This window comes from Streptomyces sp. NPDC006687 (genome assembly GCF_040636215.1).
GTDB lineage: Bacteria > Actinomycetota > Actinomycetes > Streptomycetales > Streptomycetaceae > Streptomyces.
The window spans coordinates 1-54,824 of sequence record NZ_JBEYJJ010000008.1; the positions used below are offsets into that span (position 1 = coordinate 1).

Here is a 54,824-nt window from a genome sequence, read left to right on the forward strand (position 1 = left end):
GGCGGGGCTCTATCCCCGGCCCCACCGCGCCCGCGCCTCAAGCGCCGGCGGGGCTGGAATCCGCTCCGCGAATTCCAGCCCCGCCGGGCGACCTGTAGCCCCGCCGGCGTTTGAGGCGCGGGGTCTGGGCGGAGCCCAGGGCGGCGGGCCCGAGACGGTAGCGGTACCTGAGAGAATGGCGGCATGGCTTCTGATCGTCCTCGCGCGCTCTCCGGCATCCAGCCCACCTCCGGCTCGTTCCACCTCGGGAACTACCTCGGAGCGATCCGCCAGTACGTCGCCCTGCAGGAGACGCACGACGCCTTCTACATGGTCGTCGACCTGCACGCGATCACCATGCCGCAGGATCCGAAGGACCTCCGCGCGAACACCCGGCTCTCCGCCGCCCAGCTCCTCGCCGCCGGTCTGGACCCCGAGCGGTGCACGCTCTTCATCCAGAGCCACGTCCCGGAGCACGCGCAGCTCGGCTGGGTCATGAACTGCATCACCGGTTTCGGTGAGGCCAGCCGGATGACCCAGTTCAAGGACAAGTCCGCCAAGGGCGGGGTCAACAGCGCCAGCGTCGGCCTGTTCACGTACCCGATCCTCCAGGTCGCCGACATCCTGCTCTACCAGGCGAACGCCGTCCCCGTCGGTGAGGACCAGCGCCAGCACGTGGAGCTGACCCGCGACCTCGCCGAGCGGTTCAACCACCGCTTCGGCCCGACCTTCACCCTGCCCGCCGCGCACATCGTCAAGGAGGTCGCGAAGATCTACGACCTCCAGGACCCCTCGATCAAGATGTCGAAGTCCGCGTCCTCCCCCAAGGGCCTGATCAGCCTCCTCGACGAGCCCAAGGTCACCGAGAAGAAGATCAAGAGCGCGGTCACCGACACCGGTTCCGAGATCCGCTTCGACGCCGAGAACAAGCCCGGCGTCAGCAACCTGCTCACGATCTACTCCACCCTCACGGGCGAGTCGGTCCCCGCCCTGGAAGCCGCGTACGAGGGCAAGGGCTACGGCGCGCTCAAGACCGACCTGGCCGCCGTGATGGTCGACTTCGTCACACCCTTCAAGCAGCGCACGCAGGAGTTCCTGGACGACCCCGAGACCCTGGACGCCGTACTGGCCAAGGGCGCGGAGAAGGCCAGGGCGGTCGCCGCCGAGACCCTGGCTCAGGCGTACGACCGCATCGGGTTCGTCCCCGCCAAGCACTGACGGACCGAGGCCCCTGGCGGCCGAGGGGGTGCTGGCGCCACACTGAGGCGGCAGCACCGACCACCACACCAACACGCGCGGAGGAGATCACGTGGGGACCGTAACGCTCGGCGTTTCGATCGCGGTCCCGGAGCCGTACGGCAGCCAGCTCCAGCAGCTGCGCGCCGGCTTCGGGGACGCCGCCGCGCACGGCATCCCCACGCACGTCACCCTCGTACCGCCCACCGAGGTGGAGGGCGGCCGGCTGCCGGCGATCCGCGCGCACCTCGCGGAGGTCGCGCGGTCCTTCCCCGCCTTCGCGATGCGCCTGGAGGGGACGGGAACCTTCCGGCCCCTGTCGCCGGTCGTCTTCGTCCGGCTCGCCGAGGGCGCCGAGGGCTGCACCAGCCTCCAGGGCCGCCTCCGCGACCCGGAGGGCCCGCTCAGCCGTGAGCTGGCCTTCCCGTACCACCCGCACGTCACCGTCGCCCACGGCATCTCCGACGAGGCGATGGACCGCGCCTACGAGGAGCTCGCGGACTACGCCGCCGGCTGGCAGTGCACGGGCTTCGCCCTCTACGAGCAGGGCTCGGACGGGGTCTGGCGCAAGCTGCGCGAGTACCCCTTCGCCGCTGCCGCGACCGGCGTCCCCGCACAGTCGGGCCCGCCCGCCGCCGACACCGCGATACGCCGCTCCTGACCCGACGGGCGCAGGCCCCGGACGGCTCGGAAGGCGTGGAAGCGCAGCCTCCGCAGGACCAGGGCGTGGAACGGACGGGGTGCGCGGCGGGGCGAGGGGCGAAAAGTCACAAGCGACGACCGTAGCGCCCAAATGCGACATTTCCGAGAATTTCCGGCAGCTCATTTACGGTGGCCCCCATGGACTGGCTGAAGAAACTCCCGGTGATCGGCCCGCTCGTGGCGGCCGTCATGCGGTCCCATGCCTGGCGCTCGTACGAACGCCTCGACCGCGTCCACTGGTCCCGGCTCGCCGCCGCCATCACCTTCATCAGCTTCCTCGCGCTCTTCCCGCTGATCACCGTCGCCGCGGCCGTCGGCGCTGCGCTGCTGAGCCAGGAGCAGCTGGACCAGCTCCAGGAAAGCCTCGCCAAGCAGGTCCCCGGGATCTCCGACCAGCTCGACCTCCCCGGGCTCGTCGCCAACGCCGGCACCGTCGGCCTCGTCGCCGGCGCGCTCCTGCTCTTCACCGGCATCGGCTGGATCGGCTCGATGCGCGACTGCCTGCGCGTCGTGTGGGAGAAGGACGACGAGGACCAGGGCAACCCCTTCGTCCGCAAGGGCAAGGACGCCCTGGTGCTGCTCGGCCTCGGCGGAGCGGCCCTGGCCTCCGCCACCGCGTCGATCATCGGGTCCACCGCGGTCGGCAAGCTCGGGGGGTTCATCGGCATCCCGCGCGAGGGCGCGGGCGGGGCGCTGCTGCGGGCCGGTGCCTTCCTCGTCGGCGTCCTGGCCGCCTTCCTGCTCCTGCTCTACCTGCTGACCCTGCTGCCCGGGGTCGAGCCGCCGCGCGGCCGCCTCCTCCAGGCCGCGCTGCTCGGGGCGGCCGGGTTCGAACTGCTGAAACTGCTGCTCAGCGGCTATATGCGGGGGGTCGCCGCCAAGAGCATGTACGGGGCCTTCGGCGTGCCGATCGCCCTGCTGCTGTGGATCAACTTCACGGCGAAGCTGCTGCTGTTCTGCGCCGCCTGGACCGCCACCCCCGCGGGCGCCGGCGACAGCGACGGCGCCGGCGACGAAGGCGGGGGCGACGAGGACGACACTCCTACGCCCCCCGCCCCCGACGCCCGCGCGGCCAGCGGCGGTTGACCGCGAAGGCCCCGCCCGCCACCACGGCCAGCGCACCGCCCGCGATGCCGAAGGCGGTACCGAGGCCGCCGCCGGACGGCGCCGGGCCGGCGGCCCCGGGGACGTTCTCGTGGGACTTGGCGGGGGAGCCGAAGGGCCGGGTGTCCGCGCTCTTCGGGGGCACCAGCTCACCGACCGGCTTGACCTTGCCGAGCGCCGCGAAGCCCCAGTCGAAGAGGTCCGCGGTCTCCTCGTACACCGAGTTGAGGCCGCCGTGGTCCGGGTTCATCACCGTGACCAGCAGCTTCTTGTTCCCGCGCTGGGCCGCGCCGGTGAAGGTGGAGCCGGCCATGGTGGTGTTGCCGTTCTTCACCCCGGCGATGCCCTTGTACGGGGTGATGCCGCCGGCGCCGGTCATCAGCCGGTTGGTGTTCTGGATCTCGAAGTACTCGCGCGGCCTGCCCGGCTCCTGATGGCCAGGGAACCTTGCCTCGGCGGTGCCGCAGTACTCGCGGAAGTCCTGCTTCTGGAGTCCGGAGCGGGCGATGAGGGTGAGGTCGTACGCGCTCGACACCTGCTCGGGGGCGTCGTACCCGTCGGGTGAGACCACGTGCGTGTCGAGGGCCTGGAGCTCCTCGGCGTGGGCCTGCATGTCCTTGACGGTCTTCTCCACGCCGCCGTTCATGGCCGACAGCACGTGCACGGCGTCGTTGCCGGAGCGCAGGAACACCCCGAGCCACAGGTCGTGGACCGAGTAGTCGTGGTCCTCCTTGACCCCGACGAGGCTGCTGCCGGGGCCGACGCCGTCCATGTCCTGGTCGGTGACGTGGTGCACCTGGTCCTTGGGGAGGGTGGGCAGCACGGTGTCCGCGAAGAGCATCTTCAGGGTGGAGGCCGGGGGCAGCCGCCAGTGGGCGTTGTGCGCCGCGAGCACCTCGCCGGTGTCGGCGTCCGCCACGATCCAGGACCGGCCGCTGAGGCTCGCGGGCAGCGCGGGCGCGCCGGGCAGGAGGTTCACCTGGGTACCGGGCTGGCCCAGTGCGGCGCCGCCGACCGTGGACATCGACGGCGGGGGCGCCTGGGCCTTGCGGGGCTTGGCCGTCCCCGGCTTGGCCGTCCCGGGCTTGGCCTTCCCGTCCGCCGGGCGGGGCGGTGGTGCCACGGCGGAGGCCGACGCGGCCGAGGGAGCGGCGAGCATCGCCGGTACCAGCAGCGCGGCGGAAAGGACCGTCAGGGCGGTCTTTTTGGCAGACACGCAGGTGAACGTACATCCCGATGGGCTGCCCGGCGCCGTGGACCGGCCAACCGGGGCGAACCACCCCCGGTACGGCCCACCCCGCCGCGTCCGTCCTGGGGACGAATCCGATACTGGGGACATGAAACTCAGCCGTACCGCGTCCTGGTTCCTCGCAGCGTTCGGAGCTTGGTCCTGGGTGATCTGGTCCACGTTCGTCAAGAACCTTTTCAATGACGCCAGCGGTCTGGCTTTCGATGACGGTCGGCCCACGGCGTACTTCTGGGTCCACCTGCTGCTCGCGGTGACGTCCTTCCTCCTGGGGACGGCCGTCGGCGTGATCGGGTTGCGCAGCGTTCTGACACTGCGACGCGAGTCACGCTGACCCTGTTTGTGCCGATTGTGGCCACCGCCGCGGCCCTCCGCCGCCGGAGCTGGTCCATCGGTGGCGCTGCGGGCACGCAAACGGCCGGGCCGCACGGGGAGTGCGGCCCGGCCGGGCCCGGTGGGGGGTGGGGGAGGATCAGTCGGGCAGCCGCTCCAGCAGCCACTGGCCGAGTTCAGGGGTGATGGCGGTGTGCCCCGTCGTGTCCGAGGAACAGATGTAGTCGTCGACCTCGCTCTCGTCCGGAGACAGGTCGTCGACGGGCGCGTAGAGGTCCTTCTGCTGATCGATGTCGCGGATCGCGACCGCGCTGACCGTGGGGACGAAGCAGACGCTCTCGTGCCGCAGGTCGATGCCGGCGCCGGCCTTCTTCAGGGCGTCGGCGAGGATGCCGTACGAGCGGAGGGTGCCGCCGGGGGCGCCGTCCAGCTCGGGGAAGTCGCTCGTCGTGATCGTCTTCTCGGCCGCGGGGAACCTCCGCTTCAGCTCGGCGACGATGACGTCCTTGCCCTGGGCCTGGGTGAAGAAGGTCGTGCCCGGGTAGATCCGCTCCAGCTTCAGCGCGGTCTCGCCGGGCGGAACCGCCGGGCCCGTACCGTCGCCGCGGCCGTTGGCGAGCGCCAGCGTGCGGGGGATGCGCGGCCAGGAGCCGAGCTGGTGGAGCTGCTGCAGGAACTGCTCGCGCTCGGGGGCGATGCCGATCCGGCCGGTCTCCGGGTCGTAGTGCCGCCAGAGCATCTGCCGGGCGGCGGGGCTGTTCATCTGCCGGGCGAAGGCGTTCGGCAGCGGGATGAAGTGGGAGAACGCCTGGAGGCCGACGGGCACGACCGCGCCGCGGTGCGGGGTGTCGTAGGAGAAGTACACCGCGGTGCGGTGATCCATCCGCATCTGCTCCAGCTTGGCCAGGGCATAGCGGGTGACCAGGCCGCCCATGCTGAAGCCGCCCACGGCCAGCCGGGCGTCGCCCACCTGCTGGGCGATGGCCCGCATGATGGCGGCCGTCGCCGCCTCGGCGTTGTCCAGGACCGAGGCGGAGCGCTCCTCGAAGCCGATCAGGATGACGTCGCGGCCCCGGCGGCGCAGCTGCGTCAGGAGGGGGAAGTCGCGGTCGAGACCGGCGTACAGCGCCTTCAGGTCGCTCTTGCCGAGGTTGAAGCCGTCGGCCATGATCACCGGCCGGGTGATCTCCTGGTTGCCTTCGCCGCGGAAGACGTGCGCGAAGCCGTTCGGCAGCTCCCACTCCTCGTCGGGTTCCGGGACCGGATACGGCAGCGGGACCGGCGGCTCGGCACCCACCGGGGTGGCGAGGGTGAACCCCCCGGCGTTCCGCTCGGCCAGTTCGACATCCTGCTCGGACAAGGTCGTCTCCTTCTGGGCTCGCGCAGGGCACAGCAGCCCGCTCCGGAAGCGGGCTGGGGGACTGTGGGGGCGCGAGGACAAGATCCATCCTCAGGCGCGCGGAAGAGGGCGGTCCACAACAAGTCCGGCCGGTCATCCGTTTGAACGGAGTGGAGGTGAACCATGGACCGGTCCACTGCGCCCCCTGCGCCCCCTTCGCCCCATGAGGACAACTCCTGGGTTTCAATGGCCCCATGACGATGTTGGTGGTGATCCTGGCGGTCGTCGCGGTGCTCGCGCTGCTGGGGCTGGTCCATCGGTGGCTGTGGGTGCGGCTGGTCCGTGACACCACGCGGGCGGGCGGGGCGGCGCGGCGTGCCGGGACGGTGCTGGCGTTCGCCTTGCCGGTGCTGTCGCTGGCGGCCGTGGTCGGGGGCCACGCGGGGGCCCCGTTCTGGCTCCAGCGGGTGGTGGCCTGGCCGGGGTTCCTGTGGCTGGCGGTGCTGCTGTACCTGACGCTGGCCATGCTGCCGGCGGAGCCCGTCCGTCACGTATGGCTCCGCCGGCTGAGCCGGGACACCGCCGGGGCGGCGCCGCAGCCGGTCGGCGCGGCCGGGCGCGGGGCCCCGGGGTCCGGGGCCCAGGCCCCCTCGCGCGAAGGGGTGGTCGCGGGGACGGCCCCACGGGCGGCCGCCCCCGCCGCCGGAACCCCGGCGGCTCCGGCCGGCCCGCAGGCGGACCCCGCCCCCGGCGCCTCCGAAGCGGCCCCCGGCCCCGGCGGCCCGGAGGCGGATCTCGCTCCCGCCGGCCCGGCGGCGGCCTCCGCTCCCGCCGGCCCGGAGGCGGCCTCCGCCTCCGGCGTCTGCGAAGGGGCCTCCGCCTCCGGAGGTCCGGAGGCGGCCTCCGCCCCCGGTGGCCCGGCGGCGGCCCTCGCTCCTGCCGGCCCGGAGGCGGCCTCCGCCTCCGGCGTCTGCGAAGGGGCCTCCGCCTCCGGAGGTCCGGAGGCGGCCTCCGCCCCCGGAGGCCCGGCGGCGGACCTCGCCCCCGGAGGCCCGGCGGCGGACCTCGCCCCCGGCGGTCCGGAGGCGGTCCTCGCCCCCGGCGGTCCGGAGGCGGCCTCCGGACCCGAGGCCCCGGAGGGGGCCCCCGGTGGCGGGCTCCCCCGGCGGGTGTTCGTCGCGCGGGTGCTCGGTGGGGCCGCCGTCGCCGCTGCCGGGGTGACCGTCGGGGGCGGGGCGTACGGGGTGCTGCGGGGGCCGCGGGTCAAGCGGGTGCGGGTGCCGCTCGCCCGGCTGCCCCGCGCGGCGCACGGTTTCCGCATCGCCGTCGTCAGCGACGTCCACCTCGGCCCCATCCTCGGCCGCGCCCACACCCGGCGCGTCGTCCAGACCGTCAACCGCACCCAGCCCGACCTCATCGCCGTCGTGGGCGACCTCGTCGACGGCAGCGTCCACGACCTCGGCTCCGCCGCCGAACCCCTGCGGGAGCTGCGGGCCCGCCACGGCAGCTTCTTCGTCACCGGCAACCACGAGTACTTCTCCGGTGCCCAGCAGTGGGTCGACCACGTCCGCGAACTCGGCCTGGTCCCCCTGGAGAACGCCCGCCGCGAGCTGCCCCACTTCGACCTGGCCGGGGTCAACGACGTCCAGGGCGAGAAGGAGGGCAAGGGCCCCGATTTCCAGGCGGCGCTCGGCGACCGCGACCGCTCCCGCACCTCCGTGCTCCTCGCCCACCAGCCGGTCGTCATCCACGACGCCGTCCGCCACGGCGTCGACCTCCAGCTCTCCGGCCACACCCACGGCGGCCAGCTCTGGCCCGGCAACTACGTGGCCGAGCTCGCCAACCCCACCGTCGCGGGCCTGGAGCGCTACGGCGACACCCAGCTGTACGTGTCCCGGGGCGCGGGCGCCTGGGGGCCGCCGGTCCGCGTCGGGGCGCCGTCCGACATCACGGTCGTGGAACTCGCCTCATACCACACCTGAGCGTCGGCGACCGGGACAAAACGGGCCTTCCCGTGGCTGAAATTCCGTGATTGGGTGGCCGACGGTCGTCCGATAGTCGGATGGGAAGTTCAGATAGCGAGGGTTCAGCGCCATGGGGATGGGGTCTGCCCGCACGAAGGCCATCGGGGCCGTCCTGGTCCTCGCAGCGGCGGGCGGCGTGGCCGCCTGGCAGCTGCTGCCCCTGGGCGAGGGGGGCCACGGCGCGATCCGGGTCGGGACCACCGACGCCGTCTCCGCCCTGGACCCGGCCGGCGCCTACGACGCCGGTTCCTGGGCCCTGTACAGCAACGTCTTCCAGTCGCTCCTGACCATCAAGCCCGGCTCCGACACCCCGGTCCCGGACGCCGCGTCCTCCTGCGCCTTCGTCGGCCAGAAGCTGACCACCTACCGGTGCGATCTGCGCTCCGACCTCACCTTCGGCGACGGCGGCCGCCCGGTCACCGCCGAGGACGTCAAGTTCTCCTTCGACCGCATCAAGCAGATCAACTCCGACCAGGGCCCGGTGCCGCTCTTCAACACCCTGGAGTCGGTCAAGGCCGAGGGCCGCACCGTCACCTTCAACCTCACCGCCCCCGACGCCACCTTCCCCTTCAAGATCGCCACGGGCGCCGCGTCGATCGTGGACAAGGACCGCTACCCCGCCAAGGCGCTGCGCGCGGACGGCAAGGCCGACGGTACGGGCCCCTTCCTCCTGACCGGCTACAAGGCCGGCAAGACGGCCGAGCTCAAGCCGAACCCGGCGTACCACGGGCAGGCCAAGCCGGCCAAGACGGCGGTGACCGTCCGCTACTACAAGGACTCCGCCCAGCTGGACCAGGCATGGCGGGACCACCAGATCGAGGTCGCGCACCGCGACATGCCCCCGACGGTGCTCGCGGGCCTCAACCCGGGCCTGAAGGACACCCGCTACCAGACCTCCGGCGGCACGGAGACCCGTCACATCGTCTTCAACGTCCGCCCGGGGTCCGCGGTCCAGAAGCCGGCCGTCCGCCAGGCCATGGCCGCCGCGCTGGACCGCTCGAAGATCGCCGCCGACGTCTACAAGGGCACGGTCACCCCGCTCTACTCCCTCGTCCCGGCGGGCATCGCCGGACACAGCACGCCGTTCTTCGACACCTACCCCGCCCCCAACGGCACGGTCGCCCGCAAGCTCCTGAGCGACGCCGGGATCGCCACGCCGGTCTCCGTCACGCTCGGGGTCAACACCCGGGGGGCGAACCTGGCCGAGGCCGAGGAGATCAAGCGGCAGCTGGAGTCCACGGGGCTGTTCCAGCTGAACGTCAAGCCGGTGGAGGTGTGGGGGGACTTCCAGAAGGCGTACGCGGCGGGGGAGTTCGACGCCTACACCATCGGCTGGATCGCCGACTTCCCGGACGCGGACAACTTCCTCGCCCCGCTGGTCGGCAAGGACTCCAGCATGAACAACGGCTTCTCGGACAAGACCGTCGAGGACCTCATCACCCGTACCCAGTCCTTCCAGGACCGCGGCGAGGCGTCCAACGACTTCCATGAGCTCCAGCGGGTGGTCTCCCAGCAGATCCCGCTCCTGCCGATCTGGCAGAAGAAGGACTACGTCCTCTCCCGCGAGGCCGTCAGCGGCCTCCAGTACCTCTCCGACGGCACGGGCGTCTGGCGCCTGTGGGAACTCGACTGGCTGTAGGCCCCCGGCCCGGAGCCGTCCGCGCCGGCCCCCTCAGCCCTCCTCGGGCCGGGGGGCCGAGGCGCGTTTGGCGGGGCGGGAGACCGCCGTCTGGGCCATGCCCGGCAGGAAGTCCGCGAACAGTTCGTGCACCTCCCGCACCAGCGGGCGCAGCACCCGGAAGCGGGCCAGGACGATGCCCCGCGTGGTCAGCTGAGCCCCGCGCTCGGCGAGCTTGCGGCTCTTCTCGCTGTCCGGGGAGCGGTCGAAGACCCAGTACAGGACGAGCCCCATGTGCGAGAGCCACATCAACTCCGGCAGGACGTCCGCCAGCTCCGCCGGAACCTTGGTCTTCGCCCCGGAGAGCACCTCGCGGTGGATGCGGATGGCCGCCTGCCGCGCCGGCTCCGACTCCGGGGAGAAGGGGCTGAGCGGACTCTGCGGGTCCGCGGCGTTCTTGAAGAACTGCGAGGCGAACTCGTGGTACGGCGCCGCGATGTCGAGCCAGCTCGTCAGCACTCCGGCGAGCCGCTTCTGCAGATCGCCCTCCTCGTCCAGGATCGGCCGGACCGCCGCCTGGTGGGCCGCGCTGATCCGGTCGTAGAACCCCTGGACCAGGTGTTCCTTGGACTCGAAGTAGTAGTACGCGTTGCCGACCGAGACCCCCGCCTCCTTGGCGATGGCCCGCATGGTCGTCTTGTCGAACCCGCGCTCCTGGAACAGGCGGAGCGCGGTTTCGAGGATGAGCGTGCGGGTCTGCTCGCTCTTGGGAGCCTTCTGATCTGTCACGGTGTCCGACCCTATCGGTGCACCCTGTACGGCTCGCCACAGGCCGGTTCCCCCGGCCCCGGAGGGGACTGGACGCCCCGCACGCGCGAGGCCCCGTGCCCGGAAACGGAACCGGGTACGGGGCCTCGCGGCGTCACGGGGACGGGGATCAGAAGCGGCGCGTGATCAGCGCACGCTTGACCTCCTGGATCGCCTTCGTGACCTCGATGCCACGCGGGCACGCGTCCGTGCAGTTGAAGGTCGTGCGGCAGCGCCACACGCCGTCCTTGTCGTTCAGGATCTCCAGCCGCTGCTCGCCGGCCTCGTCACGCGAGTCGAAGATGAAGCGGTGGGCGTTGACGATCGCCGCCGGCCCGAAGTACTGGCCGTCGTTCCAGAACACCGGGCAGGACGAGGTGCACGCCGCGCAGAGGATGCACTTCGTGGTGTCGTCGAACCGCTCGCGGTCCTCGGCGGACTGCAGGCGCTCGCGCGTCGGCTCGTTGCCCGTGGTGACCAGGAACGGCATGACGTCCCGGTACGCCTGGAAGAAGGGCTCCATGTCGACCACGAGGTCCTTCATCACCGTCAGGCCCTTGATGGCCTCGACGGTGATCGGCTTCTCCGGGTTGATGTCCTTGATCAGCGTCTTGCAGGCGAGCCTGTTCTTGCCGTTGATCCGCATCGCGTCGGAGCCGCAGATGCCGTGCGCGCAGGAGCGACGGAAGGTCAGCGTGCCGTCGAGGTCCCACTTGATCTTGTGGAGACCGTCGAGCACGCGCTCCTTCGGGTCGATCTCGATTTGGAAGTCCTGCCACTCCGCCTCGGCCGAGACCTCGGGGTTGTAGCGGCGGATCCGGAACGTGACCGTGATGTACGGCGAGGCGGCGGCCGCCGCCTCCATCTTGTCCAGGGTCGGGGTGGCCATCAGTACTTACGCTCCATCGGCTGGTAGCGGGTGACGACGACGGGCTTGTAGTCCAGCCGGACGGAGTCCTTGCCGTCGGCGCCGACCTCGCGGTACGCCATGGTGTGGCGCATGAAGTTGACGTCGTCGCGGTTCGGGTAGTCCTCGCGGTAGTGACCGCCGCGGGACTCCTTGCGCGCCAGGGCGGACACGGCCATGACCTCGGCCAGGTCGAGCAGGTTGCCCAGCTCGATGGCCTCCAGCAGGTCCGTGTTGAACCGCTTGCCCTTGTCCTGGACGGACACGTTCTTGTAGCGCTCGCGCAGCTCCGCGATCTTCTCGACCGCGGTCTTGATGGTCTGCTCCGTACGGAACACCATCACGCACGCGTCCATCGTCTCCTGGAGCTCCAGGCGCAGGTCGGCGACCCGCTCCGTGCCCGTGGAGTTGCGCAGGTGCTCGACCAGGTCGGCGACCTGCTGCGCCGGGTTCTCCGGCAGCTCGACGTAGTCGTTCTCGGCGGCGTACTTCGCCGCGGCGATGCCGGAGCGCTTGCCGAAGACGTTGATGTCGAGCAGCGAGTTGGTGCCCAGACGGTTGGCGCCGTGCACCGACACGCACGCGACCTCGCCGGCCGCGTACAGGCCGGGGACGACGGTGGTGTTGTCCGCCAGGACCTCACCCTCGACGTTGGTCGGGATGCCGCCCATGGCGTAGTGCGCGGTGGGCTGGATCGGGATCGGGTCCGTGTACGGCTCGATACCGAGGTAGGTGCGCGCGAACTCCGTGATGTCCGGGAGCTTCGCGTCCAGCTGCTCCGGCGGGAGGTGCGTCAGGTCCAGGTACACGTGGTCACCGGCCGGACCGCAGCCGCGGCCCTCGCGGATCTCGGTGTAGATGGAGCGCGAGACGACGTCACGGGACGCGAGGTCCTTCATGACCGGCGCGTACTTCTCCATGAAGCGCTCGCCGTCCTTGTTGCGGAGGATGCCGCCCTCACCACGGGCGCCCTCCGTCAGCAGGATGCCCATGCGCCAGATGCCCGTCGGGTGGAACTGGAAGAACTCCATGTCCTCCAGCGGCAGACCCCGGCGGTAGCAGGCCGCCTGGCCGTCACCGGTCAGGGTGTGCGCGTTGGAGGTCACCTTGAAGAACTTGCCGGTGCCGCCCGAGGCGTAGATCACGGACTTCGCCTGGAAGACGTGGATCTCACCGGTGGCGAGCTCGTACGCGACGACGCCCGCGGACTTCTTCACCCCGTCGACCTCGACCAGCAGCTGGTCCAGGACGTAGAACTCGTTGAAGAACTCCACGCCCTCCTTGACGCAGTTCTGGTACAGCGTCTGGAGGATCATGTGACCGGTGCGGTCCGCGGCGTAGCAGGACCGGCGGACCGGCGCCTCGCCGTGGTTGCGGGAGTGACCGCCGAAGCGGCGCTGGTCGATGGTGCCGTCCGGGGTGCGGTTGAACGGCAGGCCCATCTTCTCCAGGTCGAGGACCGCGTCGATGGCCTCCTTCGCCAGGATCTCGGCGGCGTCCTGGTCGACCAGGTAGTCACCGCCCTTGACCGTGTCGAAGGTGTGCCACTCCCAGTTGTCGTCCTCCACGTTGGCCAGCGCGGCGGCCATGCCGCCCTGCGCGGCGCCCGTGTGGGAGCGGGTGGGGTAGAGCTTCGTCAGCACCGCGGTGCGGCTGCGCTTCGTCGCCTCGATGGCGGCGCGCATGCCCGCGCCACCGGCGCCGACGATGACGGTGTCGTACTTGTGGATCTTCATTGGATTCGCCTCAGCCCCGTTGCCTAGCGGATGTTCGGGTCGAAGGTGAAGATCACCAGCGTGCCCAGAAGGATGGTGAACACCGTGGCGGTGTAGAGCAGGCCCTTCAGCCACAGCCGCGTGCCGGCGCGCTCCGCGTAGTCGTTGATGACGGTACGCAGGCCGTTGGCGCCGTGCAGCATGGCCAGCCACAGCATCAGCAGGTCCCAGACCTGCCAGAACGGGGAAGCCCAGCGGCCGGCCACGAACGCGAAGCCGACCTTGGAGACGCCGCCGTCCAGCACCAGCTGGATCAGGAGGTGGCCGATGACCAGGACGACCAGCACGATGCCCGAGAGGCGCATGAAGAGCCATGCGGCCATCTCGAAGTTGCCGCGGGTCGAGCGCGGGGTCTTGCCGGTCCGCTTGCGCGGGGCCTCGATGTAGGGCGCCGGGTTGTCGGTGTCGTAGAGGGACACGCCCTCGACGGAGCCGATCGCCTGGGCGGAAGAAGTGTCAGAAGACATGCGTGTCACTCCCCGAACAGAACGCGGTAGGCGTGGCCGAGGACCGGGTAGACGGCGCCGGCCATCAGCACGATCCAGACGCCCACGACGGTCCAGAGCATCTGCTTCTGGTAGCGGGGGCCCTTGGACCAGAAGTCCACGGCGATCACACGAAGACCGTTGAGCGCGTGGAAGAGGATGGCGGCGACGAGGCCGTACTCCAGCAGCGCGACGATCGGGGTCTTGTAGGTAGACACGACATCGTCGTACGCCTCAGGGGAGACGCGGACGAGTGCGGTGTCGAGGACGTGTACGAACAGGAAGAAGAAAATGAGGACGCCGGTGACTCGATGAGCCACCCAGGACCACATTCCTTCCCGGCCGCGGTACAACGTTCCAGCCGGCACGGAAAACCCTCCGGAAGCGGGGCGGGGGCCAGCCGGCTTCTTTGTCGGTCGGGCCCGGCCGGGTACGGTCCACCGGCCCCGGACATCGTAGCGACGCTTTGTCGGTTCCCTCGCCCGGGGTCCACTGGTGTGATCAAACAGGCACGGACGGCCTACCCCGCAGGGGCGAATCGCCCCGAATCGGCCGCCGGGAGTCCGTCGTCGGGGCCCAGGGGGCCGGTTCCCGCCAATCGGTCGAGCAGACGCAGCAGCCGGGAGCGGGCGACCATCCTCAGTTCGTCGGCCGCGATCGAGCGCTCCTCGTCGATCTCGTGACCCAGCCTCCGGCGGATCGCGGCCAGCAGCTGGCTGATCTGCTCCTCCGGCGGATGCCCGTCCAGGCACACCACGAAGGCGTGCCCGAAGGTGCGCTCGTACTCCGCCCGGGCCGCGTCCAACGCCACCAGCGCGGCGTAGGGGGCGCCGTGGCCCAGCTCCGCCGAGGACTCCCGGGCCAGCGCCTGCGTGAGGTCGGCCTGGGACAGGTCGTACGCCGCCTCGTCGGCCGCCGCCAGCAGGGAGGCGCAGTCCGGGTAGGGGCGGTGTTCGGCCACCCGCTGCGCCCAGCGCTCGCTGCCGCAGCAGCGCAGCAGGGCCGCGCGGGCATGCTCGGGCGGCAGCGAGTTGAACCGCGCCAGCCCGGCGCCCGGAGTGGAGACCGGGCCGCGGACCTGTGCCGGAAGGGGGCTGGACAGCGGAGTTCTCCTCGGGGGCGGCGTGGGTGTAGCGCCACGCTAGCGATCCGGGAGAGGGGGTGGGGTATGCAGAGGGGGAATTCCCACGGAAGTGAAACCGAAAGGATGACACCCGGGCCGGTGTGAACCGGCCGAAGTGAGGGGAGGGCGACCGAGGCCGCCACCCCCCACAGGAGAGGCCCCGGCCGCCGTCCGATACGGGCTCGTGCGACAAGCCCGTATCTGTGTCAGCGTCCGGAGTGCGTTTTCTGTCACACCTCGCTCCGCGCAGGGTTGGTTGCTGGTTGTACAACGCGTGGACGAGAGGTGTGTGAAGGCCGTAACGTGCGGATTTGCGCCACACGTACAGGACGTCGAACGGGTTGGGGACTTTGCTGGGGGACGACGCGGAGCTGACCGCCGCGGTGCTCGCGGCACAGGACGGCGACGAGAGCGCGTTCCGGACTGTGTACCGCACTGTGCACCCGCGCCTGCTCGGATACGTACGGACGCTCGTCGGGGACGGCGACGCGGAAGACGTGACCTCCGAGGCATGGCTGCAGATCGCCCGCGACCTCGACTCGTTCACCGGAGACGCCGACCGCTTCCGCGGCTGGGCGGCCCGCATCGCCCGTAACCGGGCCCTGGACCACATCCGGATGCGCGGCCGCCGGCCCGCCGTCGGCGGCGACGAGACCGAGCTGACCGGGCGGGCCGCTGACTCCGACACCTACGGCGAGGCCATGGAGGCCCTGTCCACGGGCCGCACCATGGCGCTCATCGCGCAGCTCCCGCAGGACCAGGCCGAGGCCGTCGTCCTGCGGGTGGTCGTCGGCCTCGACGCCAAGACGGCGGCCGAGACCCTGGGCAAGCGGCCCGGCGCGGTCCGCACGGCGGCCCACCGCGGGCTGAAGAAGCTCGCCGAACTGCTCGGGGCCGAGGCCGGGGCCGCCGAGGCGGCCGAGGTGCGCGGGCGGGTCGGCCATAATGCCCCAGACCCGGTGCGGGACCGGGACCTCGACGCCGTACCGGCGCAGCGGGCGCGGGCCCTCGTCGAACAAACCGGTGTGACGCATTCACGTTGGCGGACGCAGAAGGACATGTGATGGCCGACGAGCACAAGGGGTGGCTGGACGCAGCCACGGCGGAAGAGCTGCTGCGCGGCCGGGCCGCCGGCCCGGCCGGGCCGGGCGCCCACCCGCGCGCCGGCGCCGAGGCCGCCCGCCTGCGCGCCGCCCTCGACGCCCTGACCCCGCCCTCCGCGGCCCCCGGCGAGCTGCCGGGCGAGGCCGAGGCCGTGGCGGCGTTCCGTGCTGCGCACGGGGCGCGGGCCGCCTCGGCGGCGGACGCCGCGCCGGGCACCCGGGCTGGCCGGGGCGCGGTCCCGGACGAGCCGCTCATCGCTCTGGCCCCCGCCCCCGTCGTACGGATCCCCGCGCAGCGGCGTTTCGGTACCCCGGCGCGGTTCGGGCTGGCGGCCGCGCTGGCCGGGGTCGCGGTCGGCGGGATCGCCGCCGTCGCCGGCAGCGGGCTGCTGGACGGGGCCGTCCGCCTCACCGCGGGCCCGGCGCCGGCCGTGTCGGTCAGCGCCGACCCGGACCGCACGCCCGCCGGGGAGTCGTCCGGCCCCAGCACCATGCCGCAGCTGCGGCCCACCCCGGAGGGCGGTGGCGGCACCGTCCCGCCCGGCCCCGGCTTCTCGCTGTCGCCGGACGGGCGCTCCCGCGTCCCGGACCCCGGCCAGTCGCTGCCGCCCGGCGCGGTGACCACCCCGGACACCCCGGGCGGTGGCACGGCGGGCACGGACGGCGGCACCCGCAACACCTTCACCGACCGGAACGACGGCAACGCCGACGGCACCGGCGCAGCGGAGAAGGACCGCGACGGGCAGGGCAAGAACCGCCCGGAGGAACTGTGCCGGGACCACCTCGCGAACAAGCTGGGCGAGGACCGCAAGCAGTACCTCGCCCGGATCGCCGGCGGCTCCGCCAAGGTGTCCCGCTTCTGCGCCACCTTGCTGGACGCCCCCCGCTCGGGCACCCCGCAGAGCGGCACCGGAGGCCCGGGGGGCGTCGTCGCCCCCTCGCCGACCGTGAACCCGGGCGGCCCGCTGGGGTTCCGTACCCGCTGACCGGAGCCGTGCAGAAACGCTTCCTCAGAAGCCCGCACGGCAGCCAGTAACACTTTTCGACCCGTCGGCGCAGTACAGAACGAGCCGACTGGTCATCGGCCGCGCAAGAGCCGGGGTTCCCCCCGTACCTCTGGGCTCTGCGCACACGGCGCGGGCGGGGCACGTTCCCCCGGCCCTGCCCGCGCCCTCCCTCTTCCCCCGGCCGTTCGGTCGACCGAATCACCTCACCAGTAGACGACGACCTTGTCGCCGACCTTCACCTGGTCGAACAGCGCCGACAGCTTCGCCTTGTCCCGGACGTTCACACAGCCGTGCGAGGCGCCCGCGTAGCCCCGGGCCGCGAAGTCGGCCGAGTAGTGCACCGCCTGGCCCTGACTGAAGAACATCGAGTACGGCATCGGCGTGTGGTAGATCGTCGACGTCCACTCGCGGGCCTTCCACTCCACCTGGAACTGGCCCTCACGGGTCGGCGTGTTCTCCGAGCCGAAGCGCACGTCCATGGACGAGACCACCTTGCCGTCGATCATCCAGGCCAGCGTGCGGCTCTCCTTGCTGATGCACAGCACCCGGCCCTGCATGCACCGCGGGTCCGGGGCGGCCACCTCGTTGGTGGTCGGCGGCTGCAGCTCCTCCTGCGTGGGCTTCCTGCTCAGCTCCTGGACCTTGTGCCAGGTGGCCTCGTCCACCGCACCGCTCGGACCGAGCCCGTGCCGCTCCTGGAAGGTCTTCACCGCGGCCGTGGTCTTCGACCCGTAGAACCCGGTCGGCGCCGCCGACATCAGCTTCAGCTGCCGCAGCCGGGCCTGGAGCTCCCGCACCTGCTCGCTCTCGTCACCGTTGGCCATGACCGGCTTCACGCCGGGCGCCCGGGACGCCGGCGGCGCCTGCGAGGGCGCGGCGGACGGGGACGAGGACTGCGTGGGCGTGGGCGCGGGGGAGGAGGCTCCCGGCTTGTCGTCCTGCCCGCCCGGCCCGGACGGCGAGGCCGAGGAGGGAACCCCCGGCGCGGCGGGCGCGGCCGGCCCCGCACCGGAATGCTGCGGCCCGCACCCGACCGCGGCCAGCGCGACGGCGCCGGCCAGCCCGAGCGTGCGGAGTATGACTTTCTGTCGGTGCATCGCGGATCCCCCGGATTCGACGTCGTATAGCTAGGTGATGCCTCACGGGCGTGGACAGTTGCGGACGAACTCCATCTGTTGCGCCATTGTGACCAGCGGTCGTCGCGGGCACGGTGGTATCCGGCCCCCAGGCCGGTCGGCTCCACGGACACGGAGGTCCACGGCATGGTCCGTCCCACGGCCCGCAGTGAGAGCGGTATTCCCATCGAACCCGTCTACGGGCCCGGGGACCTGGCGGGATGGGATCCGGAGGTCAGTCTCGGGGCGCCGGGGGAGTATCCGTATACCCGCGGTATCCATCCCGCGATGTACACGGCCCGGCCCTGGACCATGCGCCAGTACGCGGGCTTCGGGACCGCCGCCGAGTCCAACGCCCGCTACCGCCGGCTCATCGAGGGCGGCGGGACTGGGCTGTCCGTGGCCTTCGACCTGCCGACCCAGATGGGACACGACTCCGACGCCCCCCTGGCCGCCGGGGAGGTCGGCAAGGTCGGGGTCGCCGTGGACTCCGTCGAGGACATGCGGGTCCTCCTCGACGGCATCCCCCTCGACCGGGTCTCCACCTCCATGACGATCAACGCCCCGGCCGCCCCCCTGCTGCTGATGTACGAGCTGGTCGCCGAGGAGCGGGGCATCGCGGGCGCGCAGCTGGCGGGCACGGTCCAGAACGACATCCTCAAGGAGTACATCGCGCGCGGTACGTACATCTTCCCGCCCGGCCCCTCCCTGCGGCTGACCGCCGACACCTTCCGCTACTGCCGGGCCGGGCTGCCGAAGTGGAACACCATCTCCGTCTCCGGCTACCACATGGCCGAGGCGGGGGCCTCGCCCGTGCAGGAGATCGCCTTCACCCTCGCCGACGCCATCGCGTACGTCCGTACCGCCCTCGCCGCCGGGATGGCCGTGGACGAGTTCGCACCCCGCCTGTCCTTCTTCTTCGTCGCCCGCACCACCCTCCTGGAGGAGGTGGCCAAGTTCCGGGCGGCCCGCCGGATCTGGGCCCGCGTCATGCGCGAGGAGTTCGGGGCCAAGGACCCCCGGTCGCTGATGCTGCGCTTCCACACCCAGACCGCCGGGGTCCAGCTGACGGCGCAGCAGCCCGAGCTGAACCTCGTACGGGTGGGCGTGCAGGCGCTGGCCGCGGTGCTCGGCGGAACCCAGTCGCTGCACACCAACTCCTTCGACGAGGCCATCGCCCTGCCCACGGAGAAGGCGGCCGGGCTGGCGCTGCGGACCCAGCAGGTGCTCGCGTACGAGACGGACGTGCCGCACACCGCCGACCCCTTCGCCGGGTCCTACGCCGTGGAGCGGATGACCGACGAGGTGGAGGCGGCCGCCCTGGACCTGATGCGGCGGGTCGAGGAGCTCGGCGGGGCGGTCGCGGCGATCGAGGCGGGCTTCCAGAAGGAGGAGATCGAGGCCAACGCCTACCGGATCGCCCGGGAGCAGGAGGCCGGGGCGCGCGTCGTCGTCGGGGTCAACCGCTTCGCGGCGGAGCGCGAGGAACGGTACGAGCCGCTGCGCGTCGACCCCGAGGTCGAGGCCCGCCAGTGCGAGGCGCTGGCCCGGCTGCGGGCCGGGCGGGATGCGGAGGCGGTGCGCTCGACGCTGGAGGAGCTGCGGGAGGCGGCCGCCGGGACGGAGGAGAACGTGCTGCACCCGATGAAGGAGGCGCTGCGGGCGCGGGCCACGGTGGGGGAGGTGTGCGGGGTGCTGCGGGAGGTCTGGGGGACGTACGAGCCGGGCGGTCCCGCATCCTGAAACCCACTGGCGTGACAGGTGCGTCCCTATGGGACACTCCTGCGCATGCTGGGTGTGACAGATCTTCCTACTTATCTCGCCGCCGTCGTGCTGATCGTCCTGCTGCCGGGGCCGAACTCGCTCTACGTGCTCTCCGTCGCCTCCCGCCAGGGGGTGAAGCGGGGCTACCAGGCCGCCTGCGGGGTGTTCACCGGGGACACCGTGCTCATGGTGCTCGCGGCCGTCGGCGCGGGCGCGCTGCTCAAGGCGAGCCCGGTGCTGTTCACCGTGGTCAAGGTGCTCGGCGCCGGTTACCTCGGCTGGCTGGCCGTGGGCATGATGCGGGCCGCGTGGGGCATGTGGCGGGCGCGCCGGACGCGGGACGAGGAGCCGGAGCCGGCCGGCTCGCAGGCGGCGGGCGCGGCCGAGCGGCCGTACCGCAGGGCGCTGGTGGTGAGCCTGCTCAACCCGAAGGCGATCTTGTTCCTGCTGTCGTTCTTCGTGCAGTTCGTGGACCCCGGCTACGGCTACCCCGCGCTGTCGTTCCTGCTGCTCGGGACCGTCTCCCAGCTGGTCAGCTTCGTCTACCTGTCCACCCTGATCTTCACCGGGACCCGGCTGTCGGCCGCCTTCCGGCGCCGCAAGCGGCTCTCGGCGGGGGCGACCTCGGCGGCGGGCGTGATCTTCCTCGGCTTCGCCGCCAAGCTGGCCGTCAGCTGAGGACCCGGGCCGGTCTCAGAAGCGGGCGCCCAGCCGGCCCAGCCGCCTGCGCAGCCGGTGCGCCGCCCTCCGCACCGCGCGGTGGCGGGGCAGGAACGCCAGCCGTCGCGGGATCCCGCCCGGCAGTCCCAGCACGGTCAGCCGGCGGCGGCCGAAGTAGCGCCGGGTGTACGGGTCCAGGTGCCGGGCCAGGTACGCCTCGGCCCGGGCGCGGCGGTCCGGCAGGATCCGGGGCTGCATGGTGAAGCCCACCGCCGAGACCAGCCCCGGCAGATCGGCGGGCGGATCCCGCGGCGGCCCGTCCAGGTCCGGGACCAGCGCGTCCACCAGCGTCAGCGGCACCCGGTTGCTGTTCTGGTACGGGGACAGCCGCTCCAGCAGGGCCCCGGTGCCGGTCCGCGCCACCGGGATCCCGTACAGGGTCCGGGCGGTCATCAGGCCCGTCGAGAAGCAGCCCACCACCAGCGCCGGGCGCAGCCGCTGGTACAGGGTCTCGGCCGGCACGGGCGCGTCCAGCACCGTCAGCCGGGCGCCGAGCCGGCCGGCCTCCGCTGCGGCCCGCCGCCAGTACGCGGCCGGGGCGCTCGGGTGCGGTTTGAACACCAGGTCCCGGTGGCCCCATTCGTAGGCCCCGCGCACCATCGCGGCGTGCAGTTCCTCTTCCTCGACCGGGGACATCAGCTCCAGCGCCGACAGGTACTGGCCCAGCAGCAGGGCGGGCGGCTCCTCCCCGGCGGGGACCGGGAGGGGGCCGGCCTGGTCGGCCAGCTCCGCGAAGACCTTCAAGGCGGCCGGCGCCGGGATCAGCTCCGCCCGCACCCCGAACTCGGTCAGCAGCAGCGGCTCCAGGCCCGGGACGAGGTCCGGGTGCAGCACCCGCCGCACCCGCATCCCGATCTGCGGGTCGAGCCGGAAGCGGGTGGGCCCGTACGACATGAGCCCGTCGGCGTAGACGTCGACGGCGGCGCCGGGGAACAGCCGGCACAGGCTCTGCGCCGGCGGCACCTGGAGGGACTCCACGACCAGTTCGACGCGGTCCTCGCCCAGCCCCCACAGCCGCCGCAGCTGCCGCTCCCACAGCGGGACGTCCTCCGGGCGCGGCGCCCAGGTGCCGGGGTGCTGCGGGGCGAGGACGGCGTTCCAGTCGAGCACCTCGTCGAAGCGGGTGCGCAGGGCGGCGAAGCCGGGCATCGCGTCGAGGCCGGGGGTGACCTCGGGGGCGGGGGAGTGGTTGCTGGTGAGCAGGATCCGCCGGTGCGCGGGCGGGAAGCAGCCGGCGTCGAGGGCGGCGGCGAGGGTGGCCGTGCCGTAGAGGGTGGAGGCGAGGAAGAGCTGGGTGACGTTCACGCGGCGGCCCCGGCAGCCGGGGCGGCGGGCGCTTTGCGGCGGAGCCTGCGCAGGAGGGCGGAGCGCTCGGCGTCCATCGAGTCCAGGGCCGAGTCCAGGGCCGTGCGGGGCATTCGGGCGAGCGCGTCCGCGCTCATCGAACGGAGTTTTCTCGCCACGGCCGGTTCGAACCTTTCGATCGAGCCGATATGGTGCGCGATAATTGCGCAATACGTTCGGACCGCTTTGGGGATCAGGAGTTCGGATTCCCGGTCGGCCGCCGTGTCCGCGAGGACCTGGTCGAATGCCCGGATGAAATCGAGCTGGCGCTCGTCCCCGGTCTGCGTCAGCGAGGTGGAAATACCCCGCCGGTAGAACACCCCCGGCAGGCCGACCGCGGCGAACGAGCGCGCCTGTCGGTGCAGCCGCCAGATCCACGGCCGGTCCTCCGCCGTGCGCAGCCCGTCGGTGAAGTGCAGCAGCCCCCGGTCCAGCAGCCGCCGGTGGTACATGCCGGCCCAGGCGTACGGATAGTCCACCGCGGTGGACCGCGAGGCGGGCAGGATCCCGGCGCGCGGATCGGCCACCACCGACTCCGGCCCGTACGGCACCCGCTGCACGGTCCGCGTCCGGCCCTCCACCCGCACGTGGTCGGTCCGCACGAAGTCGCAGCCCAGGGCCTCGATGGCGGCCAGCGTGCGGGTCAGGTGGCCCGGCGCCAGCCAGTCGTCGCCGTCCAGGAAGGCGATGTAGAGCCCGCGGGCCGCGTCCAGCCCGGTGTTGCGGGCGGTCGCCAGCCCGCCGTTGCGCTCCCGTCTGAGCAGCACCGCCCCCGGCAGGGTCGCCGCGGCGCGCTCCAGCAGGGCGGGCGTCCCGTCCGTGGAGCGGTCGTCGACGAGCAGGAACTCGACGTCCTCGCGGGCGTTGAGTTCGAGGCTGCGCAGGGCATCCGGTGCGTAGGTCCGCACGTTGTAGAACGGCACGACCACAGAGAGCTTCAGCACCCGCGAGACCTTAGGCGTCCCGTCCGGCATTCGCCGTGGACCCGGTGCGTATTCCGTGTGAACGACGCGGGGCGGTCGCGTTAACCCGTCCGCTTTCGCATGTGGCCGACGGCTTGTTAACCCACCGTTGTGCGGTCGTTGGGCCGGTCGGCGGAAATGCGGAATAACTTCTGCCGGGTGCCAGTGCCACTCAGCAGAAGCCGGGCCGATCAACGGATCGCCGTACTCGCCGATTCCGACACACGCTGGAAATGGGGCGCGCTCACGGCCCGCCGCCTCGACGCCTCCCGCGTCACCGGGTACCTCCTGCGCGGGCGGGCCACCCCCACCGTCCGCCAGCTCGGCGAGGCGGGGGTGGGGGCGGACGCCGCGCCGGTGGAGGTGACCTGCGCGGAGTTCCTCGCGGAGCTCGGGCGCGAACGGTACGACGTGGTCGTCCTCGCCCTCGTCGGCGGGGCCGTCCAGGCCGTCCTGCACGGGGCCCGCGCGCTGTGGCCCCAGCCCTCGCGGCGGCCGGTGTTCGTCACCGGGTACGTGGGCGTGGTCTACGAGAAGCTCGCCGACGGGCTGCTGCTGCGGCACGGCGCCGACGTGGTCCTCGCCAACTCCCGCCACGACGCCGAACGCTTCCGCGCCGTCTACGAGGGCGCGGGCGCCGACCCGCGGGCCGTCACCGAGACCGCCCTGCCGTTCCTGGACGGGGCCCGGTACGGGGGCGCGGAGGGCCGCACCCGGCGGGTGGTCTTCGCGGTGCAGCCGTCGGTGCCCGAAAGCCGCGCCGACCGCCTCTACCTGCTGGGCCGGGCCGCCGGGCACGCCCGGCTGCACCCGGACCGCGAGGTGCTGGTCAAACTGCGCAGCCGGCCGGGGGAGCACACCACGCACCTGGAGGAACACCCCTACCAGCGCCTGGCCGACCACCTCCCCGGCGGCCTCCCGGCCAACTGCCGCCTGGTCTACGGCCACATGGGCGAGGTCCTCGACGACACCGACCTCCTGGTCACGGTCTCCTCGACGGCGGCCCTGGAATCCCTCCACCGGGGCATCCCCACCGCCGTCCTGACCGACCTCGGCATCCGCGAATCGCTGGGCAACCAGCACTTCCTCGGCTCGGGCTGCCTCACCTCCTGGACCCGCCTGGACCAGGGCCACCTCCCCCGGCCCAGCCCCGCCTGGCAGAGCGCCCACGGCGTCCGCCCCGCCGCCGGCCCGTACGCCGCCGATCGCTACGCCGCCGATCCCTACGCCGCCGCCCGGGAGCGGGTCGCGCGGCTGCTGGCGCAGGAGGAGCTCGCGCCCGTGGCGCCGTACTACACCCTCGACACCGCCCCCGGATACCTGCCCGGGATCCTCGCCCGCCAGCACCTCGCCCCCGACGGGACCCCGCTGCCGGGGGCCCTGCGGGGCGGGGGCGGCGAGTCGGCGGCCCGCCGGTGGGCGCGGGAGCGGCTGCGCGAGGCCGCGCGGGGCGCCTACCGGCACGGGGTGCAGCGCGTGGCCCCCGTGATCCGCCGGCTGGGCGAGCTGTGAACGCCCCGGCCACCCCGGCCACCCCGTCCCAGCCCGGCCACCCCACCCACCTCAGCGAAGGACACCCGACGTCATGACCGTCGCTCCGTTCAACCCCCGCCTGCGCAGCCTCGGCCCACGGATCGCCGGCCCCGGCCGGCCGGTCTACGTCGTCGGCGAGATCGGCATCAACCACAACGGCGACCTCGGCACCGCCTTCGCCCTCATCGACGCCGCCGCCGACGCGGGCTGCGACGCCGTGAAGTTCCAGAAGCGCACCCCCGAGCTCTGCACCCCCCGCGACCAGTGGGACGTCGAACGCGACACCCCCTGGGGCCGCATGACCTACATCGACTACCGCCACCGCGTCGAGTTCGGCGAGGCGGAGTACCGGGCCATCGACGGGCACTGCGCCCAGCGCGGCATCGACTGGTTCGCCTCCCCCTGGGACACCGAGGCCGTCGCCTTCCTGGAGAAGTTCGGCCCGCCCGCCCACAAGGTGGCCTCCGCCTGCCTCACCGACGACGAGCTGCTGCGCGCCCTGCGCGCCACCGGCCGCACCGTCGTCCTGTCCACCGGCATGTCCACCCCGAGGCAGATCCGGCACGCCGTCGAGGTGCTCGGCAGCGACAGCATCCTGCTCTGCCACGCCACCTCCACCTACCCGGCCAAGGCGGAGGAGCTCAACCTGAGGGTGATCAACACCCTCCAGGAGGAGTACCCCAACGTCCCCGTCGGCTACTCCGGCCACGAGACGGGCCTGCAGACCACCCTGGCCGCCGTCGCCCTCGGCGCCGTCTTCGTCGAGCGGCACATCACCCTCGACCGGGCCATGTGGGGTTCCGACCAGGCCGCCTCCGTCGAGCCCGGCGGCCTCGCCCGCCTCGTGCGCGACATCCGCACCATCGAGACCGCCCTCGGCGACGGCGTCAAGAAGGTCTACGACTCCGAGCTCGGCCCCATGAAGAAGCTCCGCCGCGTCCAGGGCACCGTCCCCGCCCAGGCACCCGCCGCCTCCTGACCCCCACCAGAGCGGAGTACGCCGTGAACCCCTCAGCCCTCACCCTGGCCCTCGTGGAGAGCCCGGTCCAGCTCCTCAACGTGCTGGAGTGGGCGCACGCGCGGGGCGGGGCCGGCCCCCGGCTGAGCGCCGTCCCCCGCCAGCCCGGCCCCGGCCGGACCGCCGCCGACGCCGGTGAACTGCACATCGTCGTCCTCCCCCCGACCGACCCCATGTCCCGCGGCCAGCTCCGCCGGGTCGCCGGGATCGCCCGGGACGAGGGCCACACCGTGCGGTGGCAGGAGGCCCGCGGCGGCTCCGGCTCGCCCCTGGGCGCCCTGGCCGCCCTCGCCCCCGCCGTACGCCGCGCGCAGCGGATCGTGATCGGCGACCCCTTCTCCCGCTTCCTCCAGCTGCTCCTGGTCCCCGCCCGGCCCGCCGAGCTGGTCGTGGTGGACGACGGCACCGCCACCCTGGAGTTCGTCGCGCAGCTCGGCCGGGGCGAGCGGCTGCGCCGCTGGCACCGCACCGGCGGCGGGCTCGCGTCCCGGGCGCGGGAGCTCGCGTACGCCCCGGTGTCGGGCACCGCGCGGCGCCGGCTGACCCCGCGCGAGGGGCGGCGCACCGTCGAGCTGTTCACCTCGATGCCGCTCACCCCGCCGCCCGGGGCCCGGCTGCGGGTCAACGACTTCGCCTGGACCCGGGCCCGCTTCGGCCCGCCCCGCCTGACCAGGGGCACCGACCTGGTCGGCACCTCCCTGGTGGAGACCGGGGTGGTCGACCCCTTCCACTACCTGGACGCCGTGCGCGCCCTGGCCCGGGAGCACGGGGTGACCCGCTACTTCGCGCACCGCCGGGAGTCCCCGGAGAAGCTGCGCGCGCTGAGCGAGGCGACCGGGCTGGAGATCGTCCGCCCGGACCTGCCGCTGGAGCTGATCGCCCGCAAGGGCCCCATCGGCCGTACCGTCGTCAGCTTTCCGTCCACCGTTGTCCACACCCTGCCCTACGCGCTCACCGGCACCGGCGTGACCGTCGCCGTCTGCGGGATCGACCCCGCCTGGCTCACCGCCACCGCTTCGCCCAGGGCCCGCGGCTTCCTCGCCGGGGTCGGCGACACCGCCCGCGATGTGCGCAGACTCCCCCTCCGGACCGCCCCCGCGGCCGGATGAGCGCGCGAGTTTACCCCCGGGCGCATACGCTCATGCGTCCAGAGGCCGCTTTTCTTTCCCCTAACGGCATGAATTTCTGGTGATCTCCAGACAGTTGACCCATCCGTGCGCCTACCCTTAAACGGGTGAACCAGTTGATGTCCCGCGAGTCCCTGCCCGCCCTGCCCGGCAAGCCCGACCGGCCCGAGCTGCCCGGCAAGCTTCCGGATCACCTGCGTGCCGAACTGATCGCCTTCCGTCGCGACCTTCACATGCACCCCGAGCTAGGCCACCAGGAGTTCCGCACCACCGCGGCGATCAAGGCGCGGCTGGAGAAGGCGGGGCTGCGACCACGGGTGCTGAAGTCCGGGACCGGCCTGATCTGCGACGTCGGCACCTGGGACGGGGGGCGGCCGATGCTGGCCCTGCGCGCGGACATCGACGCCCTGCCCATCCCGGACGCCAAGACGCACGTCCCGTACCGCTCCACCGTCCCGGACCGCGCCCACGCCTGCGGGCACGACGTGCACACCTCCGTGGTCCTCGGCACCGGCCTGGTGCTCGCCGAACTCGACCGCCAGGGCCTGCTCCCGCGCCCGGTGCGGCTGCTGTTCCAGCCCGCCGAGGAGGTGCTGCCGGGCGGGGCCACCGAGGCGATCGACTCCGGGGTGCTGGAGGGCGTCGGCCAGATCATCGCGGTGCACTGCGACCCGCGCGTGGACGCCGGGCGGATCGGGCTGCGGGCGGGCCCGATCACCTCGGCCTGCGACCGGCTGGAAATCACCCTGTCGGGCCCCGGCGGCCACACCGCCCGCCCGCACCTGACCACCGACATGGTCACCGCCGCCGCCCGGGTCGCCGTGGACGTCCCGGCCCTGCTGGCCCGCCGGATGGACGCCCGCTCGGGCATGTCCGTCACCTGGGGCAGGATCGAGTCCGGGCACGCCTGCAACGTCATCCCGATGCACGCCGAGCTGTCCGGCACGGTCCGCTGCCTGGACCTCAACGCCTGGCACGAGGCCCCGGACGCGATCCACGCCGCCGTGGACGAGGTCGCGACGATGCACGGCGCCAAGTTCGAGATCAACCACGTGCGCGGGGTGCCGCCCGTGGTCAACGACCCCGTGGTCGCCGAGCTGCTCCGGGAGGCCATGGCGGCCCGGCGCGGCCCCGAGTCGGTCGAGGACACCGAGCAGAGCCTGGGCGGCGAGGACTTCTCCTGGTACCTGGAGCACGTCCCCGGAGCCATGGCCCGCCTCGGCGTCCGCAAGCCCGGCGACACCGCCAAGCGGGACCTGCACCGGGGCGACTTCGACGTGGACGAGTCCGCAATCGGGGTCGGCGTCGAGTTCTTCACCGCCGCCGCCCTGCTCGACGGACGCCGCACAAGGCCGGTCAACTAAAAGATCAAGCAAAGTTCCGTACAACATCCGGCGGCCGGCCGCCGGAGCTGTCCAGCCCTTGGTACACAAGGGCTGGACGCCCACCCCGTTACTGATCGGTCACTGTCCGGTTCGCGACGATCCGATAACGACTCATGAACGGGCCTTTAACTGACATCTACGCGCGTTACGATCGCCGCGAAACCAGCGCCGGTCGTGGCGCTTCGGTCAGGTTTTGAAGGAGCCTCCCCTTGCGCCGGATCACCAGGATCGCCACCGTGGGCATCGCGTCCGCGGCGCTGGCCCTCTCGGCCACCGCCTGTGGCGGAAAGAAGTCCTCGGACGCCTCGTCCTCCTCGTCCTCCGAGACGAAGAGCGCCAGCGCCGCCATCGCGTACGACGTCGGCGGCCGCGGCGACCAGTCGTTCAACGACGCCGCCTACGCGGGCCTGGAGAAGGCCGAGAAGGACCTCAAGATCAAGACGGCCGAGGCGGAGCCCACCGAGGGCGAGAGCGAGGCCGACAAGGTCCAGCGCCTCACCGAGCTGGCGCGCAAGGGCAACAACCCGGTCATCGGCGTCGGCTTCTCCTACGCCCCGGCCATCAAGAAGGTCGCCGCGAAGTTCCCGAACACCACGTTCGGCATCATCGACGACACCTCGCAGACCGACAAGAACATCGCCAACCTCGTCTTCAACGAGGAGCAGGGCTCCTACCTGGCCGGCGTCGCCGCCGCCAAGGCGTCCAAGAGCGGCACGGTCGGCTTCATCGGCGGTGTCGAGGTTCCGCTGATCAAGAAGTTCCAGGCGGGCTTCGAGCAGGGCGTCAAGGACACCAACCCCAACGCCAAGGTGCTGTCGGCCTACCTGACCCAGCCGCCGGACTTCTCGGGCTTCGCCAAGCCCGACCTCGGCAAGGCCGCCGCCAAGGGCCAGCTCGACGGTGGCGCCGACGTGATCTACGCCGCCGCCGGTCTCGCGGGCTCGGGCGCCATCGAGGCCGCCGCCACCTCCGGCAAGTGGGCCATCGGTGTCGACTCCGACCAGTACAACCAGCCCGGTCTGGCGAAGTACAAGGACCACATCCTGACCTCGGTCACCAAGGACGTCTCCCTCGCGGTGTACGACCTGATCAAGTCGGTCAAGGACGGCAAGCCGGAGTCCGGCGAGGTCCGCTACGGCCTGGACAAGAACGGTGTCGCGCTGGCGGACTCCAACCCGCAGTACAAGGCGATGGCTGACGTCACCGCCGCGGTGGAGAAGGCCAAGGCCGACATCATCGCGAAGAAGATCACCGTCAAGACCGCGCCGTAAGGCCGTCGTCTGACGCGTAGTCGTGGTCTTCCGGGGTCCGGAAGCGGTCTCACCCGCTGCCGGACCCCGAGCCGCGTCTCCGCCCCCCAGTGATTCCGTCCGTGCGGACTTGTGGCCAGTTGGCCGCAAGTTTTCACTTCCGACAGTGCTACGCGCGTAGAGGCAGCGTGGACGCGATACCGTCCTCCTCCCGCCCCCCGCCCGGCCGATCACCGCCCTGTCTCCTGCCAACTTGGCTTATTTCCAGCTCCTTCCGCGCCAAGGAGAGTGCGTCATCAACGCGTCCAGCCCCCCTCTCGCCGTAGAACTGCACGGCATCACCAAGCGTTTCCCCGGCGTCGTCGCCAACAAGGACATCGCCATCTCCGTCCGCAAGGGCACGGTCCACGCCCTCATCGGCGAGAACGGTGCCGGCAAGTCGACCCTGATGAAGATCCTCTACGGCATGCAGAAGCCGGACGAGGGCACCATCGCCATCGACGGGGAGCAGGTCTCCTTCAACAACCCCGGCGAGGCCATCGCCCGCGGCATCGGCATGGTGCACCAGCACTTCATGCTGGCCGACAACCTCACCGTGCTGGAGAACGTCGTCCTCGGCGGCGAGAAGCTCTACGGCATCGGCGGCAGGGCCCGCAAGAAGATCATGGAGATCTCGGACGCGTACGGCCTCGGCGTGCGCCCCGACGCCCTGGTCGAGGACCTCGGCGTCGCCGACCGCCAGCGCGTGGAGATCCTCAAGGTCCTCTACCGCGGCGCCAAGACCCTCATCCTCGACGAGCCCACCGCCGTGCTCGTGCCGCAGGAGGTGGACGCGCTCTTCGACAACCTGCGCGAGCTCAAGGCCGAGGGCCTGACCGTCATCTTCATCTCGCACAAGCTGGGCGAGGTGCTGAAGGTCGCCGACGACATCACCGTCATCCGCCGCGGCACCACGGTCGGCACCGCCGACCCGAAGACGGCCACGACCAAGCAGCTCGCCGAGCTCATGGTCGGCACCGAGCTGCCCTCGCCGGAGACCCGCGAGTCCACCGTGACCACGACCCCGATGCTGCGCGTCGAGGGCCTCACGGTCGCCGAGTCCGGTACGGTCACCGCCCCCGAGACCTCCGCGCCCGCGCTGGGTGACTCCGACACCGACCTGCGCGAGGCACCGGTCGCCGGCCGCCTCCTGCTCGACGGCATCGACTTCACCATCCACAAGGGCGAGATCCTCGGTATCGCCGGCGTCGAGGGCAACGGCCAGACGGAGCTGATCGAGGCCCTCATGGGCATGATCACCCCCGACGCGGGCGTGATCACCCTCGACGGCGCCGACATCACCAGGATGCCGGTCCGCAAGCGCCGCGAGGGCGGCATCGGCTACATCCCCGAGGACCGACACCGCCACGGCCTGCTGCTGGAATCCCCCCTGTGGGAGAACCGCATCCTCGGCCACGTCACCGAGAAGCCCAACTCCAGGCGCGGCATCCTCGACCCGAAGGCCGCCCGCAAGGACACCGAGCGCATCGTGCTCGAATACGACGTCCGCACCCCCGGGATCGACGTCACCGCGGCCTCCCTCTCCGGCGGCAACCAGCAGAAGCTGATCGTCGGCCGCGAGATGAGCCACAACCCGAAGTTCCTGATCGCCGCCCACCCCACCCGCGGTGTGGACGTCGGCGCGCAGGCGCAGATCTGGGACGCCATCCGCGAGGCCCGCCGCGAGGGCCTGGCCGTGCTGCTGATCTCGGCGGACCTGGACGAGCTGATCGGCCTGTCCGACACGCTGCGGGTCATCTACCGCGGCCGCCTGGTCGCCGACGCCGACCCGGCGACGATCACCCCCGAGGAGCTCGGCACCGCCATGACCGGCGCGGCCAGCGGGCACCTCGAAGCCCATGACGACCACTCCGCCGGGGTCGACGGCGACACCACGGAGGACGAGGCCCGATGAAGAAATTCGACAAGGACCGGCTGCTCCTGGCAGCCGCCGGACCCGTGCTCGCGCTGGTCAGCGCCCTGGTGCTGACCATGATCGTGCTGGCGGCCACGGGCGTGGACCCGATCGACCCGCTGCGGATCATGATCGAGCAGGCCGGTTACGAGGACATCCAGGTCCTGATCATCAACCAGGCCGGCATCTACTTCCTGGCAGCCCTGGCCGTGGCCATCGGCTTCCGGATGAACCTCTTCAACATCGGTGTCGACGGCCAGTACCGCCTCGCGGCGATGGTCTCGGCCGTGGTCGGCACGGCGGTCACGCTGCCCGGCCCGCTGCACGTGCTGCTCATCGTGGTCGTCGCCATGGCCACCGGTGCCTTCTGGTCCGGTATCGCGGGCATCCTCAAGGCCCGGCGCGGGGTGAGCGAGGTCGTCTCCACGATCATGCTCAACGCCATCGCCACCTCGCTGATCGCCTGGCTGATCCTGCCGAAGAACCTCGGCGTGCAGCCCCCCGGCTCCAACGACCTGACCACCGGTGACATCCCGGAGTCCGGCTGGTTCCCGGCCGTGTCCCTGCCCGGCGGCGACATCTACGGCTTCACCTTCGTGGCCTTCGCGCTCGGCGTCGTCTACTGGTTCGTGCTCAACCGGACCCGCTTCGGCTTCGACCTGCGCGCCTCCGGCGCCAGCGAGTCCGCCGCGCAGGCGTCCGGCGTCGAGCCCAAGAAGATGATCATGACCGCGATGCTCATCTCGGGCGCGGTCGCCGGCCTGACCGGTATGCCGCTGCTGCTGGGCGAGTCCCACACGTACAACCTGTCCTTCCCCCTGGGCGTGGGCTTCACCGGCATCACCGTCGCGCTGCTCGGCCGCAACAACCCGATCGGCATCTTCTTCTCGGCCTTCCTGATCGCCTTCATCGACAAGGCGTCCGCCGGTCTCGACACCGAGGGGTACGCCAAGGAGATCGGCACGATCATGCAGGGCCTGATCGTGATCGCCGTCGTCGTCAGCTACGAGCTCGTCCGCCGCTACGGCATCCGCCGCCAGCAGCAGAAGGTCGGCGAAGAGCTGGCCGCCGGCCATGCCCTCAAGACCGACAACAAGGAGGTCGCGGCGTGAGCACCAGCACCGTTTCCGCGACGAGCGCCGCGCCCCGCAAGGGCGGCGGCCGCCGCAAGCTCACCCTGCCCTGGATCCTGCTGATCATCGCGGCCGGCCTCGCGCTGGTCTCGGTCGTCCGCCTGATCTCCGGCGCCGACGACCTGACCTCCGTCGGCCAGTTCTCCGGCGCCCTCCAGCTCGCCGTGCCGATCGCCCTCGCGGGCCTCGGCGGCCTGTGGGCCGAGCGCGCGGGCGTGGTCAACATCGGCCTCGAAGGCATGATGATCCTCGGCACCTGGTTCGGTGCCTGGGCCGGCTACCAGTGGGGCCCCTGGACCGGTGTGGTCCTCGGCATCGTCGGCGGCGCCCTCGGCGGCCTGCTGCACGCGATCATCACCGTGACCTTCAACGTCAACCACATCGTCTCCGGTGTGGCGATCAACATCCTGGCCGTCGGCTTCACCCAGTACCTGTCGAACTTCACCTTCGACAAGACCCCGGGCGGCTCCTCCAAGCAGTCCCCGCGCATCGACCCGATCACCGAGATCACCGTTCCAGGGCTCTCGGACTGGCTGGCGAAGCTCCAGGGCAAGCACTGGTTCCTGGTCTCCGACGCCGCCGGCGCCCTCGGCGGCCTGGTCACCAACCTCTCGCTGCTGACCGTCGTCGCCATCCTGCTGGTCCCGGCCACCTGGTGGGTGCTGTGGCGCACCGCCTTCGGCCTGCGCCTGCGCTCCTGCGGCGAGAACCCGGTCGCCGCCGAGTCCCTCGGCGTCAACGTCTACAAATACAAGTACATCGCCGTGATCGTCTCCGGTGCGATGGCCGGCCTCGGCGGCGCGTTCCTCGCGATCGTCTCCACCGGCATCTACCAGGAGGGTCAGACCGGCGGCCGCGGCTACATCGGTCTCGCCGCGATGATCTTCGGTAACTGGATGCCGGGCGGCATGGCCGTCGGCTCGGGCCTCTTCGGCTTCACCTACAGCCTCCGCCTGCGCGGCGGTGCCGAGAACGTGCACGCGATGCTCCTGCTCATCGCGATCCTGCTCGTGCTCGTCGTCGCCTGGCAGCTGTACAAGAAGAAGTACCTCCAGGCCGGCATCGCCGCGGTCTGCGCCGCCGGGCTGTTCGTCTGGTACGCGCTCACCGACCAGGTGCCCAGCCAGTTCGTCGACGCCGCCCCGTACGTCACCACGCTGCTGGTGCTCGCCCTGTCGGCGCAGCGGCTGCGGATGCCGAAGGCGGACGGTATGCCGTACCGCAAGGGCCAGGGCAAGTGAGCCCGGCTCCGGCGGTGGACTGGGAGGCCCTGCGCACGGCCGCCAGGGAGGCCATGACCCGGGCGTACGCCCCGTACTCGGGCTTCCCCGTCGGGGTGGCCGCGCGGGTCGACGACGGCCGGGTGGTCACCGGCTGCAACGTCGAGAACGCCAGCTACGGCCTCGGGCTGTGCGCCGAGTGCGGCCTGGTCTCCTCCCTCCAGGCCACCGGCGGCGGCCGCCTCACCCACTTCACGTGCGTGGACGGCAAGGGCGAGATCCTCGTCCCCTGCGGCCGCTGCCGCCAGCTGCTCTACGAGTTCGGCGGCCCGGAACTGCTGGTGGAGACACCGGACGGGATCCTTCCGCTGAGCGCGATGCTGCCGCAGGCTTTCGGGCCCGACCACCTCAGACAGCCGTGACGACGGCCCTCCGCCCCGCCGGGCGGAGGGCCGTCGGCCGTCTTCGAGCCGGGCTCGACCCACGCCTGGAACCCCTTGAACCCGTTGAACCTCTTTCCCCTCATCTCTATGCGCGTAGAAGGAAGTCACCTCATGGACGTCATCTCCGTCATCCGGACCAAGCGGGACCGCGGTGAGCTGAGCCCCGAGCAGATCGACTGGGTCATCGACGCCTACACCCGCGGGGTCGTGGCCGACGAGCAGATGTCGGCGCTGGCCATGGCCATCCTGCTCAACGGCATGAACCGGGCCGAGATCGCCCGCTGGACCGCCGCGATGATCGCCTCCGGCGAGCGGATGAACTTCGACTCCCTCTCCCGCCCCACCGCCGACAAGCACTCCACCGGCGGCGTCGGCGACAAGATCACCCTCCCGCTCGCCCCGCTCGTCGCCGCCTGCGGCGCGGCCGTCCCGCAGCTGTCGGGCCGCGGCCTCGGCCACACCGGCGGCACCCTCGACAAGCTGGAGTCCATCCCCGGCTGGCGGGCCCTGCTCTCCAACGAGGAGATGCTGAACGTCCTCGACACCACCGGCGCCGTCATCTGCGCCGCCGGCGACGGCCTGGCCCCGGCCGACAAGAAGCTCTACGCCCTGCGCGACGTCACCGGCACCGTCGAGGCGATCCCGCTGATCGCCTCCTCGATCATGTCCAAGAAGATCGCCGAGGGCACCGGCTCCCTGGTCCTGGACGTGAAGGTCGGCTCCGGCGCCTTCATGAAGAACATCGAGGACGCGCGTGAGCTCGCCTCCACCATGGTGGCCCTGGGCACCGACAGCGGCGTCAAGACCATCGCCCTGCTCACCGACATGTCCACCCCGCTCGGCCTCACCGCGGGCAACGCCCTGGAGGTCCGCGAGTCCGTCGAGGTCCTGGCCGGCGGCGGCCCGGCCGACGTGGTCGAGCTGACCATCGCCCTGGCGCAGGAGATGCTGACCGCCGCCGGCATCAAGGACGCCGACCCGGCGAAGGCCCTCGCCGACGGCTCCGCCATGGACGTGTGGCGCCGCATGATCTCCGCCCAGGGCGGCGACCCGGACGCTGCCCTGCCCGTCGCCCGCGAGCAGCACGTGGTCACCGCCCCGGCCTCGGGCGTCCTGACCCGCCTCGACGCGTACGCGGTCGGCGTCGGCGCCTGGCGCCTGGGCGCGGGCCGCGCCCGCAAGGAGGACCCGGTGCAGGCGGGCGCGGGCATCGAACTGCACGCCAAGCCGGGCGAGACCGTCACCGCCGGCCAGCCGCTGATGACCCTGCACACGGACACCCCGGAGAAGTTCGACTACGCCCTGGCCTCCCTGGAGGGCTGCTTCGACATCGCCCCGGCCGGCACGGCCTTCACCGCCACGCCGATCGTCCTGGACCGCATCGCCTGACCTGCGGGCTTGCCTTCGGGTGAACGGGACCGGTGGACCCCCGCCGGTCCCGTTCGGCTCCGACCCGGACGCCCGGTGGCGATGAGTTCCGGGCGGTGGGCGGGTCATCCCCTCATGGAGACCAGACGCCTCGTACTGCCCGGGCCCGCCCCCACCGAGCGGGACGCGCCCCCGCTCTGCGCCCGCCTGGTGCGGCTGTACGACGACGGGGCCGACGCCGTGGTGTGCGAGGCCGGGGCCGTCACCGCGCCCGGGCTCGGGGCGGTCGCGGTGCTCGCGCGGCTGCGGCTGGCCGCGCGGGGGCGCGGGGGGTTCACCGTCACCGGGGCGACCGCCGCGCTCCGGGCGCTACTGGACCTCGTCGGTCTCGTCGAGCTCCTCGGGCAGGCCGAACAGCGGGAACCACCGGGCGGTGTCCAGGAAGGCGTTCAGGCCGACGATCCGTCCCTCTGAGACCTCCAGCACCTGGAGCGCCCACGGCACGTGCCCCGGGCGGCCGTCCTCGCGCGGGCGGTACTGGCCGAAGGCCGGGAGCCCGTTCGCCGTGGTCGGTATCAGGCGCGAGCCCTTGCAGCCGATGCCCTGGTTCAGATGCCAGGCGGCGATGTCCTGCGGCCCCTGGAGCCACAGGTCGAACGGCGGCATCGACAGCACCGCGTCCTCATGCAGCAGGGCGGTCAGCCGGGTGATGTCGTACGCCTCGAAGGCGGACAGGTACTGCTCCAGCAGCTTCGCCTGCTCCGCGTCCAGCGGGTCCGCCGGATCGCTGGGCCGCAGCGCCCGCCCCGACAGCGTCGCCCGCGCCCGCTGGAGGGCGCTGTTGACCGAGGCCACCGAGGTCTCCAGCAGCTGCGCCACCTCGTCCGCCTTCCAGGCCAGCACCTCCCGCAGGATCAGCACGGCCCGCTGCTTCGCCGGAAGGTGCTGCAACGCCGCCACGAACGCCAGCCGGACGGACTCCTTCGCCAGCGCCGCCTCCGCCGGGTCGGCGGTCTGCGGCAGCACCCGACCGTCCGGCACCGGCTCCAGCCAGGTCACCTCGGGCCGCTCGTTGAGCACGGCGGACGCCTGGTGCTGCGGGGCGGTGAGGTCCATCGGCCGGGCCCGCTTCTTCCCCGCGTTCAGCAGGTCCAGGCAGACGTTCGTGGCGATCCGGTACAGCCACGACCGCAGCGAGGAGCGGCCCTCGAACTTCCCGTACGCCCGCCAGGCGCGGACGTACGTGTCCTGCACCGCGTCCTCCGCGTCGAAGGCGGAGCCGAGCATCCGGTAGCAGTACCCGGTCAGCTCGACGCGGTAGCGGTCCATCGCCGCGTCGAGCTCGAGCTCGGGCTCCGGTGAGGTGGTGGTCGCGAGGTCGCTCATGGCTGCCGTCCCCCAGGCTGTGTCGTCCGTCACTCCGGAACCTACCCGAGGGGTCTGACAACGGCAGCCGCGGCGCCTCGCGCCCTGTCAGGTCCCGGGCTTGCGCCCGTACACGAAGACGTCCTCGCCGTTGGTCAGCATGTTCCAGTACGCCTTGGCGTCGGCCGTCGTCATGTTCACGCAACCCCCCGAACCCGGCGGGTTCCACATGCTCTTCGTCACCGAGTGGAAGGCGATGCCCCCGTCGAAGAACTGCGCGTACGGCATCGCCACGTTGTAGAGCGTCGACCAGTGGTTGATGTTGCGGTAGTAGATCTTCTTCAGCCCGGTCCGCGTCGGGGTCTCCGCCTTGCCGGTGCGCACCGGCACCGGACCGTACTTCAGCGTCGCCCCGTCCTGGATCCAGCTGAGCTGGCGGGTCAGGTCGACGCAGGCGATCCGGCCCAGGTTGACCGGGCACCTGCCCTCGGCGTTCGGGTTCTTGCCGGCGGCCCGCTGCGCCAGCATGGTGCTCATCGTCTGCCAGGTCAGCGGCCCGGCGTAGCCCATCGTCGGCGTGATGCCGTGGGTGGCCTGGAAGGACTGGATGGCCGTGCAGTCGGCCGCCGACTGCACCCCGTCCACCGGCCGCCCGAGGAACTGCTCCACCTGCCGCTGGTACGGCCCCGTCGTCACGTTGCACGAAGCGGCGGCCTCGGCGGCCTGCGCCGCGCCACCCCCCGCCACCACCAGGGGCGCCGCCAGCGCCAGCGCCCCGCCGAACACCACCGCAGCCCGCCGCCGCGCACGCGCGCGTATCCCCGCCATCCGGTCCTCCCCTGCCGCGCCCGCACCCTGGGGCGCCGATGACCCCCACGCTAGAGCGAGTCGGGCACGCCGGATAGAAGCCGGACAGGACTTCCGTGGGCTTCGGCGGGAGCGTCAGTGCGCGGCCGCCGCCGTGGTCGGCAGCCTTCGCTCGGCGCGGGCCGCGTGGGACCCGTACAGGGTGATCGAGACGACGCCCAGCACCGCCAGCAGCGCGATCCCGGCCGTCGCCGTCCACCCCGAGGCGTGGTACGCCAGCGCGCCCAGGGTGCCGCCCGCGCTGGAGCCGAGGTAGTACGCGGACTGGTACAGCGCCGAAGCCTGCGCCCGGCCCGTCCGCGCCGTGCGGCTCACCGCCGCAGAGGCCACCGCGTGGCCCGCGAAGAAGCCGGCCGTGATCAGCACCAGCCCCGGCAGGATCAGCCACAGCGAGTCGGCGAGCGACAGCAACAGCCCCAGCGCCGTCGTGGTCACCGCCAGGTACAGCGCCCCGCGCCGCCCCGTCCGCGCCACCAGCCGGCCGGCCGCCGCCGAGGAGGCCGTACCCACCAGGTAGATCAGGAAGACGGAGCCGACGACGCCCTGGCCCAGCGAGAACGGAGCCTCCACCAGCCGGTAGCCGATGACGGTGTACACCGCCCCGAAGACCGTCATGAACAGCGCGCCGATCCCGTACAGCCGCAGCAGCAGCGGGTCCCGCAGGTGCCCGGCGACCGTACGGCCCACCGCGCGCGGATCGAGCGAGGCCGGCCGGAAGAACCGCGCCCGGGGCAGCAGCACCAGGAAGGCCACCGCGCAGCCCAGCGCCATCACGCCGACGGCCAGCAGCCCGCCCCGCCAGCCCCACAGCTGCGCGGCCCAGCCGGTGACGATACGGCCGCTCATGCCGCCGATGGAGTTCCCGGCCACGAACAGCCCGATCGCCCCGACCAGCGCCTTGGGCCGGACCTCCTCCGCCAGGTACGCCATCGCGGAGGCGGGAATGCCGGCGATCGCGGCGCCCTGCACCGCGCGCAGCGCCACCAGCCACTCCAGGCTCGGCGCGAACGGCACCAGCAGCCCGACCCCGACGGCCACCACCATCGAGCAGGTCATCATCCGGGTCCGCCCGAACCGCTCGGACAGCGCGCTCAGCGGCAGCACGCACAGCGCCAGCGCGCCCGTCGCCGCGGACACCGTCCAGCTCGCCTGACCGGCCGTCACACCGAACCCGGCGGAGACGGCGGGCAGCAGGGCCTGAGTGGAGTAGAGCAGGGCGAAGGTCGCCAGTCCGGCGGCGAAGAGCGCGAGGCTCATCCGGCGGTAGCCGGGGCGGCCGGGGGAGAGGGGCTCAGGAGAGAGGGGCTCGGAGGACGACGGAGTAGAGGCGCCCGGGATGGTGGGCGCCCCGGTATGAGCGGAAGGCATACTGCGACGCTACGCCCGCCGCTTTTCATGCGTCCAATGCACAAACGGGCGACAATCAATCCACCCACGCATCACCTCAGCTCAGGGCCTCGCATATCAATGAACCGTTACGAAGAAGACATGACCGTGACACAAGGGCTGGCCCCGCGCCTCGCCCAGTTCGTCGCGGTCGCCCGCCACGAGCACGTCACCCGCGCCGCCCACGAGCTGGGCGTACCGCAGTCCACCCTGTCGCGGGCCATGGTCCGCCTCGAACAGGACCTGGGCGTCTCGCTGTTCGCCCGCAAGGGCCGCACCGTCGCCCTCACCACGGCCGGCCGGACCTTCCTCGCGTCCGCCGAGGAGGCCCTCGCGGGGATCGCCCGCGCCGCCGGCTCCGTCCAGCAGGACGCCGACCCCGGCTTCGGGAAGGTGGCCTTCGGCTTCCTGCACACCCTGGGCCCCGAGACCGTGCCCGGGCTGATCCGCGCCTTCCGCGCCGACCACCCCCGGGTCCGCTTCTCCCTGGTGCAGAACTACGGCGAGGCCATGCTGGAGAAGCTCCGGGCCGGCGAGCTCGACCTGTGCCTGACCTCGCCCGTCCCCGACGCCCCCGACCTGGTGGCCCGCCGCCTGGACGAGCAGCGGCTCCGGCTGGTGGTCCCGGACGACCACCGCCTGGCGGGCCGCAAGCGCATCCGCCTCGCCGAGGCCGCCGAGGAAACCTTCGTCACCCTGGAGCCCGGCTACGGCCTGCGCCGCATCACCGACAACCTGTGCGCCGAGGCCGGGTTCACCCCGAGGGTGGCCTTCGAGGGCGAGGAGGCCGAGACCCTGCGCGGCCTGGTCGCGGCGGGCCTGGGCGTGGCCCTCCTGCCCCCGCCCCTCGTCCCGCGCCCGGGCGTGGTCGAGCTGACGGTGACGGCCCCCCGCGCGGTCCGCGAGATCGGCGTCGCCTGGCTCGGCGGCCACCCGGACACCCCGCCGGTAGCCGCCTTCAAACGCTTCCTCCTCTCCCGCCGCGGCCACCTCATCCCCGACCTCCCCCCGCCGGCCTAGCCCAGGCCGGCGCCGGTCCCGGACCCCTCCTCCGCCGCGCGGCAGGCGTGGGCCGCCGAGAGCAGGTAGCCCGCCTGGAAGCGGGACTTGGCGCCGATCGCGCGCATGATCTCCGCGATGTGGCGTTGGCAGGTGCGTTCCGACATGCCCAGGCGGCGGGCGATGGCCTTGTCCTCCAGGCCCTCCGAGAGCAGGAGCACGATGGTCCGGCGGAGTTCGTCCGACAGGGACTTGGCGGCTTCCGGGCTCACCGTCGTGGGGAAGGGGCGGGCCTGGAGCCAGGAGCGTTCGAAGGCCGAGGTCATGAAGTGGACGACGCTCGGCTCGCGGACCACGAGGGCGGCGCCCTGCCGGTCCGGGACCGGCATCAGGCCGGTGTGGCCGTCGAAGATCAGCATGCGCATCAGGCCGTCGTCCACGGTCCGCACCCGCGCCCCGAGGGCCGTGACCCGTTCCACGTAGGCCGCCGTGGGCCGGGAGTAGCGGGCCGTGTGCTGGTAGATGGTCCGCATCCGGACCCCGCGGGCCAGCAGCGACTCGTCGCGCCCGACCGCTTCCTCCAGCGCCTCCTGGGGCCGCCCGCCGCCGGGCTGGGAGGTCAGCAGCTCCCGTTCGCAGCCCGCCGCGAGTTCGGCGATCAGCCCCCGTACCGCCCCCAGGTCGGTGACGAGCTCCAGCCGGCCAGCGCGGCCGTCGTCGCGGTGCGCGGTGCCCGCCTCGTACGCCGGGACCAGCGCCTCCAGCCGGGCCCGCAGCCGGTCCATCTCGTCGTGGGTCTCCCGTACGAGCAGGGCGAGCGGGGCCAGGGCCCGGGCCGCCGCCGCTCGGGGCGCGACCGCGCACCAGCGCTCCGGCCCGTCGCCGGGGGCCCGCTGAAGGAGGTGCGCGGCGGCGAGTTCGGTGACGGCGGCGGCCGCGCGGGCGCCCAGGGCGGCGATGGCCTCGGCGGGGGTGAAGGCGTGCCGCTCCACGGCGAAGGCGTACAAGCGCCGGGCAGCAGGGCTCAGATCGGATCCACCGGCTCCGTCGGCAACGACTGGCATATGCCTATTCGTCCCTGACTGTGACGGTTTATAAACCCCTCGGGTTCCCGCAAGGCGGCAAGCCGACGCCTGGATCCGGCCGTCCGGCATATGCCCGACCGGCACAGTGGAGATCACGGCGTGCCGGGGGCGGTCGCCGGATCCATCGGTGCCGTCCGACCGTGAGGGGACGGAGCGGCAGGCACGGACGGACCCGCGCCCGCCCCCGCCCCCGCCCGCACGCCCCGTGGCGTCTGCCGCGCCCGCTACTGGGGCTTGGCGTAGTTGCCGTAGCCCGTCCAGTCCAGCGCCACGGCGGGTTCGTCGCCCACCACCCAGGCGTCGTGACCGGGCGCGATCTGCATGAAGTCGCCCGGGCCGAACTCCTCCTCCTCACCGCCGTTCATGACGACGTGGATCCGGCCGCTCAGCATGTAGCCGGTGTGCGCGGACTCGCAGCTGTCCGTCCCCGCCAACGGCTTGATGTGCTCCGACCAGCGCCAGCCCGGCTCGAAGACGGCCCGTCCGACGGGTCCGCCGTCGGTCTCGATCAGGTCCAGCCGGCCCTTGCCGTCCTCGAACGGGCGGGTCTCGTCAGCGCTGTCGAAGTTCCTGCGCACCATGGAGCCCATGGCCCATCGCCTCCCGGAGAGATACGGCCCCGAGTCCATTTCTCACTCTACGCTCGGCAGGCGCCCCGCACCGCTCCCACCGCCCCACCCGGTTCACCCCCGCAGCGACCGCCCGAACCCCGAGGCCAGCGGCATCCGCAGGCCCAGCGGCGGCGGCGCCGCCAGCGCGTCCGTCACCGGCCGCGAGTACCGCCCCGAGCACATCGCCCCGAGGACGAAGTCCACCGCGAGCGCCACCACTTCCGCCCGGTGCTCCCACAGCCCGTGCCCGTCGGAGTGCACCTCGAACCGGCAGGTAGAACGATTCGCCTTCTTCGCCCGCGCCGCCAGCCGGAACGAGGACTCCGGGTCGCTGCGCGCGTCGTTGGTCCCGTGCACGATCAGCACCTGCCGCCCCGCGAGCTGCTTCACCGGTTCAGGGGAGCCGCCGGGCACCTCCTCCGGTAAGCAAGGGGCGAGCGCCACCACCGCGTTGACGGCCCCGTGCCCCGCCGCCCGCAGCGCCGCCCGGGCCCCCGCCCCGTACCCGGCCAGGCAGACGGGCACGTCCCCGTACCGGCGCAGCGCCTCGTCCGCCGCCCACCGCGCGGCCGCCTCCCGGTCCTGGGGGCCGTGCAGCACCGTGTGCGCCACCAGCCCCTCCGCCCCGCCCGCCCGGCCCAGCGCCCGCGCGAGCGGGCGCAGCGGACCGGGGGCGATCCTGGACGCCCCGGGGAGCAGGAGGACCACACCACTGACCATCGACTCGGAGCCGTTCGCGCCGGCCGCCCGCCCCAGGCGGGCCCCGCGCGCCGGCGGCGCATGCTGTGCCATGGCGGAACAGTCTCAGACGCCCAGGTGTATGCCACCCGTCCGTACGGTCTCTGTTACATATCGACGCCCGCCGCCGCCGCGTTGCTCTACGCGCGTAGGAGTAGAGTGCCGGAATGACGAGCGAGACCACCGACAAGCCCACCCCGGACCAGATCCGCCGCTCCCCGAAGGTGCTGCTGCACGACCACCTCGACGGTGGCCTGCGCCCGGGCACCATCCTGGAGCTGGCCGCCGAGGTTGGCTACGACAAGCTGCCCGAGACCGACGCCGACAAGCTGGGCGTCTGGTTCCGCGACGCCGCCGACTCCGGCTCCCTCCCGCGCTACCTGGAGACGTTCGCGCACACCTGCGCCGTCATGCAGACGAAGGCCGCCCTCTTCCGGGTCGCCGCCGAATGCGCCGAGGACCTGGCCGAGGACGGCGTCGTCTACGCCGAGATCCGCTACGCCCCCGAGCAGCACCTGGAAGCCGGTCTGACCCTCGAAGAGGTCGTCGAGGCCGTCAACGCCGGCTTCCGCGAGGGCGAGCGCCGGGCCAGGGCCAACGGCCACCGCATCCGCGTCGGCGCCCTGCTGACCGCCATGCGCCACGCGGCCCGTGCGCTGGAGATCGCCGAACTGGCCAACCGTTACCGCGACAACGGCGTGGTCGGCTTCGACATCGCCGGCGCCGAGGCCGGGTTCCCTCCCACCCGCCACCTCGACGCCTTCGAGTACCTCAAGCGCGAGAACAACCACTTCACCATCCACGCCGGCGAGGCGTTCGGCCTGCCGTCGATCTGGCAGGCGCTCCAGTGGTGCGGCGCCGACCGCCTGGGCCACGGCGTGAAGATCATCGACGACATCGAGGTCGCCGCCGACGGCTCTGTGAAGCTGGGCCGTCTCGCCTCGTACGTCCGGGACAAGCGCATCCCCCTGGAGATGTGCCCGACCTCGAACCTCCAGACCGGCGCGGCCGCCTCGTACGCCGAGCACCCGATCGGCCTGCTGCGCAAGCTGCACTTCCGGCTGACGGTCAACACCGACAACCGGCTGATGAGCGGCACCAGCATGAGCCGCGAGTTCGAGCACCTGGTCGACACCTTCGGCTACTCGCTCGACGACATGCAGTGGTTCACCGTCAATGCGATGAAGTCCGCGTTCATTCCTTTCGATGAACGACTGGCGATGATCAACGACGTGATCAAGCCGGGTTACGCGGAGCTGAAGTCCGAATGGCTTTTCCGTCAGACCGCTTCCACCAGCGGGTCTGTCTCGGCCTAGGTCATGGAATGACCGATGGGAAGCACCCGGGAGCCTGGCTCACCGGGTGCTTTCTCATATTGAATGATGTTTGCGGGACGGCGTTTGAAGTGGCTAGTTTGCGGAGCCGCTCGATTCCCCGTCGCAAGGACGATTTTTCATGAAGCAGTCTGCTGCCAAGTCCCTCGGTGTCGCTGTCATTGGTGCCGCCCTCGCCGCGGGTGCCGCCGGTACCGCCTCCGCCTCGGCGCTCCCCACCCCGAACCTGACCGACGCCCTCGGCGCCGTCACCAGCACCGCCAGCGCCGTCACCAACCAGACGGACCAGGCTCAGCAGGGCGGCCAGAGCGACCCCGCCGCCCCGGTCACCCAGCTGCTCGGCGGCCTGCCCCCGCTGCCCGGCCTCGGCGGCTGATCCGACAGCGGATCCGTACGTCCGTCCGTGTGGCGCACACCCCTTCGAAGCGGTGTGCGCCTCGCGGCGCGATGTGCCACGATCCCCAGCAACTGCCCGCCGGATCAAGGGCGATGGCATCGCCCAGCGCCAGCTGGGGGAGAGGTTCGGTCATGCGTATCACGGCACGATTCGCGGCGCCCGCGACGACGTTCGCCCTGCTCCTGGGGGCCGTCGGGTGCAGCAGCGGTACGGGCGCCCCCGCGGCCGGCACGAGCCCGGACCCCAAGGGTTCCGCGGCCTCCGCCGCCCCCTCCGGCACACCCGGCCCCGCCGTCGGCTCCCCGGCGCCCAAGGCCAAGGACGCCCGGCTGGAGCGCTCCGCCCTCGAACAGGGCGACCTCCCCGGCTATCAGGTCTCCGCGCAGGGCAAGAACCCCAACGCGCCCGTGGGCCAGCCGCAGGCCGACAAGAAGGCGTGCCAGCCGCTCGCCGACATCATGGGCGACAAGCCCGACCCGGCCGCGCACGAGACCGTCAACCGGGGCGTCGGCTCCCAGAAGCAGGTCGGCCTCGCCGTCTCCGCCTCCGTCAGCTCCTACGACGAGAGCGACGCCAGGAAGGTCATCGCCCGGCTCCGCGAGGCCGTCGCCGCCTGCGGTTCCGGCTTCACCGCCACCGTGCAGAAGCAGAGCGGCACCTACCGGGACGTGAAGGCGGTCCCGTACAAGGCGGCCGGTGACGAGAGCGTCAGCTGGACCACGACCGCCTCCGGTGAGGGGGTCTCGGCCCAGGTCCACCTGCTCGTCGTCCGCGAGGGCGCCAGGATCGTCCGGCTGATGGCCCTCAACGTGGCGGCCGCCGGCCAGAAGGCGTCCGTACCGCAGGAGGTCGCCGACAAGCAGCTGGAGAAGGTCCGCAAGGCGGCCTGAGTTCCGCCCGCGTCCGGCTGGACGGGGCCGGATTCACCAGGCGGTGCTCGCCGTGCCCACGCCGGACCTCTCGTTCGGGATCAGCAGCCACAGCGCCAGGTAGATCAGGAACTGCGGGCCGGGCAGCAGGCAGGACAGGACGAAGGTGAGCCGCATCGTGCGGGCCTTCATTCCGAACCGCTTGGCGAGTCCGGCGCAGACGCCGCCGATCATCCGTCCGTCACGGGGGCGGGTCAGCGCGCTCATGGTGTTCTCCTTCGTATCGGGATTCGCGCGCTTTCCTGGAGTGCCTGGCGCGATGCCTCAATACTCGCGCGGTACCGCCGACAGGACGTCGGTCCACGGGCCGAGCCCGACCCTGGGAATTCTCGGGGTGTTCCCCTGAGGCACGGCCTCCGGGGAGTTCAGGGGTTTGCGCAGCCGGGCCCGCAGCACCGGTACGACCGCCGCGTGCACGAGCACCACCCCGGCGGTGTTCAGCAGCAGGGCGTCCACGTCGAGCACCCGGCCCGGAACCGCCGTCTGGAGCATTTCGATGCTCAGCGAGAGCAGGACGGCCGCGGTGGCCGTGCGGACCAGCGAGGACCACGCGGCCAGCGGCCCGGGCTTCAGCCGCCCCCCGGCCAGCGGCAGCAGCACCCCCAGCGGGGCCAGCAGCGCCAGCCCCTCTCCGATGCGCCGCGCGGCCTCCAGCGGCCCCATCGCCAGGTCCGCTCTGATCCCCTCCAGCGGGGTCAGGTTCGCGGCCGCCGCCCAGGGCACGTCCAGCGGGCTGAGCGTGAGCCACGCGACGACCAGCAGGTGCGCGGCCAGCAGGGCGCCGCTCAGCAGGCGGGGACGGACGGGGAGCTGTGTGGCGGCGCTGCCGCTGCCCTCATGACGGTGCACACCACGGAGGACGCCACCCCCGGCGGCCCCGGTTCCGGCGGCCCCGGTTCCGCTCCACCCAGCCGCGCGGCCCCGCACCGGCCCCCCACCAGCGGCACGGCCGCCACCGGTGTCAGCCCACCGCCGCCGCCGGGTCAGCCCAAGGCCGCCGCCGGGTCAGCCCACGGCCGCCGTCGCCGGCGTCAGCCCACCGCCAGCAGTACGGCCAGCGCCACCGCTCCCGCCGCCGCCGGGGCGATGATCTCCCAGGCCCACCGCACCCGTACCGCGCCCTGAGCGCCCGGACGGGCGGCGCCGCGCTCGGCCAGTTCGGTCAGCTCGTCCACGGCCTTGTCGGCGAAGGCCCGCGGGACCGGGGCGGCCGCCTTGTCGCCCGGAGCGCCCGCGCCCCTGCCGCCGCCCCCGGCGGCCGCCGCGCGCAGTCCGCCCCGGTTGGCCTTCTTGCGCTCGCGCAGCGACACGGGCACCGACCAGAGCTGGTACGTCGACCCGTCGGCGAGCACCTCCGCCGAGTACCCGGCGCGTACGGCGTCCACCACGCCCCAGGGCAGCTCGATGATCCGGAACGGGTTGCGGACCCGCAGCCGGTCCTCGTTGGCGAAGACGGCGGGCCGGAGGGTGAACGCCACGATCAGCGGTACGAGGCACAGCGCGACGGCGACCGCGATCCAGCGGCCGCTGCCCGAGCCGTGGACGACGGCGTCCCCGCACAGCCACCCGACCATCGCGAGCAGCAGCACCCCGGTGACGGCGGCCATGGGGGAACGGTAGACGCGGTCGGCGTAGGCCGGCTCATCGGCGGGCTGCTGGCTGCTCATGCGCCCGATTCTGCCTCACCCCGTCTCAGCCGACGAGATCGGCGTACAGGATGATGTTGTCGGGCCTGTGTCCGTCGGTGAGCTCGCCGCCGCAGGTGATGACGCGCAGCTCCGGGCGGGTGGTGTTCCCGTACACCTTGGCGGTGGGGAACGTCTTCTTGCCGACCTGTTCCAGCTCGCGCACCCGGAAGACCGCGGTGCTGCCGTCTTCCCGCGTGACGCTGATCCCGTCGCCGGTGCGGACGCGCGAGACGTCCTTGAGCACGCCGGGCCCGCGGGCCGTGTCGAAGTGCCCGATCAGCACGGCCGGACCGGTTTCGCCGGGGGTGACGCCCTTGGTGTACCAGCCGATCTTGTCCCCGTCCGAGACCGAGGGCACCTCGACGGTGCCGTCGGCGGCGAGGCCCAGCCGCAGCACGGGGGAGGCGTCCACCCCTGCCGAGGGGATGCGTACGCGTACGGGCGCGGAGGCGGCCAGGGGCGCGGCCGTCGTCCGGGCCGCAGGGGCGGTCGTGGGGATGACGGCGGGCGGCGCGGCGGGGACGGAACCGGTGGTGGTCGCGCCGCAGCCGGTCAGGGCTGCGGCGAGGAGCGCGGCCACCAGGAGCGGGCGTACGCGGTGGGTCATGGGGGCTCCCGGAAACGAGGGCCGGCGGGCCACGCGGAGGTGGCCCGCCGGAGGCAGGAGGAGGAACGTGCCGCGTGCGTCAGCGCTGGGCGCGGCGGCGCATCAGGAAGGCGGCCCCGACCGCGGCCAGCACGGCGGCCAGCCCGGCGCCGGTGGCCACGGTGGTGGTGTAGCCGGTGTCCTCGGCGGCGATCTCGGCACCGGCGGCGACCCCGCCCTGCGGCACGACCACGGTCTGCGCACCCGTCTGCGGCTTCACGTCGGCCGCCGGCGCGACGCCAACGGGGGCGGCCGGCTTGGCGGCGGCCGGCGCGACGCTGACCGGAGTGGCCGGCTTGGCGGTGGCGGACGGGGTGGGCTTCGGCGCGGGCTTGTCGGCGCCCCGGTCCTCGGTGACCTTGTAGTCCGGCTTGCAGCCCTTGGGCAGAGCCGGGAAGGAGGCGTGGCCGAACGGAGTGTCGCCCCCCTGGGTCCTCCACTCGAAGACGGGCGCGGTCCCGCTCGGGTTGACGATGCGGGCGACGATGCCGTCGGACGCGGGCAGTGCGGGGAAGGTGCGGTCCAGGTGGCGCCAGTTGTCGGTGCCCGTCCGGATGGTGACCTCCGGGCCCGCGGTGGACATCGACACGTCGGCGAGGAGGCCCGCGCCGAGGTTGACCTGCTTGGTTTCGTTCCCGCAGACCGGGCCGGCCGTGCCCTTGGGCAGCGGGTAGGACGTTGCCGCCCCGTTCGTCGTGACGACGAGCACCGGGGCGGCCGTGTCCGCCTTCGTGAGCTTGAGCTGCAGACCGTTGGCCGTCACGGCGGGGTGCGCGCGGTCCACCACCGCCACCACACGGACCATGTAGTCGTCGCCCGGCTTCCAGTTCGCGCCCACGGCGCGGATCCATGCCTCGGGGCCTTCGGCCTTGTTGCGCAGCACCGCGACCAGGCCCTCGCCGATGTAGACCGGCTCGCCCGCGTAGCGGCCGTTGTTCGACGACGACCCGGCTGCCGCAGTCGCGCCCGCGGGCTGCGAGGCGGGCGCGGCGAGCGCCGTCGCGGCCGGCGCGAGCAGGGCGCCGGCGACGGCGGCGGTGACGATCGAGGTGCGGAGGGCGGTACGCATAACGACTCCAGGAAGCATGGTCGCGGGAAGGTGGGAGAGTCGCATGCCGCGTTTTCTCTGTCGGGCTTTCAACCGGTGAGGTCTGGCGGGCTGCTGAAGAGAAATTTACGGATCTTGTTCGACCGGAACGTGTGGTTCTTGTCCACGGGATGTAACAGGAAAAACGGAGGTCAGCGGTCCGCGGGGCGGGCCGCCACCCACCCCCCACCGCGCCCGTATGCGGGAGACCGCGCACAGATGTGCGCCGGCGGGGGGTGACAGGTCGCTACGCGCGTAGATATGCTCATCTGGTGACCATGCCCACCACCCTCACCGCATTCGCTGACGTGACGGCGTCCGACAGTGCGCTGCGCCGCTTCCTGCACGGGCTGCCCGGCGTCGACGCAGTCGGACTGGAGGCCCGCGCGGCCTCCCTCGGCACCCGCTCGATCAAGACGACGGCCAAGGCGTACGCCATCGACCTGGCCATCTCGATGATCGACCTGACCACGCTTGAGGGTGCGGACACCCCGGGCAAGGTGCGGGCGCTCTCCGCCAAGGCCGTCCACCCCGACCCCACCGACCGCACGACGCCGATGACCGCCGCGGTCTGCGTCTACCCCGACATGGTGGCCACCGCCAAGGCGGCCCTGCACGGCGCCGACGTCAAGGTCGCCTCCGTCGCCACCGCCTTCCCCGCGGGGCGCGCCGCCCTGCCGGTCAAGCTGGCCGACACCCGGGACGCCGTCGCCGCCGGGGCCGACGAGATCGACATGGTCATCGACCGTGGCGCCTTCCTCGCCGGCCGCTACCTGGAGACGTACGAGCTGATCAAGGCCGTCAAGGAGGCGTGCGTCCGCGAGGACGGCAGCGCCGCCCGACTGAAGGTGATCTTCGAGACCGGCGAGCTGTCGACGTACGACAACATCCGCCGCGCCTCCTGGATCGGCATGATCGCGGGCGCCGACTTCATCAAGACCTCCACGGGCAAGGTCGGCGTCAACGCCACCCCCGCCAACACCCTGCTCATGCTCGAAGCCGTCCGCGACTTCAAGGCGCAGACCGGGGTCCAGATCGGCGTGAAGCCGGCCGGCGGCATCCGCACGACCAAGGACGCCCTCAAGTTCCTGGTCCTGGTCAACGAGACCGCGGGCGCGGACTGGCTGACCAACGAGTGGTTCCGCTTCGGCGCCTCCAGCCTGCTGAACGACCTGCTCATGCAGCGCCAGAAGCTGAGCACCGGGCGTTACTCCGGTCCCGACTACGTGACGGTGGACTGATCACCATGGCATCCCTCTTCGAGTACGCACCGGCTCCCGAGTCCCGCTCGGTCGTCGACATCGCCCCCTCCTACGGGCTCTTCATCGACGGCGAGTTCACCGACGCCGCCGACGGCAAGGTCTTCAAGACCGTCTCGCCGTCCTCCGAGGAAGTCCTCTCCGAGGTCGCCCGGGCCGGCGCCGCCGATGTCGACCGCGCCGTCAAGGCCGCCCGCCGCGCCTTCGAGAAGTGGTCCGCGCTGCCCGGCTCCGAGCGCGCCAAGTACCTCTTCCGCATCGCCCGGATCATCCAGGAGCGCAGCCGCGAGCTGGCCGTCCTGGAGACGCTGGACAACGGCAAGCCCATCAAGGAGACCCGCGACGCGGACCTCCCCCTGGTCGCCGCGCACTTCTTCTACTACGCGGGCTGGGCCGACAAGCTCGACCACGCCGGCTACGGCGCCAACCCGCGCCCGCTGGGCGTGGCCGGCCAGGTCATCCCGTGGAACTTCCCGCTGCTGATGCTCGCGTGGAAGATCGCCCCGGCGCTCGCCACCGGCAACACGGTCGTGCTGAAGCCGGCGGAGACCACCCCCCTCTCCGCGCTGTTCTTCGCGGACATCTGCCGCCAGGCCGGTCTGCCCAAGGGCGTCGTCAACATCGTCCCCGGCTACGGGGACGCGGGCGCCGAGCTCGTCGCCCACCCCGACGTCAACAAGGTCGCTTTCACCGGCTCCACCGCCGTCGGCAAGGCCATCGCCCGCCAGATCGCGGGGACCGACAAGAAGGTCACCCTGGAGCTGGGCGGCAAGGGTGCCAACATCGTCTTCGACGACGCCCCGATCGACCAGGCCGTCGAGGGAATCGTCAACGGCATCTTCTTCAACCAGGGCCAGGTCTGCTGCGCGGGCTCCCGCCTGCTGGTCCAGGAGTCGATCCACGACGAGCTGCTGGACTCCCTCAAGCGCCGCCTGAGCACCCTGCGCCTGGGCGACCCGCTGGACAAGAACACCGACATCGGCGCGATCAACTCCGCCGAGCAGCTCGCCCGGATCACGGCCCTGGCCGACACCGGCGAGGCCGAGGGCGCCGAGCGCTGGTCCCCGGCGTGCGAGCTGCCGTCCGCCGGCTACTGGTTCGCCCCGACGCTCTTCACCAACGTCACCCAGGCGCACACCGTCGCCCGTGACGAGATCTTCGGCCCGGTCCTGTCCGTGCTGACGTTCCGCACCCCGGACGAGGCCGTCGCCAAGGCCAACAACAGCCAGTACGGCCTGTCCGCCGGCATCTGGACGGAGAAGGGCTCCCGCATCCTCGCCGTCGCGGGCAAGCTCCGCGCGGGCGTCGTGTGGGCCAACACGTTCAACAAGTTCGACCCGACCTCGCCGTTCGGCGGTTACAAGGAGTCGGGCTTCGGCCGCGAAGGCGGCCGCCACGGTCTGGAGGCTTACCTCGATGTCTGAGTCCTCGGCGCGTCTGGGCGTCTTCAAGACCTACAAGCTGTACGTCGGGGGCAAGTTCCCCCGCTCCGAGAGCGGCCGGGTGTACGAGGTGAGCGACTCCAACGGCAAGTGGCTGGCCAACGCCCCGCTGTCCTCGCGCAAGGACGCCCGTGACGCGGTCGTCGCCGCGCGCAAGGCGTTCGGCGGCTGGGCCGGCGCGACCGCCTACAACCGGGGCCAGATCCTCTACCGCATCGCCGAGATGCTGGAGGGCCGCCGCGGGCAGTTCGTCCACGAGGTCCGCGAGGCGGAGGGCCTGTCCAAGGCGAAGGCCGCCGCCGTCGTGGACGCGGCCATCGACCGCTGGGTCTGGTACGCGGGCTGGACCGACAAGATCGGCCAGGTCGTCGGCGGGGCCAACCCCGTCGCGGGCCCGTTCTTCAACCTCTCCACCCCCGAGCCCACCGGTGTCGTCACCGTCGTCGCCCCGCAGGACTCGTCCTTCCTGGGCCTGGTCTCGGTGATCGCCCCGGTGATCGCGACGGGCAACACCGCCGTCGTCATCGCCAGCGAGAAGGCCCCGCTGCCCGCCCTGTCCCTGGGCGAGGTGCTGGCCACCTCCGACCTGCCGGGCGGCGTCGTCAACATCCTCTCCGGCAAGGCCGCCGAGATGGGCCCGCACCTCGCGGCCCACCAGGACGTCAACGCGATCGACCTCGCCGGCGCCGACGCGGCGCTGGCCAAGGAGCTGGAGATCGCGGCGGCGGACAACCTCAAGCGCGTCCTGCGTCCACAGCCTGTGGACGACTGGACCGCCGATCCGGGCACCTCGCGCATGACGGCGTTCCTGGAGACCAAGACGGTCTGGCACCCCACCGGGTCGCTGGGCTCGGGCGGCTCCTCGTACTAGCGGGACGTACGGGGGCGTCCCCACGAACCGGCCCCGGCAGCCAACCCCCCGGCTGCCGGGGCCTTCGTACGCCACCGCTCCACGCCCCCTGCCGAACGCCCCTGCCCGCCGGCTACTGCTTCGGCAGGACCGGACCCAGCAGCGAGGAGACCGCCGCCTGCGGGATCTCCTTCACCGACGGCCCCTGCGTCAGCACCCCCGTGACCATCGTCGTGCCCACGGCCGGGAAGTCGGCCACCTTCGTGGCCAGCCCGTTGTCGAGGGGGTCCACGCCGGTGTGGGCCAGCGGGTTCACCTTCAGGTTCGCGATCGGGTCCACGACCCCGGACACGGCCGCCGCCGGGTCCAGTTCCCCGGCCTGCGCCCCGCCGGCCGCCATGGCCAGGGCCGCCCCGGCCATGGAGAGGGTCAGCCCGGCGGCGCGGAGCTTCTTGGAAGAGGGTTCGGAGCCTGCGTGACGTGCCATGGGTTCCCGCCTGTGTTGGTAGTCGCCTGCGCACACAGCGTAGTCGAGGGGGTGGCTCCGGTTCCAACCCGCCGTGTGAGACCGGTCGCAGGGGCCGTCGGCGATGTGTTGATACGACGGGCCATGCCTCACACTGGTCTCCCGTGAGCTGTTCATCTCCCCTTCCGACGCGCGTCGTGCTCCTGACCGGTCCCTCGGGTTCCGGCAAGTCCTCGCTGGCGGCCCGCTCGGGGCTCCCCGTCCTGCGCCTGGACGACTTCTACAAGGAGCAGACGGACCCCACCCTCCCCCTGGTCGAAGGCAGCTCGGACATCGACTGGGACTCGCCGCGGTCCTGGGACGCGGACGCCGCCGTCGCCGCCGTCGCCGACCTCTGCCGGACCGGCCGCACCGAAGTCCCCGTCTACGACATCGCGACCAGCTCCGTCACCGGCGCGGAGACCCTGGACATCTCCCGCACCCCGCTGTTCATCGCGGAGGGCATCTTCGCCGCCGACATCGCCGCCCGCTGCCAGGAGCTCGGCCTGCTCGCCGACGCGATCTGCCTGCGCGGCCGGCCCTCCACCACCTTCCGCCGCCGCCTCGCCCGCGACCTGCGCGAAGGACGCAAGTCCCTGCCGTTCCTGGTACGCCGGGGGCTGCGCCTGATGCGGGCGGAGCGGGGCATCGTCGCCCGGCACGTCGCCCTCGGCGCCCACGCCTGCGGCCGCGACGAGGCCCTGGGCCGGCTCGCGGCAGCGGCGGCGGGCCGCCACCGCTCGGCGACCGCCGCCCTCGCGTAGCCGGGCCCACGACAAGAGGAGGCGGGACCGAGCGGACCCCCGTCCGCTCGATCCCGCCTCCATCCCCCCCATGGCCTCCGTCCCACCCCCGCAGGACGGACCCCCCTGGCCGGTGGCCTGTGGTCTGTGGTTGTGCCGGGCGCGCCCGGTGCGCGGTGCCCGTTGCGCGGTGTTACGCGACGAGCTCCCCGAAGGACTCCGCCTCGTCACGCCCGAAGCTCAGCGCCTCGTCCTCGCGCAGCCGGCGCAGCGAGCGCCAGATGCTCGACTTGACCGTGCCGACGCTGATCCCCAGGATCTCCGCGATCTCCGGGTCCGTGCGGCCCTCGTAGTAGCGCAGCACCAGCATCGTGCGCTGCGGCTCCGGGATCCGGGCCAGCGCCTGCCAGAGCACCGCGCGCAGCTCCGTACCGCGCATCGCGTCCGCGTCGGAGGCCGTCTCCGGCAGCTCCTCCGTCGGGTACTCGTTCAGCTTGCGCCGGCGCCAGGCGCTGATGTGCAGGTTCGTCATCGTGCGGCGCAGGTAGCCGCCCACCGCCGCCTTGTCGCTGATCCGGTCCCAGGCCCGGTACGTGGAGAACAGCGCGCTCTGCAACAGGTCCTCGGCCTCGTGGCGGTCGCCGGTGAGGTGGAAGGCCGTCGCGAACAGGGCGGCCCGCCGCTCCTGCACGTACGCCGTGAACTCCGCCTCGGCGGACGGCGAGGGAGAGGACGGGGAGGAGGGAGAAGAAGGGGTCCGCTGGGCGGGAACCGCCTGGTACTGGTTCGCGTCAATGGCTACGACGCGAGCCTGTCGCCGGGAGCCCGGCACCGTACGGACACCTGCCCGGCGGTTCGCGTCGTGCAGCCGCGTGACAACCGCGCTGGTGGTGGTGCTGTGCAGCGTGTTCATCTCGCGCCCCCCGTCGTGGAGTGTGGATCGGTCCGTGTCATCCGTGTCTCGATGACAAAAGACTGCCCGGCCGACTTAACCGGCGTGTCCGTCGACTGTCACAGCACTGTCACAGCCGTCTTCAGCCCCTCCCCACCCCTCTTCCCCGAGCCCGCCGCCGGATCCGGTGCCCGCGACGGTCGAACTCCGCGCGGCCGATGGGACAGAATGAGCCCGTGCCCTTCCTGTTGCTGATCGAGGACGACGACGCCATCCGCACGGCCCTCGAACTCTCCCTGACCCGCCAGGGCCACCGTGTGGCCACCGCGGCGACGGGTGAGGACGGCCTGAAACTGCTCCGCGAGCAGCGGCCGGACCTGATCGTGCTCGACGTCATGCTGCCCGGTATCGACGGCTTCGAGGTGTGCCGGAGGATCCGCCGCACCGACCAGCTGCCGATCATCCTGCTCACCGCGCGCAGCGACGACATCGATGTCGTCGTCGGCCTGGAGTCCGGAGCCGACGACTACGTCGTCAAGCCCGTCCAGGGGCGGGTCCTCGACGCCCGCATCCGGGCCGTGCTGCGCCGCGGCGAGCGCGAGGCCAGCGACTCCGCCGTCTTCGGGTCCCTCGTCATCGACCGGGCCGCCATGACGGTGACCAAGAACGGCGAGGACCTCCAGCTCACCCCGACCGAGCTGCGGCTGCTGCTGGAGCTCAGCCGGCGGCCCGGGCAGGCGCTGTCGCGCCAGCAGCTGCTGCGGCTGGTGTGGGAGCACGACTACCTCGGCGACTCCCGCCTCGTCGACGCGTGCGTGCAGCGGCTGCGCGCCAAGGTCGAGGAAGTGCCCTCCTCGCCGACCCTGATCCGTACGGT

The 54,824-nt window shown here is 72.2% G+C and carries 54 protein-coding genes (1 of these 54 running past the window's edge); 30 read left to right on the forward strand and 24 right to left on the reverse strand.

The window, feature by feature from the left end; all coding sequences use genetic code 11:
• The first annotated feature begins 183 nt into the window (after positions 1 to 183).
• The 3 genes from trpS (at position 184) to ABZ716_RS12175 (ending at position 3,003) form a co-directional block, all read left to right on the forward strand.
• Positions 184 to 1,197: a tryptophan--tRNA ligase gene (gene trpS, locus ABZ716_RS12165; protein WP_358958452.1), complete on the forward strand. Its 1,014-nt coding sequence runs from the start codon at positions 184 to 186 to the stop codon at positions 1,195 to 1,197.
• Positions 1,198 to 1,288: 91 nt separating this feature from the next.
• Positions 1,289 to 1,876 (forward strand): 2'-5' RNA ligase family protein, encoded by a 588-nt coding sequence (locus ABZ716_RS12170; protein WP_355973495.1) that lies wholly within the window; start codon positions 1,289 to 1,291, stop codon positions 1,874 to 1,876.
• Between the two features lie 179 nt (positions 1,877 to 2,055).
• Positions 2,056 to 3,003 (forward strand): YihY/virulence factor BrkB family protein, encoded by a 948-nt coding sequence (locus tag ABZ716_RS12175; protein WP_358958454.1) that lies wholly within the window; start codon positions 2,056 to 2,058, stop codon positions 3,001 to 3,003.
• Here the strand turns inward: ABZ716_RS12175 and ABZ716_RS12180 are convergent.
• Positions 2,960 to 4,237, reverse strand: coding sequence for a D-alanyl-D-alanine carboxypeptidase (locus ABZ716_RS12180; protein ID WP_358812857.1), 1,278 nt, complete (start codon positions 4,235 to 4,237; stop codon positions 2,960 to 2,962). The genes ABZ716_RS12175 and ABZ716_RS12180 overlap by 44 nt on opposite strands.
• A 121-nt stretch (positions 4,238 to 4,358) precedes the next feature.
• Here ABZ716_RS12180 and ABZ716_RS12185 point away from each other — a divergent pair, with 121 nt between their 5' ends.
• Entirely contained in the window at positions 4,359 to 4,601 is a 243-nt protein-coding gene (locus tag ABZ716_RS12185; RefSeq protein WP_351878050.1) for an SCO4848 family membrane protein, read from the forward strand.
• A 138-nt stretch (positions 4,602 to 4,739) separates the two neighbouring features.
• Here ABZ716_RS12185 and ABZ716_RS12190 read toward each other — a convergent pair whose 3' ends face one another.
• Complete coding sequence (locus ABZ716_RS12190; RefSeq protein WP_358958457.1) at positions 4,740 to 5,960, reverse strand: hypothetical protein; 1,221 nt, start codon at positions 5,958 to 5,960, stop codon at positions 4,740 to 4,742.
• A gap of 233 nt (positions 5,961 to 6,193) precedes the next feature.
• Between ABZ716_RS12190 and ABZ716_RS12195 the strand changes: the two genes are divergently transcribed.
• Both ABZ716_RS12195 and ABZ716_RS12200 read left to right on the forward strand, forming a co-directional pair.
• A complete protein-coding gene (locus ABZ716_RS12195) occupies positions 6,194 to 7,921 on the forward strand; it encodes a metallophosphoesterase (RefSeq protein WP_358958459.1) in 1,728 nt (575 codons plus the stop codon).
• Between the two features lie 118 nt (positions 7,922 to 8,039).
• Positions 8,040 to 9,602, forward strand: coding sequence for an ABC transporter substrate-binding protein (locus ABZ716_RS12200; protein ID WP_358958714.1), 1,563 nt, complete (start codon positions 8,040 to 8,042; stop codon positions 9,600 to 9,602).
• A 33-nt stretch (positions 9,603 to 9,635) separates the two neighbouring features.
• On the opposite strand, the gene ABZ716_RS12205 is transcribed toward ABZ716_RS12200, so the two are convergent.
• The 6 genes from ABZ716_RS12205 to ABZ716_RS12230 all read right to left on the reverse strand — a co-directional run bounded on the left by ABZ716_RS12205 (position 9,636) and on the right by ABZ716_RS12230 (position 14,657).
• On the reverse strand, positions 9,636 to 10,370 hold the full coding sequence (locus tag ABZ716_RS12205) for a TetR family transcriptional regulator (protein ID WP_358958462.1): 735 nt from the start codon (positions 10,368 to 10,370) through the stop codon (positions 9,636 to 9,638).
• 148 nt (positions 10,371 to 10,518) lie between these two features.
• A complete protein-coding gene (locus ABZ716_RS12210) occupies positions 10,519 to 11,277 on the reverse strand; it encodes a succinate dehydrogenase iron-sulfur subunit (protein ID WP_351878044.1) in 759 nt (252 codons plus the stop codon).
• A complete protein-coding gene (gene sdhA / locus ABZ716_RS12215; RefSeq protein WP_351878042.1) occupies positions 11,277 to 13,031 on the reverse strand; it encodes a succinate dehydrogenase flavoprotein subunit in 1,755 nt (584 codons plus the stop codon). The genes ABZ716_RS12210 and sdhA overlap by 1 nt, the downstream gene beginning before the upstream one ends.
• Before the next feature lie 23 nt (positions 13,032 to 13,054).
• Entirely contained in the window at positions 13,055 to 13,537 is a 483-nt protein-coding gene (locus ABZ716_RS12220) for a succinate dehydrogenase hydrophobic membrane anchor subunit (RefSeq protein WP_351878040.1), read from the reverse strand.
• Between the two features lie 5 nt (positions 13,538 to 13,542).
• A complete protein-coding gene (gene sdhC, locus ABZ716_RS12225) occupies positions 13,543 to 13,923 on the reverse strand; it encodes a succinate dehydrogenase, cytochrome b556 subunit (RefSeq protein WP_355973503.1) in 381 nt (126 codons plus the stop codon).
• A 152-nt stretch (positions 13,924 to 14,075) separates the two neighbouring features.
• Positions 14,076 to 14,657: a 2-oxo-4-hydroxy-4-carboxy-5-ureidoimidazoline decarboxylase gene (locus ABZ716_RS12230; RefSeq protein WP_358812896.1), complete on the reverse strand. Its 582-nt coding sequence runs from the start codon at positions 14,655 to 14,657 to the stop codon at positions 14,076 to 14,078.
• Positions 14,658 to 15,028: 371 nt separating this feature from the next.
• On the opposite strand from ABZ716_RS12230, the gene ABZ716_RS12235 reads away from it, so the two are divergent.
• Positions 15,029 to 15,742 carry an RNA polymerase sigma factor gene (locus ABZ716_RS12235; RefSeq protein WP_358812897.1) on the forward strand — a complete coding sequence of 238 codons (714 nt, stop codon included), beginning with the start codon at positions 15,029 to 15,031 and terminating at the stop codon, positions 15,740 to 15,742.
• Complete coding sequence (locus ABZ716_RS12240; RefSeq protein ID WP_358958465.1) at positions 15,742 to 16,767, forward strand: hypothetical protein; 1,026 nt, start codon at positions 15,742 to 15,744, stop codon at positions 16,765 to 16,767. Before ABZ716_RS12235 ends, ABZ716_RS12240 begins: the two co-directional genes overlap by 1 nt.
• A gap of 224 nt (positions 16,768 to 16,991) precedes the next feature.
• Here ABZ716_RS12240 and ABZ716_RS12245 read toward each other — a convergent pair whose 3' ends face one another.
• Positions 16,992 to 17,885 (reverse strand): L,D-transpeptidase family protein, encoded by an 894-nt coding sequence (locus ABZ716_RS12245; protein WP_358958468.1) that lies wholly within the window; start codon positions 17,883 to 17,885, stop codon positions 16,992 to 16,994.
• A 165-nt stretch (positions 17,886 to 18,050) separates the two neighbouring features.
• Here ABZ716_RS12245 and ABZ716_RS12250 point away from each other — a divergent pair, with 165 nt between their 5' ends.
• On the forward strand, positions 18,051 to 19,646 hold the full coding sequence (locus tag ABZ716_RS12250; RefSeq protein ID WP_358812862.1) for a methylmalonyl-CoA mutase family protein: 1,596 nt from the start codon (positions 18,051 to 18,053) through the stop codon (positions 19,644 to 19,646).
• A 45-nt stretch (positions 19,647 to 19,691) separates the two neighbouring features.
• Positions 19,692 to 20,345: a leucine efflux protein LeuE gene (gene leuE, locus ABZ716_RS12255; RefSeq protein WP_358812863.1), complete on the forward strand. Its 654-nt coding sequence runs from the start codon at positions 19,692 to 19,694 to the stop codon at positions 20,343 to 20,345.
• 15 nt (positions 20,346 to 20,360) lie between these two features.
• On the opposite strand, the gene ABZ716_RS12260 is transcribed toward leuE, so the two are convergent.
• Positions 20,361 to 21,692, reverse strand: coding sequence for a polysialyltransferase family glycosyltransferase (locus ABZ716_RS12260; RefSeq protein WP_358958471.1), 1,332 nt, complete (start codon positions 21,690 to 21,692; stop codon positions 20,361 to 20,363).
• Positions 21,689 to 22,675 (reverse strand): glycosyltransferase family 2 protein, encoded by a 987-nt coding sequence (locus tag ABZ716_RS12265; RefSeq protein WP_358958473.1) that lies wholly within the window; start codon positions 22,673 to 22,675, stop codon positions 21,689 to 21,691. The genes ABZ716_RS12260 and ABZ716_RS12265 overlap by 4 nt, the downstream gene beginning before the upstream one ends.
• Positions 22,676 to 22,858: 183 nt before the next feature.
• Between ABZ716_RS12265 and ABZ716_RS12270 the strand changes: the two genes are divergently transcribed.
• From ABZ716_RS12270 to ABZ716_RS12320, 11 genes are all read left to right on the forward strand, one after another.
• Positions 22,859 to 24,205 carry a DUF6716 putative glycosyltransferase gene (locus tag ABZ716_RS12270; protein ID WP_358958716.1) on the forward strand — a complete coding sequence of 449 codons (1,347 nt, stop codon included), beginning with the start codon at positions 22,859 to 22,861 and terminating at the stop codon, positions 24,203 to 24,205.
• A 73-nt stretch (positions 24,206 to 24,278) separates the two neighbouring features.
• Positions 24,279 to 25,205: an N-acetylneuraminate synthase family protein gene (locus ABZ716_RS12275; RefSeq protein ID WP_358958475.1), complete on the forward strand. Its 927-nt coding sequence runs from the start codon at positions 24,279 to 24,281 to the stop codon at positions 25,203 to 25,205.
• A gap of 23 nt (positions 25,206 to 25,228) precedes the next feature.
• Positions 25,229 to 26,353, forward strand: a complete 1,125-nt coding sequence (locus ABZ716_RS12280; protein ID WP_358958477.1) for a hypothetical protein — start codon at positions 25,229 to 25,231, stop codon at positions 26,351 to 26,353.
• Between the two features lie 137 nt (positions 26,354 to 26,490).
• Entirely contained in the window at positions 26,491 to 27,735 is a 1,245-nt protein-coding gene (locus ABZ716_RS12285) for an amidohydrolase (RefSeq protein ID WP_351878770.1), read from the forward strand.
• A 230-nt stretch (positions 27,736 to 27,965) separates the two neighbouring features.
• Complete coding sequence (locus tag ABZ716_RS12290; RefSeq protein WP_358812868.1) at positions 27,966 to 29,027, forward strand: BMP family ABC transporter substrate-binding protein; 1,062 nt, start codon at positions 27,966 to 27,968, stop codon at positions 29,025 to 29,027.
• A gap of 274 nt (positions 29,028 to 29,301) precedes the next feature.
• Positions 29,302 to 30,960 (forward strand): ABC transporter ATP-binding protein, encoded by a 1,659-nt coding sequence (locus ABZ716_RS12295; protein WP_358812899.1) that lies wholly within the window; start codon positions 29,302 to 29,304, stop codon positions 30,958 to 30,960.
• Positions 30,957 to 32,072, forward strand: a complete 1,116-nt coding sequence (locus tag ABZ716_RS12300) for an ABC transporter permease (RefSeq protein ID WP_355973219.1) — start codon at positions 30,957 to 30,959, stop codon at positions 32,070 to 32,072. Before ABZ716_RS12295 ends, ABZ716_RS12300 begins: the two co-directional genes overlap by 4 nt.
• A complete protein-coding gene (locus ABZ716_RS12305; RefSeq protein WP_358812869.1) occupies positions 32,069 to 33,334 on the forward strand; it encodes an ABC transporter permease in 1,266 nt (421 codons plus the stop codon). The genes ABZ716_RS12300 and ABZ716_RS12305 overlap by 4 nt, the downstream gene beginning before the upstream one ends.
• Entirely contained in the window at positions 33,331 to 33,735 is a 405-nt protein-coding gene (locus tag ABZ716_RS12310) for a cytidine deaminase (RefSeq protein ID WP_351878015.1), read from the forward strand. The genes ABZ716_RS12305 and ABZ716_RS12310 overlap by 4 nt, the downstream gene beginning before the upstream one ends.
• A gap of 132 nt (positions 33,736 to 33,867) precedes the next feature.
• Positions 33,868 to 35,145, forward strand: coding sequence for a thymidine phosphorylase (locus ABZ716_RS12315; RefSeq protein WP_358812870.1), 1,278 nt, complete (start codon positions 33,868 to 33,870; stop codon positions 35,143 to 35,145).
• A 114-nt stretch (positions 35,146 to 35,259) separates the two neighbouring features.
• Positions 35,260 to 35,598, forward strand: a complete 339-nt coding sequence (locus ABZ716_RS12320; protein WP_358812871.1) for an STAS domain-containing protein — start codon at positions 35,260 to 35,262, stop codon at positions 35,596 to 35,598.
• Here ABZ716_RS12320 and ABZ716_RS12325 read toward each other — a convergent pair.
• From ABZ716_RS12325 to ABZ716_RS12335, 3 genes are all read right to left on the reverse strand, one after another.
• On the reverse strand, positions 35,494 to 36,510 hold the full coding sequence (locus ABZ716_RS12325; RefSeq protein ID WP_358958480.1) for a sigma-70 family RNA polymerase sigma factor: 1,017 nt from the start codon (positions 36,508 to 36,510) through the stop codon (positions 35,494 to 35,496). The genes ABZ716_RS12320 and ABZ716_RS12325 overlap by 105 nt on opposite strands.
• 87 nt (positions 36,511 to 36,597) lie before the next feature.
• A complete protein-coding gene (locus ABZ716_RS12330) occupies positions 36,598 to 37,317 on the reverse strand; it encodes a L,D-transpeptidase (protein ID WP_358958482.1) in 720 nt (239 codons plus the stop codon).
• Positions 37,318 to 37,431: 114 nt separating this feature from the next.
• The gene (locus ABZ716_RS12335) at positions 37,432 to 38,724 is read right to left on the reverse strand and encodes an MFS transporter (protein WP_358958485.1); all 1,293 of its coding nucleotides are present in this window, start codon (positions 38,722 to 38,724) and stop codon (positions 37,432 to 37,434) included.
• Positions 38,725 to 38,823: 99 nt separating this feature from the next.
• Between ABZ716_RS12335 and ABZ716_RS12340 the strand changes: the two genes are divergently transcribed.
• Entirely contained in the window at positions 38,824 to 39,762 is a 939-nt protein-coding gene (locus ABZ716_RS12340; RefSeq protein WP_358812875.1) for a LysR family transcriptional regulator, read from the forward strand.
• Here the strand turns inward: ABZ716_RS12340 and ABZ716_RS12345 are convergent.
• The 3 genes from ABZ716_RS12345 to ABZ716_RS12355 form a co-directional block, all read right to left on the reverse strand.
• Positions 39,759 to 40,805 carry a helix-turn-helix transcriptional regulator gene (locus tag ABZ716_RS12345; protein ID WP_358812876.1) on the reverse strand — a complete coding sequence of 349 codons (1,047 nt, stop codon included), beginning with the start codon at positions 40,803 to 40,805 and terminating at the stop codon, positions 39,759 to 39,761. The two genes, ABZ716_RS12340 and ABZ716_RS12345, sit on opposite strands and share 4 nt — an antisense overlap.
• A 245-nt stretch (positions 40,806 to 41,050) precedes the next feature.
• A complete protein-coding gene (locus tag ABZ716_RS12350) occupies positions 41,051 to 41,416 on the reverse strand; it encodes a cupin domain-containing protein (RefSeq protein ID WP_358812877.1) in 366 nt (121 codons plus the stop codon).
• Between the two features lie 93 nt (positions 41,417 to 41,509).
• The gene (locus ABZ716_RS12355) at positions 41,510 to 42,229 is read right to left on the reverse strand and encodes an alpha/beta hydrolase (protein ID WP_358958487.1); all 720 of its coding nucleotides are present in this window, start codon (positions 42,227 to 42,229) and stop codon (positions 41,510 to 41,512) included.
• Between the two features lie 113 nt (positions 42,230 to 42,342).
• Here ABZ716_RS12355 and ABZ716_RS12360 point away from each other — a divergent pair, with 113 nt between their 5' ends.
• The 3 genes from ABZ716_RS12360 (at position 42,343) to ABZ716_RS12370 (ending at position 44,796) form a co-directional block, all read left to right on the forward strand.
• The gene (locus ABZ716_RS12360) at positions 42,343 to 43,491 is read left to right on the forward strand and encodes an adenosine deaminase (RefSeq protein WP_351877996.1); all 1,149 of its coding nucleotides are present in this window, start codon (positions 42,343 to 42,345) and stop codon (positions 43,489 to 43,491) included.
• A gap of 139 nt (positions 43,492 to 43,630) precedes the next feature.
• Positions 43,631 to 43,885 carry a hypothetical protein gene (locus tag ABZ716_RS12365; RefSeq protein ID WP_351877994.1) on the forward strand — a complete coding sequence of 85 codons (255 nt, stop codon included), beginning with the start codon at positions 43,631 to 43,633 and terminating at the stop codon, positions 43,883 to 43,885.
• 152 nt (positions 43,886 to 44,037) lie between these two features.
• On the forward strand, positions 44,038 to 44,796 hold the full coding sequence (locus tag ABZ716_RS12370) for a hypothetical protein (RefSeq protein WP_358812879.1): 759 nt from the start codon (positions 44,038 to 44,040) through the stop codon (positions 44,794 to 44,796).
• Between the two features lie 33 nt (positions 44,797 to 44,829).
• Here ABZ716_RS12370 and ABZ716_RS12375 read toward each other — a convergent pair whose 3' ends face one another.
• The 5 genes from ABZ716_RS12375 to ABZ716_RS12395 all read right to left on the reverse strand — a co-directional run bounded on the left by ABZ716_RS12375 (position 44,830) and on the right by ABZ716_RS12395 (position 48,238).
• Positions 44,830 to 45,042, reverse strand: coding sequence for a PspC domain-containing protein (locus ABZ716_RS12375; protein ID WP_358958490.1), 213 nt, complete (start codon positions 45,040 to 45,042; stop codon positions 44,830 to 44,832).
• Positions 45,043 to 45,099: 57 nt separating this feature from the next.
• Complete coding sequence (locus tag ABZ716_RS12380) at positions 45,100 to 45,684, reverse strand: VanZ family protein (protein WP_358958493.1); 585 nt, start codon at positions 45,682 to 45,684, stop codon at positions 45,100 to 45,102.
• Between the two features lie 182 nt (positions 45,685 to 45,866).
• Positions 45,867 to 46,502: a PH domain-containing protein gene (locus ABZ716_RS12385; protein ID WP_358812881.1), complete on the reverse strand. Its 636-nt coding sequence runs from the start codon at positions 46,500 to 46,502 to the stop codon at positions 45,867 to 45,869.
• 25 nt (positions 46,503 to 46,527) lie between these two features.
• On the reverse strand, positions 46,528 to 47,130 hold the full coding sequence (locus tag ABZ716_RS12390) for a class F sortase (protein WP_358812882.1): 603 nt from the start codon (positions 47,128 to 47,130) through the stop codon (positions 46,528 to 46,530).
• Positions 47,131 to 47,209: 79 nt separating this feature from the next.
• Entirely contained in the window at positions 47,210 to 48,238 is a 1,029-nt protein-coding gene (locus ABZ716_RS12395) for a hypothetical protein (protein ID WP_358958495.1), read from the reverse strand.
• Between the two features lie 296 nt (positions 48,239 to 48,534).
• Between ABZ716_RS12395 and deoC the strand changes: the two genes are divergently transcribed.
• Genes deoC through ABZ716_RS12410 form a run of 3 tightly spaced genes read left to right on the forward strand, consistent with a single transcriptional unit; the run spans position 48,535 to position 51,828 of the window.
• Positions 48,535 to 49,497, forward strand: a complete 963-nt coding sequence (gene deoC, locus ABZ716_RS12400) for a deoxyribose-phosphate aldolase (protein WP_358958719.1) — start codon at positions 48,535 to 48,537, stop codon at positions 49,495 to 49,497.
• A gap of 5 nt (positions 49,498 to 49,502) precedes the next feature.
• Entirely contained in the window at positions 49,503 to 50,939 is a 1,437-nt protein-coding gene (locus ABZ716_RS12405; protein WP_358812884.1) for an aldehyde dehydrogenase family protein, read from the forward strand.
• The gene (locus tag ABZ716_RS12410) at positions 50,932 to 51,828 is read left to right on the forward strand and encodes an aldehyde dehydrogenase family protein (protein WP_351877982.1); all 897 of its coding nucleotides are present in this window, start codon (positions 50,932 to 50,934) and stop codon (positions 51,826 to 51,828) included. Before ABZ716_RS12405 ends, ABZ716_RS12410 begins: the two co-directional genes overlap by 8 nt.
• Positions 51,829 to 51,940: 112 nt before the next feature.
• Here ABZ716_RS12410 and ABZ716_RS12415 read toward each other — a convergent pair whose 3' ends face one another.
• Positions 51,941 to 52,294, reverse strand: coding sequence for a hypothetical protein (locus ABZ716_RS12415; protein ID WP_358812885.1), 354 nt, complete (start codon positions 52,292 to 52,294; stop codon positions 51,941 to 51,943).
• A 143-nt stretch (positions 52,295 to 52,437) separates the two neighbouring features.
• Between ABZ716_RS12415 and ABZ716_RS12420 the strand changes: the two genes are divergently transcribed.
• A complete protein-coding gene (locus tag ABZ716_RS12420; RefSeq protein ID WP_358812886.1) occupies positions 52,438 to 53,076 on the forward strand; it encodes an ATP-binding protein in 639 nt (212 codons plus the stop codon).
• 172 nt (positions 53,077 to 53,248) lie between these two features.
• On the opposite strand, the gene ABZ716_RS12425 is transcribed toward ABZ716_RS12420, so the two are convergent.
• Positions 53,249 to 53,968, reverse strand: a complete 720-nt coding sequence (locus ABZ716_RS12425) for a SigE family RNA polymerase sigma factor (protein ID WP_358812887.1) — start codon at positions 53,966 to 53,968, stop codon at positions 53,249 to 53,251.
• Positions 53,969 to 54,183: 215 nt separating this feature from the next.
• On the opposite strand from ABZ716_RS12425, the gene afsQ1 reads away from it, so the two are divergent.
• Positions 54,184 to 54,824 carry the 5' portion of a two-component system response regulator AfsQ1 gene (afsQ1, locus tag ABZ716_RS12430; protein ID WP_185117195.1) on the forward strand. 37 nt of this gene lie beyond the right edge of the window, so 641 of the gene's 678 nt are visible here — the first part of the coding sequence; it begins with the start codon at positions 54,184 to 54,186; the stop codon falls past the right edge of the window.

What these genes read in the sequence shown, in the direction of transcription:
- trpS (WP_358958452.1), top strand. Translation starts at nt 184, where the DNA reads ATGGCTTCTGATCGTCCTCGCGCGCTCTCCGGCATCCAGCCCACCTCC.
- ABZ716_RS12175 (WP_358958454.1), top strand. Translation starts at nt 2,056, where the DNA reads ATGGACTGGCTGAAGAAACTCCCGGTGATCGGCCCGCTCGTGGCGGCC.
- ABZ716_RS12185 (WP_351878050.1), top strand. Translation starts at nt 4,359, where the DNA reads ATGAAACTCAGCCGTACCGCGTCCTGGTTCCTCGCAGCGTTCGGAGCT.
- ABZ716_RS12195 (WP_358958459.1), top strand. Translation starts at nt 6,194, where the DNA reads ATGACGATGTTGGTGGTGATCCTGGCGGTCGTCGCGGTGCTCGCGCTG.
- ABZ716_RS12200 (WP_358958714.1), top strand. Translation starts at nt 8,040, where the DNA reads ATGGGGTCTGCCCGCACGAAGGCCATCGGGGCCGTCCTGGTCCTCGCA.
- ABZ716_RS12210 (WP_351878044.1), bottom strand. Translation starts at nt 11,277, where the DNA reads ATGGCCACCCCGACCCTGGACAAGATGGAGGCGGCGGCCGCCGCCTCG.
- sdhA (WP_351878042.1), bottom strand. Translation starts at nt 13,031, where the DNA reads ATGAAGATCCACAAGTACGACACCGTCATCGTCGGCGCCGGTGGCGCG.
- ABZ716_RS12220 (WP_351878040.1), bottom strand. Translation starts at nt 13,537, where the DNA reads ATGTCTTCTGACACTTCTTCCGCCCAGGCGATCGGCTCCGTCGAGGGC.
- ABZ716_RS12240 (WP_358958465.1), top strand. Translation starts at nt 15,742, where the DNA reads ATGGCCGACGAGCACAAGGGGTGGCTGGACGCAGCCACGGCGGAAGAG.
- ABZ716_RS12245 (WP_358958468.1), bottom strand. Translation starts at nt 17,885, where the DNA reads ATGCACCGACAGAAAGTCATACTCCGCACGCTCGGGCTGGCCGGCGCC.
- ABZ716_RS12250 (WP_358812862.1), top strand. Translation starts at nt 18,051, where the DNA reads ATGGTCCGTCCCACGGCCCGCAGTGAGAGCGGTATTCCCATCGAACCC.
- leuE (WP_358812863.1), top strand. Translation starts at nt 19,692, where the DNA reads ATGCTGGGTGTGACAGATCTTCCTACTTATCTCGCCGCCGTCGTGCTG.
- ABZ716_RS12275 (WP_358958475.1), top strand. Translation starts at nt 24,279, where the DNA reads ATGACCGTCGCTCCGTTCAACCCCCGCCTGCGCAGCCTCGGCCCACGG.
- ABZ716_RS12285 (WP_351878770.1), top strand. Translation starts at nt 26,491, where the DNA reads ATGTCCCGCGAGTCCCTGCCCGCCCTGCCCGGCAAGCCCGACCGGCCC.
- ABZ716_RS12300 (WP_355973219.1), top strand. Translation starts at nt 30,957, where the DNA reads ATGAAGAAATTCGACAAGGACCGGCTGCTCCTGGCAGCCGCCGGACCC.
- ABZ716_RS12315 (WP_358812870.1), top strand. Translation starts at nt 33,868, where the DNA reads ATGGACGTCATCTCCGTCATCCGGACCAAGCGGGACCGCGGTGAGCTG.
- ABZ716_RS12320 (WP_358812871.1), top strand. Translation starts at nt 35,260, where the DNA reads ATGGAGACCAGACGCCTCGTACTGCCCGGGCCCGCCCCCACCGAGCGG.
- ABZ716_RS12325 (WP_358958480.1), bottom strand. Translation starts at nt 36,510, where the DNA reads ATGAGCGACCTCGCGACCACCACCTCACCGGAGCCCGAGCTCGAGCTC.
- ABZ716_RS12330 (WP_358958482.1), bottom strand. Translation starts at nt 37,317, where the DNA reads ATGGCGGGGATACGCGCGCGTGCGCGGCGGCGGGCTGCGGTGGTGTTC.
- ABZ716_RS12335 (WP_358958485.1), bottom strand. Translation starts at nt 38,724, where the DNA reads ATGCCTTCCGCTCATACCGGGGCGCCCACCATCCCGGGCGCCTCTACT.
- ABZ716_RS12340 (WP_358812875.1), top strand. Translation starts at nt 38,824, where the DNA reads ATGAACCGTTACGAAGAAGACATGACCGTGACACAAGGGCTGGCCCCG.
- ABZ716_RS12345 (WP_358812876.1), bottom strand. Translation starts at nt 40,805, where the DNA reads ATGCCAGTCGTTGCCGACGGAGCCGGTGGATCCGATCTGAGCCCTGCT.
- ABZ716_RS12350 (WP_358812877.1), bottom strand. Translation starts at nt 41,416, where the DNA reads ATGGGCTCCATGGTGCGCAGGAACTTCGACAGCGCTGACGAGACCCGC.
- ABZ716_RS12355 (WP_358958487.1), bottom strand. Translation starts at nt 42,229, where the DNA reads ATGGCACAGCATGCGCCGCCGGCGCGCGGGGCCCGCCTGGGGCGGGCG.
- ABZ716_RS12360 (WP_351877996.1), top strand. Translation starts at nt 42,343, where the DNA reads ATGACGAGCGAGACCACCGACAAGCCCACCCCGGACCAGATCCGCCGC.
- ABZ716_RS12365 (WP_351877994.1), top strand. Translation starts at nt 43,631, where the DNA reads ATGAAGCAGTCTGCTGCCAAGTCCCTCGGTGTCGCTGTCATTGGTGCC.
- ABZ716_RS12370 (WP_358812879.1), top strand. Translation starts at nt 44,038, where the DNA reads ATGCGTATCACGGCACGATTCGCGGCGCCCGCGACGACGTTCGCCCTG.
- ABZ716_RS12375 (WP_358958490.1), bottom strand. Translation starts at nt 45,042, where the DNA reads ATGAGCGCGCTGACCCGCCCCCGTGACGGACGGATGATCGGCGGCGTC.
- ABZ716_RS12385 (WP_358812881.1), bottom strand. Translation starts at nt 46,502, where the DNA reads ATGAGCAGCCAGCAGCCCGCCGATGAGCCGGCCTACGCCGACCGCGTC.
- ABZ716_RS12390 (WP_358812882.1), bottom strand. Translation starts at nt 47,130, where the DNA reads ATGACCCACCGCGTACGCCCGCTCCTGGTGGCCGCGCTCCTCGCCGCA.
- ABZ716_RS12395 (WP_358958495.1), bottom strand. Translation starts at nt 48,238, where the DNA reads ATGCGTACCGCCCTCCGCACCTCGATCGTCACCGCCGCCGTCGCCGGC.
- deoC (WP_358958719.1), top strand. Translation starts at nt 48,535, where the DNA reads ATGCCCACCACCCTCACCGCATTCGCTGACGTGACGGCGTCCGACAGT.
- ABZ716_RS12405 (WP_358812884.1), top strand. Translation starts at nt 49,503, where the DNA reads ATGGCATCCCTCTTCGAGTACGCACCGGCTCCCGAGTCCCGCTCGGTC.
- ABZ716_RS12410 (WP_351877982.1), top strand. Translation starts at nt 50,932, where the DNA reads ATGTCTGAGTCCTCGGCGCGTCTGGGCGTCTTCAAGACCTACAAGCTG.
- ABZ716_RS12415 (WP_358812885.1), bottom strand. Translation starts at nt 52,294, where the DNA reads ATGGCACGTCACGCAGGCTCCGAACCCTCTTCCAAGAAGCTCCGCGCC.
- ABZ716_RS12425 (WP_358812887.1), bottom strand. Translation starts at nt 53,968, where the DNA reads ATGAACACGCTGCACAGCACCACCACCAGCGCGGTTGTCACGCGGCTG.